Genomic DNA, 56,429 nt, shown 5'->3' with positions numbered 1-56,429 from the left:
CGGATTGCACTCGTCGCTGGTGGCTCGCGTGGCGCCGGACGTGGCATCGCCTATGCCTTAGGTGACGCCGGAATGATCGTTTACGTCACGGGACGAAGTACGAATGAACAGACGACGGATCATCGAAGCGAAACGATCGAAGAGACGGCTGCTGGTGTCACGGCACGCGGCGGACTCGGCATCCCGATCGTTTGTGACCATACGAGTCTTGACGATATCGATCGTCTGATTCAGCAGATCCAGCACCGCCATGGTCGAATTGACCTCCTCGTCAATTGTGTGTTCGGTGGTTCGGAAAGCCACTTACCGTCTGGAACCGGACGACGGTTTTGGGAGCGACCACCGGAACATTGGGACGCGATGATGTCTGCCGGTCCAAAAGCGTACTTGTGGACGATTCGAGCCGCGATGCCATTACTGCAACAGAGTCCAGCTGCGCTCGTCATCAATCTGACGTCATTCACTCCAGATCAGGTGTCAGGAAACCTCTATTATGATTTAGCGATGCAAACGATTAATCGAATGACACACGTCATGGCGCAGGAGTTAGCTCAGACGACCATCTCCGTTATCGCGCTCTGCCCCGGTTTCATGCGGACGGAACGAGTCGTCGATGCCGGTTTCGCGAGTGCCGCGACTGAATCGACGACCTATATCGGACGAGCCGTTACAGCGCTGATGGCGGATGACGATGTTAGCCCTTATTCTGGACAAGCCGTCTTCGTTGCCGATCTCGCGAAGACCTATCACTTTACGGATCAGGACGGGACGCAACCACTACCGTTTTGACCTATACCGTTAGAGGAGTGTAAACTATGTGTCCTGAAGATAATCAATTGATTTCGCTCGCTTTATCACGATTTGGGATTTCATATGATTCTGCTCTAGATCATTCAATCTCTTTATCGACTTTCGGAATTCATGGTGACAAACATTATCGAATAATCTGTAATAGTAACGCTTATTCTTTACGCCTTCTTGCGGATGATCGATATAGTTCTGAGACAGAACTTGCCTCTGCATCTGATTTGAATCAGCAATTATACGCAACTGATAGGATACGTGCACACGGACTCCCCTTCATGAAACGCGTTCAACCGACAACTGACTCAAATACATTTTCAATGATTCAGGATGATGCTGGTCAAGCATGGCGCTGTGTCCTCTTTGATTGGATAGACGGCACACATATTACTGCACAAACTAAATCATCAGCGTCAAAAATGGGTGCGTTGCTCAGGCAACTACATGATATACCGGTCGATTCGCAATTTTCTTTTCCGGTCGTTGACCATACCGTCGCCTACCAAAAATGGCATCATGATCTATCAAAGGTGGATACTGTCATCACCTCAATAGACCAACAAAGGTTAGGTAACTATCTCGATCTCGTCCAGTTCCATATCTATCAGGCACAACGCAGATTGAAGAACGATGTGCTACCTGTTTTATCAACAGACCTCAATGCACTAAATATATTATGGAAGAACAATCATATCGTCGGAATCGTTGATCATGAGCATATCGGTTACTCTGATCGTATACAAGACCTCGCATGGATCCTTAAATGGTACGCACGTAATGAAGGGATTCATTCTTTTAGCGTGTCCCCTGAACTAGCGCAAACGATTTTAGAAAACTATGACATGAATATTTTTGATCACGATGATTTTGTTCGACTTAAATCGTTACTCTGGCTTTCGGGTTGTTTCAATTTTCATTTCGTTCGACAAACATTTAATCTTTTATCTGATTCTATCGTTTCAAACGAGGAATTGAGCAATCACCTAGAACGTTACCGTCAAAGAGGAAAAGCTCTCCTCTCACTACTAGCTAGTTGATCAATCGAAGGACCATGTCACTTCCGTTCCGGTCGTGCTGGATCAAAGACCTCTTCCGCATCAAAGAATGGATCGAGGACGCTCGTCTTTCCAGCAACGGCTTGACGTAAACGAATCCCATCAACGTTGATTCGAGCTTGGCGGAAGTAGTCGGGTCCAACTTGTTTCCACGCATGTTGACTCGCATCAACATTGAAGAAATAACGAAAACCGCTATCGATGAGCAAACGATATTTCTCACCCGAATAATCGTGCCAATCCCCGACATCACTGCCGTATGGATAAATCAATTGCGTCGTTTTTCCGATCAGCGGGGCAACGTCCTGCTTGTAGCGTTTAAGATCCGCACGAATCGTCGTGACTGATTCTTTCCCGATCCAAATATGTCCGTACGTATGACTCGCGAACTGCCAGCCGTCCTTTTTTAATGCGACGGCGGTCTGTTTCGCTTGTTTTCGTGCCGTTTCGACCTGTTTATTGTGTCCGTACTGGTTGTAGGAGGAACGATACCCGAGCACCCCATTATAACCTGTAATACCGAGCAACCCTTTTGCTCCTTTATAGGAAAAGTCAGGATGAGACTGGACGAACGCATCGACGATTGTTACGAGATCATAAGCGCCATCCGGCTTTCCGACCATCGCGTTGACGATTTTGCCATCTTTCACTTTTAAATTCTTCGCAAATCCATCGCCTTTCATGTATTCGTAATAATTGACGTCGTCCTGCGAGAGCACGAGCGGGTGTTTTCCTTTTGGTAAACGGACGGGTGTCTCGACGATCTTCCCGTTCACCTCTTTTGCTAAATCTGTTGGTCGGACGAGTACGTAGTTGTTTTTGTACAACGCATCCAAGATCCGTCCGAACTCCTGTTGTGTCACCATGTAATCATCGTATCCCGCTTCCTTCCGGTCACCGTCAAATGCTTGGTTTGGATCAGCAATCAATGAATGGAAGAAGAGATGCGGCACAGGTTTCGTCACAGGCAGGAGCGCCTGCTTTTTCTGTTCGTATTCTTCTTCCCTCTGTTTCGTCTCTTTTGTGCGGACGGGTTTCAACACTTTGATCGCCCGGTCATAATCGTACTGGGAAGCGTAACGATCAGCACGCTGTATCGTCTTTTCTATGTATGCTTGTTGCGAGGCTTGTCTTTTTTGCTGTGTCTCACGTGGTTTTTCCGACTTTTTCTCGCTGACTCCGCTTTCCCCACATCCACTTAGTAGTAGAATCAGCGCCACACCGCCAATGATCCAGTTCCGTCTCATGTTTTTCGACTCCTTCATCAATTTTGACGTTTTCATTCCCCTCTATTCTAACTGTTCCCGATTGTTCAGTCGATTAACTACTTTTTTGAGTCATTCCGTTTCGTTATGACTGTCCATCCAAAGCGGAACTTCCGCTCACTCGTCTTGAGGTGTTTAATAAAGGACGTAATGAAATTCACGGAGGTGCAACAAGATGATTGAAAAGAACTTAATTAATGGTGAATGGTACGATACGACAGAAACGATTCCGGTCTACGACCCAGCAACGAAAGCATTGCTCGGACATGTTCCAGCAAGTTCAGCGGAAGACGCACAACGTTCCGTTGACGCAGCGAGCGAAGCATTCGTTAAGTGGTCAAATGAAACAGCAGACACACGCGCGAATTTAGTCGACGCCTGGTATCGCTTGATCAACGAAAACCGCGAGGAACTCGCCCGCATCATGACGACGGAACAAGGGAAACCGTACGTCGAAGCACTTGGCGAAGTCGATTACGGCAATCAATACGTCCGTTGGTACGCTGAAGAAGCACGTCGGATTTACGGTGAAACGATTCCGGCTTCTGTTCCAGGGAAACGACTCTTCGTCGAAAAAGAACCGGTCGGTGTCGTCGCAGCGATCACACCATGGAACTTCCCGGCAGCGATGATTACACGTAAACTTGCACCGGCTCTTGCAGCGGGTTGTACGATTGTCCTTAAACCATCGGAAGAAACACCGTTTACGGCACTTCGCCTCGTTGAATTAGCAGAAGAAGCAGGTATCCCTAAAGGTGTCATCAACGTCCTAACAGGTGACGCGGCAACAATCAGTGGCGTCTGGCAAGCCGATTCCCGCGTCCGGAAGATCACGTTCACAGGTTCAACAGCCGTCGGGAAATTGATCATGCGTCAAGCAGCCGATACGATGAAAAAACTATCACTTGAACTCGGTGGTCACGCACCCTTCATCGTCACGGAAAATGCGGATCTCGATAAAGCCGTCGAAGGGGCAATGCGCTCGAAATTCCGGAACGGTGGACAAGCGTGTGTCGCGACGAACCGCTTCTACGTGCAAGCATCTGTCCTTAATGAGTTTACGGAAAAATTCACAGCTGCCGTCAAACAACTGCAAGTCGGGAACGGGATGGACGCTGACTCGACAGTTGGTCCATTGATCAATGCGAAAGCCGTCGCAAAAGTCAAAGCACACATCGATGACGCTGTCGCAAAAGGAGCAACGATTCTGACTGGTGGTACGATTGACGAATCTGTCGGCTACTTCGTCACTCCAACCGTGCTTGCGAATGTTACTGAAGGTATGCTTTGCATGCAGGAAGAGACGTTTGGTCCGCTCGCACCGATCTCTGTCTTTGAGACGCTTGATGAAGTCATCGAACGGGCGAACAACACACCATACGGACTGGCGGCTTACGCGTTCTCTGAACGCATCGATGAAGCATTGCTGCTCGGAAAACGACTCGAATACGGGATCGTCGGTCTGAACGATGGTGCGCCATCAGCTGCACAAGCCCCATTTGGTGGCTACAAAGAGAGTGGTCTTGGCCGTGAAGGTGGCGTCTACGGCATCGAAGATTATCTCGAAGTCAAATACTTGTCACTCGGTTAATCAATTAAACATTTCGTTTGAAACAAACGATCTTTACCCATAGGTCACCCCTCATTTCTTGAGTGAAATGAGGGGTTTTTGTTTGGCATGCTTACATACTATTTTGTAAGGTATGATTGAATTCAAATGATTATACGAAAAGGAGTGATTTAAGAATGGATGTCATCACCTTCGGGCAACAAGAACAGAACCAACACTACATAACAAGACCTGCTGTTTATGCGGTCATGCGCGACTCTCAAACAGGTAAAATTGCCGTCATTCAAAAAAAGGACGGTAAGTTGTTTCTTCCAGGTGGCGGTATCGAGACCTATGAGACGTATGAAGACTGTCTTAAAAGAGAGGTACTAGAAGAAACGGGGATGGACATCGAAATCGGTGATTCCATCGGACGAGCCAATCAACATTTCTATTCACAAAACGAAACGGCATATTATTTGAACGAAGGGCAGTTCTATCGTTGTGATGCTGGGCAGAAAGTACAAGATCCGATTGAGGATGATCATGCCTTACGATGGATCGACCCGGTTGAAGCAATCGAACATCTATTTCACGACCATCAACGCTACGCAGTCCAAAAGACGCTATACATGATTTAAATCAAAACGCACAAAAGGAGCACGATTCTCTTTTTCAGAGAAAACGTGCTCCTTTTAAATATGTGACAAACGAACAGTCTCGTTGTTATTCGACGTATTCGTAGAGAACGACACTCTCGATGTAGTGAATGAAGCGACGTAATTCCTTCTCCTCTTCGTTCGAGAGATCCCCTTCTTTCGACATATTCGCGATTTCAAGACGCTGAACTTCGATAGCTTTCAAGCAAAGTTCTTCTTTTTGCTGATCGACGTCCTTGCCACCGATTGGTGACGACCAACGCGTATGTTTGAAGCGAAGTCGTTTATAGAATTCCAGCACACTTTGAACGACGTCTGGTGGGTACGATGAGCGGCAATTCTCGAGACGTTCGATTACTGTGCCCATTACCTTTTCATACAGTTCATGCTCGACTTGTGTCATTTGAATCAACGCGTCAGATGACATGTTCGATCGTTTCCGCTTCCACCACAATTTTCGAATCGGTTGGACGATTTGGAAACGCGAATCCTTGCCGATCGCCTTACGACGGTTTTCGATCGAGCGGAAGACATCCTTCTTCAACAGATCCGGCACCTTGTGCTCAGCGACGAAACGTTTTGATTCTTCCTTTTCCCACTGGACGGCTTCCAGTCGCAGTGCTTTCAATTGATCATTGAATTGATCGAGCTCTTCCTGACTTTTTTCCTGTGCCCGAAGCAACCGAAGCATGACATGATACTCATTAAGGAGATCAAACGCAACGACCGCATTGTCTTCGTCCGTCACTTGTTTGATTTCTGAGATTGCACGGCGAATCATCCGTTGTTTTTGGGCATTCAGGTCGAGTGCGATCGGTGTAGCCGCTTCTCCCCGGTTCAAGACCGGTAAGAGAATCGTTGCGAGAACGAGTGTATAGATGATGACTCCCGCTGCAAGGAAGATGATCAATGAGCGTTCCGGGAAGGCTTCGCCGGACTCCGTCAAGAACGGTAATGACAAGACCCCGACCATCGTGATCGTTCCGCGAACCCCGACCAGTGTCGTGATTAAATCTTGTTTGAAGGACGGTCGACGATGATCGCGGTCCTCTTTTTTAAAGAACCGATGATCGAACCAATTGAAGAACATCGTCCAGACGAGACGGATCGCGAGAATGAATGAACCGATCTCGATGACATATAGCATGAGACGCCAGTTGTTGATCGCATCATCTGCAAAAATCTCGCGTGTCGCTTCCGGCAACGTCAAACCGAGCAATAAGAAGATAATCCCGTTTAACGTATACGCAATCATCGTCCAGATGTTATCCGTCAACGTCTGCTCTTGTGCAAAGAACGTTTCCGTCCGTTCTTTGATCAAGGCATGCAAGATACCACCTGTCACGACAGCGATGACGCCTGACGCGTGAAACCCTTCTTCGGCGATGAAGAAGATGATGAATGGCGTTAAAATTTGCAATAAGGCATAAAAGACAACATCTTCAATGCCGGCGCGACGCAAGCGAACCTTGAGAAAGTTCATCGCGAGTGAAATCGTCAATCCGATCAATGCTCCGACGATGAACATGTAGAAGAACTCAGTCGTTGCGCTTTGAAGCGAGAAATACCCTGTGACGACAGCAGCGACCGCATAACTGAACGCAACTAATCCTGAAGCGTCATTGATCAGCGATTCTCCACGGACGAGCGTCAGAATCTGTTCTGGAATCTGGACACGTTTCGCAATCCCGTTGACGGCAATCGGATCGGTCGGCGATAAAATCGCAGCTAAAGCAAAGGCAGCAGCGACTGGAATAACTGGAATCAACCAGTTGATGAAGTACCCTCCGACGATCGTCGTCAACAAGACGAGAATGATCGCGTTCCCGAAGATCGCTGTCCGCATCCGCCATAAATCTTCTCGTGGGAAGTGAGAACTATCGTTGTAAAGTAACGGTGCGATGAATAAGAGGAGGAACCACTCGGATTCGACCTCGATCGTCAAACCACTCATCAGGAGAGCGGCGACGGTTCCGGCAATGATTTGAATCAAAGCCGTTGGGATGAAACGGATGTAATGTCCGATGACTTGCGTCAATAAAATAAGCGCAAGCATCAATAAAATCAATGATAGTGTTTCCATGGAAGACCCCTTCCTCTATTGTTTCTTTCTACCTATATCCTAACATAGTTTTTTAATCAATCCTGTCCGAGCGCCTTATCGGACCGTTGCACAGCAATCATTTCTTCTGCTTGACGAATCAACTGCTCCCGGAGTTCGAGTGGTTCAAGGACTCGAACTTCCGGACCGAGCCGCATCAATTGGCGTCCGAGATACGGCAGTTCGGTTTCCGGAACCAACCATGTTCGTTCCGAATGAATCGGTAAAATCCCCTCTAGCAACCGTTCGCCTAATGGTGATAATTCCAGTTTCACCGTCGTCATCGGTACACGTGTCATGTCTTGTTCCAAATCTGAAAAGGTTAACTCGGTTGCTGGCAACTCATGAAGCGTCACGTCTTTGATCCGATCAACACGGAACTGGCGATACCCTCGATTCGTCTGTCCATAGAAGTACCAGCGATTCTGTTCGAACGATAAACCAATCGGATCTACGACGATCATGCGTCGTCCTTTTGTCGTCTCATACAGAATATTCCCCATCCGTCCGCTCTCTAACAAGTCGAGTAACGCTGGATTTTGCGGCGACGGTGGTGTGTCGACCGTTTGAAAGCGAAAGCGGTCTTTCCATTTTACAATCTGTTGCTCCGTCATTTTCGGTAACTCGTTCGCATAGCGTTCAGCGACTTCCTGACGAATCGTTCCGAATGGAAAATCAGGAATCTGACTAATCCATTCCAGAAGGATGAAGAAGACAATCGTCTCTTCATCCGTCAAAACGAGTGGCGGCATGTTCCGATGTGGCAACATCCGGTACCCCCCTGCTACGCCAGGTTCGCTATAGATTGGATAACCATTTGCTTCAAGTACCGTCATGTCTCGTTGAATCGTCCGGATCGACACCTGACATTCTTCCGCGAGCATCCGTGCAGAGAAGTGTTCGCCCCGGTTTAACAAGCGTACTAAACGCCATTGTCTCGTATTCATACAGTTCCTCCTATAATGACGACATCTTTTGTCGTCATTATACGCTAAGATGAAGTCACACGATGCAAAAGGAGGAATTATGGATGTCACAACCTACGACCGTTCTTTATATCGCTTGTAGTCTTGACGGGAAAATTGCCAGACTCGATGGTTCACTTGATTGGTTATTTGCCGTTGCCGGAGACGGGGATAATGGTTATCAAGCGTTCTATGATCAAGTCGGTGCCGTCATCATGGGACGAAAAACATATGATGAAGTCCTACAACTCAGCGAGACATACCCTTACGCAGATATTCCGAGTTATATCTATAGCCGGACGCAACGAACGTCTGAGACGGTCACCTATACGGATGAACCGCTCGATCAACTGCTCGACCGGATTTCGCCAACGATCGAAGGTAACGTTTGGCTGATCGGTGGTGGCGAGTTGATTCAAGAAGCGTTGCGCTTAAAGCGCATCCGCTCGATTGAACTGGCGATCGCCCCTGTCATCCTTGGAACAGGTATCCCGCTGTTTCCGGAAGGAACGAGTGAAACCAATCTTCGTTTGACAGCGAGTCGCCATTCGGGACAATTCCTGATGGCGACGTATGAAGTCTTGACTTAAACAACAACAACCGGTTCGGGAAAGCGAACCGGTTGTTCGTTTATATCAGTCAGGCATTTTTCTTCGTCTTTTTCGCTTTTGGTTCCGTCCACTTGAAGATTTTATTCATGACGTTGTAAATCCGTTTTGATTCCTTCGTCATCAACGGTCCGAGAATGGCGAGAATCAAGACGTATAAAGCAGAGAATGGTGACAAGATGTCCATCAACCCACCAGCGATTCCGAGATTCGCGACGATGATCGAGAATTCCCCACGCGAGACAATCGTCAAGCCGATGTTCGAGGATGCTTTGTGTGACAAGCCTGCTTTACGCCCCGCAATCATACCGGCCACGTAGTTCCCGATGATCGTGATGACGACGGCACCGAGTGCGAGCCAGACGGCGTCAAGTAACATCGTCGGATCGATGCTCAATCCGAAACTGAAGAAGAAGATCGCACCGAAGAAATCACGGAATGGTACGACGAGATGTTCGATCCGCTCACCTTGGTCGGTTTCTGAGAAGACGAGGCCGAGTAACAACGCCCCGATTGCTTCTGCAACATGAATCGTTTCCGAGAATCCGGCGATGAAGAACAAGGCAGCAAAGACGACGATGATGAAGACTTCATCCGAGGCGATCTTCAGCATCTTATTCAAAAGCGGTGTTGCCTTCCGAGCGACGATGAAGAACAACAACATATAGCCGAGGGCGATCAAGATCGATGTGAGGGATGCGAGTAATGTCGTCCCACCACCGAGAAGCAGTCCCGATAAGACCGACAAGTAGACAGCGAGGAAAATGTCCTCGAACATGATGATTCCAAGAATCAATTCCGTCTCCGTGTTACCAGTCCGGCGGAGATCAACGAGGACTTTCGCCACGATCGCACTCGAGGAGATCGTAATGATTCCGGCGATGACGAGTACTTCATAGAGTGGGAATCCGGCGATGAATCCATAGAGTAAACCACCTGTAAAGTTAATCGATAAATAGATCGTTCCGCTCGTGACGATCGATTTTCCAGACCGGATCAACTTACCGATCGAGAACTCGAGTCCGAGATAGAACAAGAGGAATAGGACTCCAATTCGTCCGAGGAAACTGATGAACTCAGCACTTTCAATGAACTTGAAGTCTAGTATCCCGATTGTCGGAGCGTGCGGTCCAACAATCATCCCGAGAATAATCAGAAACGGGATGATTGAGAAATTGAGTCTGTTCGCGAGCACTGCCGCGATCGCCACTAAGATAAGCGCGGTACCGACTTCAAATATGAGATGATCCATATATTATCCGCCTCCTTCGATTGAGAATAATGCTTTCGTGATGTGACGGACGTTTTGACGTTCTCCTGACAGGACAATCGTATCTCCCGCTTCAAGGCGCGTTTCTGGTCCAGGATTTAACGATTTCGAACGGTCATGTTTAAGCACTGCAATGATCGAGATGTCATATTGGTTACGGACATCGAGTTCCCCAATCGTTCGATTGTTGACCTTTGAATCCTGACCGACTTTGAACCACTCGATGACGAGATCATCAAACGCGAGTTCAATTTTTTCAAGATCCTTTGGCTTATAAGATAATCCTCCGAGAATCCCTGCCATCTGACGAGCTTCTGCATCATTGAACGTCACGCTCGAGATGCTCTCATCAAAATCATCGTCATCATAATGATGCATTTCGCGTCGTCCGTCGTCATGGACGATGACGACCACCTTATCTCCTCGTGTCGTGATGCCTTCGAACTTCCGTCCGATTCCTGGTAAATCTACTTCGCGCATATCCATCTGTTATTTCCTCCTTTTTTTGTTTTTACAAATGATGATTTGCTTTGTGGATGAGTGTCTTGAACGTCTCATCGCTCAATATATCTTGAAGGTCATGCAGCTGTTTCAAATCCGCTTTCGCCATGATGACAAACCCGTCCTCCTCAATGAATGCCACGCGATCTCCTTCCTCCACTTGCAAGGCCTGCCGAATTTTTTTGGGGATGGTGATCTGTCCTTTTGACGTTAACTTTGATAGCTCCATCACGAACTTCCTTCTTTCTGTGTTTTTCTTGTATTCCTTACTTCCTTACTTTTCTTATTTCCAATATAACATAGTTCTAAACTTATTCCGAGTGTTTTGCTTTGAATTAAAATTTAAAAATCGATTTTCTTTTTGTTCAACCGTATGCATACGATTATTTTCAAGACATCTTACAATAAACATAGAAAAACGCATCCTAATCTAAATGGATGCGTTCTTCGTCTTATTGTTATTCGGAGGTGATTTTATGTCGCAATTATTTTTAATTGCGTTTGTAATCTATATTTTATCGTTGAACGTGGCAGCAATCTATCTTATCTATAAACGAATCGTACCAGCTGTAGTCGCCGGCTTAACAATTCTCTTCCTGATTCCAACCATCAGTTGGACCGTCATGGTACTTTTTGTATTCGCTTTATTCGTTACACCAGTCATGGATTGGTTTGAAGGTTTAGAAAGTCTGATTAACCTGATGTGGATTGGTCTGCTGAACGGATGCTGCTACATCTTATTCGGGATCGTCAAATGGGTCATTTCAATGATTCGGAGATGATTCTTTGGTCGGAACAATCTTTAGCCCTTTTTCACCTAAGTGATGGAAGGAACGTTCAATCGCTGTTTCGATATATCCATCCAATTGACACGGCAACAAGATATCATATTCTTGTGGCAGAACGGTTCGTCGATCCTCCTCTACCTCTCTAATGAAATGCGGAAGTGCTTTCCATCTCGACTGCACACTCACTTCATGAAGCGCTCCGTTGATCGCTTGTTCATTCCAGTTCACGAACGGAGCAATGCGTGTATTGTACCGCCTGAAGTCATCATGATACCTTGAACCAATCGAGGCGTCAGCTATGATCGCTTGCCGTAACCACCCCATATAAAAACCGCGTAACCAAATATCATCCGCTATCAGATGGACGTAATAGCCACTTCGAAAAGATGGATTCCAAGACGCCGAGTCTCTCCAAAACGCTTCGTAGTCAATCGCTCGTGTTCCGCTCGCTAATTCACCCGTATAATAGTGGGCTTGCTCCTTCTCGTCGTGGCGTGCATCAGGAGCGATCGTACCTATAAGGAATCGAGCAGGGTCTAGTTCCGGAAGTAACGTAATCAATCGTTGTCCGATGTAGGCATGCATTAGTCGTGAACCCATCGCTTACTTCCTTTCGTAATCGCTACGCGTGATCGCGTAAATTTTTAAGTCCCAGAAACGCTCTTTAACGAATAAAGCACTCCGCGAGATCCCTTCAAACGTCATACCGATCTTTTCCATGACACGAGCAGATCCATCATTCGCAACAAAACAACGGGCTTGCATGCGCTCGAGTCCGAGTGTCTCAAAGCCGTACTGCACGAGACGCGCTGCCGCTTCCGGCATCAAACCTTTCCCCCAGTACTCGCGCGACAGCGCATAACCGAGTTCTGCTTGCTGTTGCTCAAACGAGACTTTGATGAAATCAATCGTTCCGATGACTCGTCCGTTCGTTTTGTCTTCAATCGCCCAAGGTGCCGGATTCCCTTGTTCGTATTGACGAAGGATGTGATCGACGAATTGTTCAGAATCCGTGAGGCTTTTATGCGCATGCCAGCTGACATAACGCGCCGTCTCTTCATCTTTCGTGTAGGCATAGATATCTGCTGCATCTTCTGTGCGAACCGGTCGCAAACGAAGTCGTTCCGTTTCAAGTACAGGCAAAGCTTGATATAAATCGATGGTCGTTAACATGATTGAACCCTTCTTCCTTTGATTTTTTCCAAGTATACCCACTCTTCCATAAAAAGTATAGAGATATACGAAAACGTTATCTGAATTTTCTGGTATACTATTGGAAAATGATGTAAGAAAGGATGCTGTCATGTCTTCTCGGGAACGAATTCTCTTAAGTGCGCTCGGTATTTCACAGTTTGGTGACTTCATTTATCTCGTTGCGATCAACGTATACATCTATCGCTTGACCGGCTCTGCGTCAGCCGTTGCTGCGCTTTGGATCATCAGTCCGGTCGTCTCTCTCGTCATCAAGTCGTTCGCGGGAAGTTGGGTCGACCGATCCGACTTACGTCGACTATTGATTCAGACTGATTTGTTGCGTGCTTTCTTAATCGGTATCATGCCATTTCTACCACTATCGTTGCTTTACATCGACTTGATCGCCTTAGCCATCATCAAAGCGGTCGTTGAACCGGCAACGTTGACCTACATCACGACGCTTGTTCCTCAAAACGATCGGGCGTCGTTCAATGCCTATCGTAGTCTGATCACGTCTGGTGCCTTTTTGATCGGGCCTGCTCTCGCTGGAGGACTGCTCTATGTTGCTTCTGCTGACGTTGCCATTTGGCTCAACGCCGTCTCGTTTTTCGGATCAGCTGTCCTGCTGATGCGCTTGCCGCGTTTTACTGCTGCGGTCGAACGAGGGATGCGGCTGCAAGACATTATATCCGATTGGCGGCTTGTCTATCAGTTCAGCAAAAGTGCACGCTACGTGACCGGATTGTATATCCTCGCGATGCTGATGATGATCGCGACACTTGCGCTTGATACACAAGAAGTCATCTTTTTACAGCGAAGCATCGGGTTATCGGAAACCGACTATGGTTTACTGATGAGTCTGACTGGGATTGGTTCCGTCTCCGGCAGCTGGGTCGTCGCTCGCTACGCTAAAACCCTCTCCGTTCGGATGATGCTGACGATTGGCTATGTATTTGTCGCTGCCGGTTACATGCTGTATGCAAGTGCGAATTCGTTTTCAATCGTCTGTATCGGTTTCTTGTTGCTCGGTTGTTTCCACGCATTTGCGGGGACCGGTTTCCTAACGTTCCAACAAACGAATATTCCACTACACTTAATGGGACGCTTTACGAGTCTTTACGGAGTCGGGGTCAGTCTGCTACAGATTCTAGCGATCGTCGGCATCGGTCTGCTCGGTGATATCTGGTCGATTCGCTTCAGTACGATTCTATTTGCCTGCCTCCTCGTGATCGTGACAATCTGTTTTCTCGGATTGGTTCTCCTCCCGCGCAAGCAACGGTACTTTACGACGAACGAAGTTAAAGCAGAGCGACACGCCTAAAAAACAGGGAACCCCGTCAACGCGGTGTTCCCTGTTTAAGTTGCTGTTTCATCACTTCTGCGTGTGCGACGAGCGGAAAAGATCCATCTTGTAGTTGTTTTTGCAGTCGCTTCGCTTCTACCCAAGCGAGCGCATATTCCGCTTGTGAGACATCCCCTTGATCTCGTGCTGCTTCTAGTTCGTCCGTGTCGATTAACAAAACTTGTCCCGATGGCAAGGAGATCAGATCGAGAAACAAATCCTCCCAGTAGACTCGTCCGTCCTCCACTCCGGTACGAAGACAGATATCGATATAGGTTTGTACCAACTGACCTGCGGCGTCAAACATCGAGGTCACGGCATGATGGGCATCGCTTGGGAATTGTTGTACCCAGACGTAACCAGCGTCAGCGATTCGAATCGTTTCGTCACCATAACGGACGTCTAACGGTGAAGCGACTTCAATGAGTTGAAGGAGTGTCACATGTCCTACGAACACTTCGCTGTCTACCTGTTCATGAACATAGTGTCGTTGTGTGATGCGACGCCAGTCACGTCGATCGGCATAGCGTTTCTTGATCATTTACCGGTCCCCCGTTTTTTCCTTAGTGTGCCATACCCAACTTCTTTTTCATTCTAATTCTTTTAAAAAAGGGGCAACGGATTTTTTCCGTTACCCCTTACTTCATCATTTTGCCGTCTCTGAACCGTGTAACGCAGCACCATTTGTCTCGATGACGTGACGATACCAATCGAACGAATCCTTTTTCATCCGTTCCATCGATCCGTGACCTTCGTTATCCCGATCGACGTAGATCATGCCGTAGCGTTTTTTCATCTCCCCTGTCGTAAAGGAGACGATGTCGATGACGCCCCACGGCGTGTAACCAATCAACTCGACACCATCTTCGAGTACAGCTGCTTTGAATGCTTCGATATGCGCACGCAAGTAATCAATTCGCGCCGTGTCATGAATCTGACCATCCTCGATCGTATCGATTGCACCAAAGCCGTTTTCGACGATGAACAATGGAATCTGATAGCGGTCGTATAGACGATTCATCGCATATCGGAGACCAACCGGATCAATTGCCCAACCCCAATCACTCGACTGGATGTATGGGTTCTCAACGCCGTTTGCGAGACCACCGTTGACGATGTTGCCCGTGTTATTGACGACAGCATCATGTTTGACGGTCGTCGACATGTAGTAACTGAATCCAAGATAGTCGACCGTTCCGTTTCGCAAGATTTCTGCGTCACCGTCTAGAATCGGAATATCATACCCTTCCCGTTTGAACTCATTCAACGCATAAGACGGATAGTAGCCGCGGACTTGGACGTCTGGGAAGAAGTAGCGCTGACGCATCGATGTCTCAGCGAGCAGAATATCTTCCGGATGCGATGAGTACGGATAGATCGGTACGTGTGAGACCATTGCTCCGATTTCAAAGTCCGGGTTGATCGCTTTCCCTTTCGCGACGGCAAGTGCACTCGCGAGCAACTCATGGTGTCCCGTTTGATACATGACTTCCATCGCGTTCTCTTCCGGATCAAGGAGGACACCGGAATTCGTCCAGAGGAATAATGGATTGCTGACATCCATCTTGTTGTTGATTTCATTGAATGTCATCCAGTACTTGACCTTGTCTTTGTAACGCGTGAAACAGACTTCCGCGAATTTTTCGAAGAACAGCGCTACTTTCCGGTTGCGGAAACCGCCATATTCACGCGCAAGATGGAGTGGCATCTCAAAATGCGACAACGTGATGATCGGCTCGATGTCGTATTTCAGTAATTCGTCGAAGACGTCATCATAAAACTTCAGTCCTTCTTCGTTCGGTTCCGCTTCGTCTCCGTTTGGGAAAATCCGACTCCAACCGATTGACGTCCGGAGACACTTTAGTCCCATCTCAGCGAACAGGGCGATGTCCTCTTTATAACGGTGATAAAAATCAATCGCCTCGTGATTCGGATAAAATTCATTCTCCTCTACCTGATCCGTGATACGTCGTGCAACGCCGTGTGCTCCTGCCGTCAATACATCAACGACGCTCGGTCCTTTTCCACCAGCATTCCAGCCACCTTCGAATTGATGCGCTGCTAACGCACCGCCCCATAAGAAATCGTTTGGTAATGTCTTCATCTTCATGTCCTCCTTCTTTTTCTCTTACTTGATGATCGTCAAAATTTGTGTATTTGCCGTCGTGACCGTCTCGTCCGTCGGTAGGATTTGTGCATAACTCTGAGTGTTCGTGATAATGATTGGCGTGATCGTCTCGAGTCCATGCGCTTCAATCGCTGTCGCATCAAACGTTACGAGTAGATCGCCTATCGTCACGGATTCGCCTTCTTTGACGTGAAGCGTAAACGGTTTACCGTCGAGCGTCACGGTCTCAAGACCGACATGGATCAAAACTTCGACACCACTCGTCGAGCGTAATCCGATCGCGTGACCTGACGGAGCGACCATGACGACGGTACCGTCAAACGGAGCCGTGACCCGGTTGTTCGTCGGACGAATCGCTACCCCTTGTCCCATCGCACCGGAAGCAAAGACAGGATCCGGTACATCTGATAAAGCAGCAATCGTTCCTTCAAGTGGTGCGCGAAGCGTCTCTTCGTTTGTCAGAGTTGCGCTGACTTCCTGTTTTGCAACTGGTGTCGCTGTACTTTCAGGTGCTACGACCGGAGCAGCCTGCTCCCCAAAACCGAACACTTGAATCAAGACGATCGGTAGAATCAAGGCAATCGCCGTTCCGATCAATAAGCCGATGATCGACGATGGATAGTCGGAATCGATGCCGTTGACGAGCGTCAATGGTCCCGGTAATCCGGCGTAGGCAAAGTAATACGGTTTAAAGAAACTTGCCGTGACTGCGCCGATTGCTCCCGAGATACAGCCATAGATAAACGGTTTTTTAAAACGGAGCGTCACCCCATAGATGGCTGGTTCCGTGATACCGAAGATGCCCGTCAGTCCGGCTGAGACCCCGACTTTTTTCGTTTCTTTGTTGCGTGCTTTCAAGATGACTCCGATGACAGCACCGATTTGGGCGATGACGGCAATCGTTTGGTAGGCTTGGAACGAGTCGCGACCATATTGCTCAAAGTTTGCGAGCACCATCGGCGTGACACCCCAGTGGACACCGAAGATAACGATGACTTGCCAGAAGCCACCGATGATGAGACCAGCTACCGCAGGAGCATTCTCCGCTAAGTAGTTATACCCGTTTGCGATCCCTTCTGCACCAAGCGTCGTGATCGGCCCGATCAAGAGAATCGTAAGCGGCACCATCAACACCATACTGAAGAACGGGACGAACAACGGACGAATGACTTCATGGATCGTCTTGTTCAGGAATCGCTCGACATAGGACAAAATCCAGACGAGGAATAATGGCGGTAAGACCGATGACGTATACGTTGTACCGGATAAAGCGATTCCTAGGAACGTGATGGATTCACCGGCAGTGATGCGTGCTGCGATATCTGCCCATGTTGGACTGACCAGTGCCGCACTACAGGCGACCGCGATGAAGGCGTTGACCTTAAAATGATTCGCTGCCGTGATGGCAATGAAAATCGGCAAGAACGTAAATGGTGCCCATGAGATGAAGCTGAAGACTTCATAAGTACCTGTCTTCGCGAATGCCGGAAAAGCAAGCGTCGTCAAAATCAGAGTTCCCTGCAGAATCCCCGCTGCAGCTAAGATGTAGACGAACGGTGCAAAGACGGCTGACATCGTCGCAATGATTCGGTTGAGGACCGTCCCTTTCGGCGCCTCTTCCGTTTCTGGTTGCTCCAAATCGACGAGCTTCAAAAATTCTTGATGGACTTCTCCGACGTGTTGACCAATGACGACCTGAAACTGCCCGCCAGACTCAACGACCGTAATGACGCCAGGTAGTGCACTGACTGTTTCCTTAGCTGACGAATCCGATCGTTTCAAGACAAGACGAAGTCGAGTTGCACATCGGACGGCGCTGATGACGTTGTCTTCGCCACCGACAGCTTCTAATATCGAATGCGCCAATTGTTGATAATCGCGAACCTTGCCCATATCGTGTCCCTCCCCTGAATATGACGCTTGAATACCCTTTCATTTTAATTGTACATGCACAATTAATCAATACATAAATAATTAAATTTAACATGTTATTAATCAACAGAAGGCTTATGCTATACTAAAGAAAGAAAAAGTTCGCAAGAAAAGAAGGTGTCCTATGCTGAAATACCAACAGACGGCTGATGAAATCGAACGGTACATAGAACAACATGAGTTGAAACAAGGGGACAAACTACCGATTCTTGAAGAGTTGATCCGGCAGTTCGCCGTCAGTAAGACGACGATGACAAAATCACTTGAGTTACTCGAACGAAAAGGAATCATTTTTCAAGTCCGCGGAAGCGGGATTTTTGTCCGGAAGACGAATCGCACCGGCTACATTCGTCTGTTCTCGACCCAAGGATTCAAGCAGAATCTCGTCGGTCATACGATTGAGTCGACCGTTCTCGCACTCGAACCAATGTCTGCAACGAATAACATCGCGAAGAATCTCGGGATCGAGGCAGGTGAGACGGTTTATTACGTCAAGCGAATCCGCTACATCGATGGCAAGATCCTCTGTCTCGAAGAGTCTTATTATCGCCAATCGATCGTTCCGTATTTAAATCGTGAAATCGTCGAGCAGTCGATCTTCGAATACTTAGAGACGGCACTCCAATTGAATATTGGGTTCTCGGATATGTACATGCACGTCGGGAAGTTAAGCGCTGAGTCGGCTCATCATCTGGATCTCACCGAGGGCGATCCTGGATTAACGATCGAGACAGTATTTCATTTGACGAACGGTCGTCCGTTCGACTATTCCATCATCACATACCATTATGAACATTCGCATTTCGTCGTTCAGGCGAATGGACTATATTTATGAAGAACGGAGCTAAATCAAATGAATCGTGAACTCATTCTGTATTACGGAATGCTTATACTCGGAATCATTACACTTTTTGGTGGCATCTTCTTTACGATTGATACATGGAAAGACTCGACAGAAACATTTAAAGACAAACTTCAGTTCATCTTCATCACGTTACTTGGATTTGGACTACTTTACTGGACGGTCCCTAGCCTATCGCAAATCGTCTTCAAGGACTACGCTGTCATCAAAGGTGACTGTTATGTAGAGGAAAACTCAGGAAAGACACAATCCATGTCTATTATTTTCGACTCAACCGAAGATTATGAGGATTTTACCTTTCAAGATTATCCGGAATTAGGAGCGTACGGAGAAGACGTGCCCTATTTCTGTCGCGTCATTTCAACAAAGAACCATCGATTTCCGATTTCCTATAAAATTTACGATTCTAAGACACATAAACAACTCTCCTCTTCCGAAGATGATTAAAACAAAAAGGATTGCATGAGCTGATGCCCATGCAATCCTTTTGAAGTGCTTACAGTAATGAGACAAGCCAATCGTTGTCTCATTTCATTGTGTTATAACCGAATCTCTTCTTTACTCGAATTTTCGAGATACAGTTCCCCATCAAACGTCGTCAAGGCAATCACTTTCCCGTCTTTTTCATACCACGCTGTCGTTCCTTCAAGATCGAGTTCTTTCCAATCGGCTTGGCGAATCCGAGTCCCATAGAGTAAACCCGGTCCGTCAGTTTCCGAGACTAGACGGGTTTTGATTTTCCACTCGCCTTGTTTTTCAACTGCCGTAGCAAATCGCGGCATCGGAAAACCGGATACTTTTGATTCTTGAAATCCAGCATACCAACCACCGACGACTACAATGAGCCCAAGACATACAATGGCGATCCATTTCTTCTTCATAAGCATTCTCCTTTACTTTCCACCCTCATTTTAAAAATTACCAAAATATAGTTTTCTTTCCCTCATCCTAAAGACGGATTACTGATTTTTTCGTTGTGAAAACACATGAAAATTGTTTCGAATTTATGAAAACACCCAAAAAAATTTCAATTTTTTTCATAAAAAATGCACACCTTTGTTCGTCCTTAGAGTCGCAACGGTTTGACAACTCCAGGCACAGAGCCATTTTCAGTCATTTCCAAGTGGTTAAGCACATTAGCAACTTGACTTCATTTCCTGCTATGGTACGATACGAACTTATTAAAGGGAGTGAACAGAACTTATGAAATTCAGAAAAGAAAAAGTCAATGTCGTTGACATGCAGCAAACCAAAAAGAGTGTCTACGCGACCGGAATTGGGAATGCGATGGAATGGTTCGATTTTGGTCTTTATTCCTATCTCGCAATCATCATCAGTCAAAACTTCTTTAGCGCTGTTGAAAATGATGAACTGAAGCTCGTCTTTACGTTTGCGACGTTTGCGATCGCTTTTTTAATGCGACCAATCGGCGGAATCGTCTTTGGACGAATTGGAGATCGACTCGGGCGGAAGGTCGTCTTAACAACGACGATCGTCATGATGGCCGGTTCCACGCTCATCATTGGTCTATTACCAACTTACGATCAAATCGGAATTTGGGCACCGATCCTGTTATTGTTAGCCCGGATCTTACAAGGATTCTCGACTGGCGGTGAATATGCCGGCGCAATGGTCTACATCGCTGAGTCATCACCAGATAACAAACGGAGTGCCCTCGGAAGTGGACTTGAAATCGGTACACTCGGTGGATATATTCTCGCCTCATTACTGGCTACAACACTTTTCGTCACCTTATCGGATGATCAAATGGCATCTTGGGGATGGCGGATTCCCTTCATTCTTGGGGCACCACTCGGTTTATTTGGTCTCTATTTACGTCGCCACTTGGATGAATCACCGATCTTCGAAAATGAGATCAATGAAAATACAGAAGAACCCGCGACATTCCGCGAAATCCTGCGTGACCACAAACGTGATATCATCGTTTGTTTCATCGCTGTCGCCTTCTTCAACATTACGAACTACATGCTCTTGTCCTACATGCCATCGTACCTCGATGAAGTCATCGGCATGTCAAGTTCGACAAGTACGATTCTCATCACCGGTGTCATGGTGATCATGATTCCGCTCGCTTACTTCTTCGGGAAGCTTAGTGACAAAAAAGGCAATCGCAATATCGTTCTTTTCGCGTTAGCCGGACTATCGTTGCTTTCAATCTTGTCGTTCTTCTTGATTGGTCTGAAACCACTCTTGTTCGTCGGGATCGGAATCTTCATCCTTGGCTTCTTCTTGGCGATCTTTGAAGGAACGATGCCAAGTCTTCTACCGAGTATCTTCTATACGGATGTCCGATACCGGACGCTATCCGTGACGTTCAACGTCTCGGTCTCGATCTTCGGTGGAACGACGCCACTCGTTTCGACGTGGCTCGTCCATACGACACAAAACCCGCTCGCTCCTGCTTTCTATTTAACAGCAGTCAGCGTCATCGGCTTCGTTACGTTCTTCTTCTTCTTTAAGAATACAGCTGGTAAGGCACTGAAAGGGTCGCATCCGACTGTATCGAGTGAAAAAGAAGTCGCGTCGATTGCGAAGAAACCAGACGATGCTCTCTGGTGGGCAGAATAATTGCTATAAGTAAAAGGGAGGACAGATCATCAATCTGTCCTCCCTTATCTCGTAATAAAAAAAATGACGCGTCACACGCCACTCCTACAGGAAAAACGCATTTATGCGTTGTAAGAGACGAACAAGACCCGTTTTCCTGCTTCAACAAAGCAGGAAAACTGGCTTGTGTCTCGCCTGAGGAAAGGGCGTGAAAAGACGCGTCATTCTTTTTTTGGAGTCAGCCCCCTTTTTTAGTAGACAGCACTCAACTCTTTTACGACGCGGTCCGCGACTGCGAGTTCCTGCTCTTGCGCAAAATCGAACTGACAACCGATTGCAGCGAGTCCGTTCGCATGCGCCGCTTTGAAATCAGATAAGCGGTCACCGACAACGTAGCCCGACGAGATGTCGTGCGTCTTACAAATCTCCCGTACGAGTGCCGATTTATCACCGGAACGGATGTCTTCGATACTATAGACATGATCGATATAGGCTTCGAGTCCATACGTCGTCACGATCGCTGACAAGTAGGATGGCCACCCATTACTGGCGATATAGACAGAGTGATCCGCTTGTTTCAAACGACTTAGCAACTCGACCGTTCCTGGATATAAGCAACCGTGCCCCGCCTTGACTGCCTGCTCCAGGCTGTTTCGAAATTTTTGATCCGCAGCCTGTTGATCTGTGGCTGAAAAGTCCGGCAGCAACGTCTGCCAGACTTCCGGTAACGAGACGCCCATGATCTGCTGATAGAGGGCTACTGGTGTCTCTCCCTCCCAGCGCCCCGTCTGACGCAACTCATGAAAGACATCTTCTAGCGCATGCGCAAGCACGGCATTCGTTTGAAACAACGTTCCATCCATGTCAAAAATGTAGTGTGTCATTCGCTCTCCCCTTTTTGCTCTTGTTTTATTTTCTGAATCATGGCTTCTATCGATGTATCCTCAGCAATCAGACGATCCGTCGGGCGGTGATCCCGATCAATCCACCAGCGTTTCATATCCGTCTCAGAAAACTCCGTCGGCTGGCGCATCGCATGGCGACGAATGGTTTCTTCGAAGGAGACGTCAAAATAATACGCCGCGTACCGTGACGTAAAGCGACGTTCCAACCGGTCAATCATCTCACCGTACCAATCCTGTGCAAGAATGCCTTCCAGCAGAATCGTCGCGTGGCGTCCGTCAGCAAGTCCGACCAACTCCTCGATCCAGCGAATCGCCGGATTTCCTGGTCCATCTTTTACGTTCAACATCTCTCTGCGGATAACATCTTGTGAAAACAAGATGCTATCCGGTAAGACCGATCGTAACGCTTTGGCAAGCGTCGTTTTTCCACTACCAGAATTCCCGCGAATGACGATCAAGCGCGACTTCATGTCGTGAACCAATCCCCGTTCAAGGCAGCAATGTACCGCTCTGCAGAGCGCGCTACTGCTTCAGACGCACCGGTTTCGATTTTCCGATGAAAGGCGTCATATAATTTTTCAAATTGCAGCGGACGTAACGTTTCTGCCATTCGCGCGACCGTCTTTGCCGGAAGCGGAATCACATTCGGATAGCTGTACATGAAACTGACCCATGCCCGATCGGCAACGATCCGAATGATGTCCCCTGTCAACAATAGACCCGCTGATGCGTCTTTTCGTTCACAGATGACTGCTCCTTTGAAGTGACCACCGATGCGATGTAACATCACATCTTCCGCCAATTCCAATCGTTCGCCACTCCAGAAGACGATGCGTTCGCTTGGTCGCGTCACGAACGACGCATCATCTTCATGAATATAGATCGGCACATCAAAAGTCTCTGCCCATTCGACTTGTGTCGCGTAATAATGCGGATGTGATAAAGCAATCGCCTGAATCCCGCCTAATTCGTCAAGTTGCTCTTTCGTTGTTGAATCAAGATATGTAATGCAGTCCCATAACAGGTTGAACGATTTTCCTTTTACAAGATATGCCGTCTGACCGATCCCGAACGCCGGTGTCGTCTGAATCGCATAGACGCCTGCTCCGTCGTCACTAATGACGTTTTGATACGTTCCTGACGTTTGCATGGCAGCGAGCGTCGTCCACGTTTGACCAGTTGGATTGACATACTGTCGTTCCTCTAAGCAAATCGGACACGTTTCGCGCTCTGGATTGATTTGTTCGACGCCACACGTCGTACAAATGATGGTTTCCATATCATCATTCCTTTCCAATTCGTAAATGATTTTCCTGATACATCATAACATATTCCATTTATAGGGATTGAAGGAATTAAGAGGCGTTTACCGAAAGAAACATGTATGAAAAAAGGAGGAGATGCTCATGTCAATTTCGACCCACCTCATTGCACCTCGCATGAACGCTGTATTTTTGCATGTTCAGGATGTGAAACGTGCCGCCGTTTGGTATCACCAGTTACTACAGTTGCCGTTTGATGTGTCACGTGTCTCGTCACCTATTTACAATCTCCCACTCGAAGGTCCAACGAGGTTGACGCTCGATGATCATTCGAATGACGCAACGTACCAACATCGTCCCTCCCCTCATGCCTTATTTAATTTTTATACGACGGACATCGATGCCTCCTATCAGTTCGTCTTATCACTACAAGCACCCATCATTCGTGACATCGAACGTTTCGATGATTTTGCTTACTTTACGTTTGCAGATCCCGACGGCAACGTCTTGATGCTCTGTACAGGGTAAGACAAAAGCAGGCCGAACCACTGATGTGGCTCGCCCTGCTTCGTTTAGGATGACGCTTTGACAGCTTCAGGTCGTAATTTCAATCAACCCGTGTTGGCGCCATTAGATCAATCAACGTGTAAGCACTTAACGTTTCTTTGAAGGACGAAAACGCCCGATCGAATGCACGACGCGTATTTTGTAAACTGCTATCGTCATGTGTTACAGACACGGTTTCCAGATAAGATACTTCTTCAAAAAGGTGAACGGTTTCTCCCAGTGTGATCGTGTCCGGTGATTTTGCTAATCTAAAGCCACCATTACGACCTTGCACGGAAATGATGAGACCAAACTTACTCAATGCATGAACGATCTTCATTAGGTGGTTCTTAGAGATATCATAATATGTTGCCACTTCTTGAATTTGTACGAGCCGAGTCGGATGGGACGCCGCAAAAATCAGTACACGAATGGCATAGTCCGTAGAGCGAGTCATCTTCATGCATTTCACCTTCTTTTCTAATCCTTCATAATGAAAGAGCGAGAACTCATTCTTCTCAAGAGCCTTCAAATGAACCTTAATTTAAATCAAACGTGCATCTGCACATATATCGACTATCTTAAAGGATTGGAAGGACTGAAATCTACAATTTTTTTCAGAAGTAGGTAGAACGATTTTTTAATGATCCTAATCTGTATGCTTAACGAGAAAAAATCCATGTACTTAATAAAACCGCGACCGATTCGTCGCGGTTTTTCATCTTTAGTCGTGAAATCGAGCTCGCGTCTCCGGAGACGGTAACGCGCACTGCTGCTTTTGTCCAAACCAGCGATGACGATTGTTCGCAACGAAATCATAGACGCGATCTCGAAGTGAACGTGGAACAATCTGAAACACACTCAACAGACGCCATCCACCTTTTAAATGACGGGCAATCCGTAACGCTGCATCTGATTTGATATAGGGTACACCACGGTCAATCACAACGACACTGTCGATCGTTTCCGAAAGATGATGACGGCGGACGATTTCTTGTCCTGTTTCCCCTTGCAACGAAGCAAAATCATGATAACCTTGGTCTCGTTTCAAAATGAACTGGACACTCGCGTCACAGAGATTACATTCTCCGTCGAATAAGACGATTGCTTTCATGATCGATTCATCCTTCCCCACCTGTTTAACGATTAATTTCGTACACTTTTTCTTTACCACGTTTCAAGTCAAAACATGCATTTAATCAGTATGTTAAATCATGATAACGCTTCCGTTCATTGTCTTTCTTACGCTATACTGTTTTTGTAAACATTTGGAACCATTCATTTATTTGAATGTATCTATGTAAAGGAGCGTACATATGACGAAACGACCGATTGCCATCGTGACCGGTGCCAGTCAGACACGCGACATCGGAGCTGCGATTTGCCGCCAGCTTGCCTCGTCTGGACATGACCTGGTCTTTACTTATTTTAAAGCAACAGCGGATTGGGCGGCTAGTTTTACGACCGAACTTGAAAATCAAGGTGCCCGCGTCCTTGCGATCGAACTTGATTTAGGTCAAGCAGATGCCGCTGATGATTTATTCGATCAGGTAGAAGACTTTGGAACACCAAATATCCTGATCAATAACGCTGCCCATTCGACGATGACGGATTGGCGAACACTTGATGCAGCCAGTCTTGATCAACACTATGCCGTCAATCTCCGGGCACCGTTGTTGCTCGCGACACGTTTCACGAAACAATTCGTTGAAGCACATCTAACGTCCGGTCGTATCATTCAACTGACGTCCGGACAGGATCTCGGTCCGATGCCTGACGAGATTGCTTACGCTACGACAAAAGGTGCCTTGTCGACATTTACGAAGACTTACGCGGCAGCCGTGGCAGCGCTTGGCATCACCGTCAATGCGGTTAATCCGGGTCCGACAGACTCGACTTGGATGGATGAAGCAACCCGGACGGCGCTTAAACCTAGTTTTCCGTTCGGGCGAATCGGTGCGCCGGAAGACGTCGCACGATTGATCCAATTCCTCGTCAGTCCTGACGGTGGCTGGGTGACCGGGCAAGTCATCCATTCCGAAGGTGGCTTTGAACGCTGAATATGTCGCATGTAAAAACATCCCTCTGACGTTAAAATCAGAAGGATGTTTTGCATTATCGAAAGACCGGACCCGTTTCCGTCAAAAAATCGTTCCAGGCTGTTTGATGCAGTTCGCTATAGAGCTCTGGCATTTGGTCTCTTTCAAAAAAAGCAACGTCGAGTGATTCATCGGAATCAATCGTCAATCGTCCCCATTGATTCGGCAAACGAAAAAATGGACGATCGGCTGGACGACATCCCCGTTTGGATACATCTCTTCGTATTTCGAATAGACACCACTCAAACGTTCGATCGTGACATGAAAACCGGTCTCTTCAAAAATCTCACGCTGTGCGGCTTCAACGAGCGACTCTCCCAGTTCCAGTGCGCCGCCGGGAAAGCCCCATGCTTGTTGCTACCACCGTTTTTGAAGAAGAACGCGCCCCTCCTCGTCGATGACGATGCCATCCGCAAAGTTCAACATCACTTTTTCTTGACCAACCTTACTGCGAAGAAAGCGTATGTAGTCCATCTGTCGCCCCTTGAAGTTTGACGTGCTTCAGCCATGTGATCAGTTGCTTGATCATAGCATCAGTCACGGTATGATTGATATCTGGAAAAACATCTAAAATAGTCGTTTGTGCCCTACCTGCTTGAACAGCGGTTGCGTGATAGAACTGCTGGATTGATAGTGGAATGATGTCATCGGCATCCCCGTGCAGGAGCAACCGCGGACGCTCATCCATCACACTGATTGGATCGAGCTTCCATGGTACATCCACCTGTTTAATGGCAGGTCGCCCGTCGCGAACGCGGAATTGACGTTCCGCTTCAAGATAGGCACCGCCCCCATTAATCGCAACGAGTGCTTTAATCGGCTGACGCGACATGATCCCGTGGGCAATGAACCCACCCATCGAGACGCCGATCGCTATCACGTCTGAAACATGCCAGCCTGATTGTTCGATGATAGCTGTCGCTTCCGTAATCGATTGTTCGACGACGGACCAAAAATAGGTCGTCGTTATTTCTGGATCAAATGGATGATCAAGCGGTTCACGCTGGTCGTGTCGAAGAAGTTCCGGGATGAAGACATCGTATCCTTCGTCAGATAATTGTCGCGCAAACTCTAGATAAGAAACAGCCGTTCCGCCCCAACCATGGTAGAGCAGAATGGCTTCCGTTGGTTGAGAGGCACGGACACAATGAACATGAAAATCAAGCTTCATTATTTAGCTTCTCCTGATTCAAGCGGACGATCGTTCTCGCGAAGTCATCTTCCGGTAATCGTTGTCCGTTCTCAAGAAACGGTTTCCAATACGGCCGAATCTTAAATAGCGAGACCGTATCACGATAGACTGTTCGGCGGACAATTTGTTTTGTCGTCAACGGCAATCCGTTCTCGCTTTCAACCTGGATGCCGCAAATCCGACCACCAATCGTTTTTCCGTTCAACAGTTTTAATTGCGCGACTTCTCCTAGAAAACTGATTGTCGGTTGTGTCACGACAGCGTGAACGACTTCTGACTTCACACGTCGTAACACCGTTTTTTCGATGACGAAGGAAAGTCCGAAATAAACAGCTTGGTTGATGATATACGCACCGATTCGTCGTTTAGTCGTTGAATGCATGGGTGGTCCTCCTTATACGTTGAAATAGACGACAGCGCCAAGTCCACTGACGGCAATCAAATAAAAGACGATTGCGAGTCGTTTGTTTGCAGCAGAGATATCCTTTCGGACGAGGATCTTACTATACCGATACGTCAAGAATGCGAACACGAGCAATGCCAAAATCAATAATGGTTCCATTCGATTCCCTCCTTTTCTTTCTTATTCTACATCATTTCTGTTACGAATTGTTATATTTTACAAGTAAAGTGGTATATGCTTGATCCATATGTCATCAATCCAACAATGAAATGAGGTTTACATGTTGAACACTACAACGATTTGCTGTCTTGTTGAGTCGAAAACGCCTGGTTATCTTGTTCGGGAACTGCCGCCGCTTGGCATCCATGACGTCCACGTCCGCACTCTAGCCGGTGCCATCAGTATCGGTGCCGAACTTCCCCAATGGCTGGAACAAGATATGACCGAAACCGTTTATGATTATCCACTCGAGACCGGATATGAAAGTTACGGCGAAGTGCTTGCAGTTGGTGACGCCGTCCAAATCGTCAAGCCGGGTGATCGGATCGTCAGCTTCTATGGACATCAAGATCAAGCGATCGTTCCTGAATCGAAGGTCATCCCGGTTCCTGCTCACGTCTCACCACGTGAAGCCTTACTACTGATTCTGTCTTGTGACGCGGCAAAAGGCGTTCGAAAACTGACATTGACATCCGACACAAGCGTCTTAGTTTCTGGAATGGGTACGATCGGTTTGCTGACAGTGCATTACTTGCGACATTATGTCAATGTTCGTCAGATTGATATCCTCGAGCCGCTTACGTCTCGAGCGGAGTTAGCGCGTCAATTAGGTGCACGTGTTGTCACACCGGGTTCAAGTATGTATGACGTCGCCATCGAATGTTCCGGACGCCAAGCGACCTTTACCGAGCTTCAATCTGCTGTCCGTCCTCATGGTGCAATCTGCGTCTTATCGGACGGCAACCGGGAAGCCTTGACGTTGACGCCCGCGTTTCACGCGAAAGAACTTCAGATCGTTGCATCGAGTGACGGCTGGGACTACCGCAAGCACGCAGACTGGCTCTTTGCAGACGAGCGTCACGCGACATTGCCCGCTTTGTTCGAACACGAGACTTCGTTTTCGGAGCTCGCCAGTTGCTTCGCTAGCTTAATGGAAACACCAGATCTCCCGATCAAAGTATTCGTTGATTATGAGCAGACGAGCTGAACACCGTTCGGATCCGTACCTACGAGCGATACGTCGGAAAAGACTGCTTCTTGCAAGACGGTCTTCTCTCCGCGGACGGTTTGGATTTGTGAAATCGGTCGATCGAACAGTTTCGCTAAATCCGCCTCTAATCCTTCGCGCGGCGTCGCTAGGATCAGACGCTCAAGCGTCGCTCCATCAGTATCCGCAATCGCATCTTCATGGACTTGCAGTTCAATCCGTAATCCGTATGGTGTCTGCAAGAATGTCCGCCGTTCGTTCGCTTGGACGGTGAACGATAACGTTTCTGCGCGATCGAGAATCGTTTGCACGTCACCGGGCTGAATCAAAAATCCGATGTGATCGAAACGAACCGTTTTTCCGAATCCGATCGTCACATTGACCGCTCCCCTTTTCATTTCAATGATTCGGAATAAAATTTGATCGGCTCGAAAATCATCCCATGATAGAGGTGGATTGAACGACGAAAATTCTCCGTCTTTCTTCCCGATGCGCTGGGAAACGTGAAATCCGCGTGCCGTGTACCAAGCTTCTGTTTCTTCCAAATGTGGTGTCCAAATATGGTAGTGAAATAGCATTTACATACACTCCTTTTTGTTGTTCCAATCGTTCCACGTCATCACTTCGACTTGGTTCGATTCATTCAAATATTGTCGTAATAACGGGAGGTGCGCAGCACCGTACAAACAGACGATTCGTTCGTTCGCCTGAGCGAGGTGCAGTAAACGATTTGCGATCTTTTGATTGCGGACTCGCCAGTAGCGTTCAACCCAAATCCGACCACTCTCCAGTCGTTCGATTTGATCATAGATTCTAGCCGACGCTGCAATCGTTTCTTCAGCGTGCAATCGATCGAGCCATTCGGAGAATGATGACTGCTCCATCGCGTGCTCTAACTGTTCTGTCCGCTTCATCTCAGCCGCGACGATCGTCTCAAAGGCTTCCGGATGATGTGAACGGACGATTCCTAAATCCGGTACGCCGGGTACGATTTCGTTCCAATCGACCCCATGGAGATCTGCTACTCCCGCCATCCGGGCTAATCGAAAGCCAATTTGTTGCCGTTCATTTTCGGTTAAATCGCTCTCATGTTGATAGGTGTCATATGTATGTTGCAGGTCACTTATGCGTTCAGGTGACGTCTCAAGGGCAACGCCTGTCGGTCGAAATGCATTCAATCGATTAACAACTTCTTGGATTTCTCGTTGCCTTTTTTCTGACGCGACATCAAAAATTGCTGGACGAATCATGTCACCATTTGCCGGACGATCGAGATGGAACATGCCCAACAATAAAATCCGAGGTTTCATCTATCTCCCTCCTTTTCCTGATTTTACCTTATACTTGGTAAAGGAAGCGACTTTTACCTATCAGGAATTTACGTTATTATTCAACAATTACTCATATAAGGAGGTTCCGATGAAAAAGATAATCGTCATTGTGTTCATTGAATTTTTATTCGGATGCAGTTAAACCGGTACAGAGGACGAAGCTAGTCATGCCATGATCGTCATTGTGAATAACAAAGAGTATAGTGGAACAGAAGCTGAATTGGATGCATCTAAGCGACAAGGAGAAAAAATGAGTACGATATTAAAGAAAACAAAAGCATATGAAATGCCCCAAGCGAACAGTCAATCGAATCTTTTTTCAGTCGGGTCCACCATCTATTCTGTTAAAGGAACAGAAGATTTTATCATCGTAAAAGACAAAGAAATTGAACTTCCACTAGGTTAAAGCCGTAGTGGATTCCTGAGTTATCCGACCTAGCGGTCGAAAAATGATCAGGCTAACCCCGTCGTCCCGACGGTTGAAGAAGCTAAGATACGTTCTGCTTCTTGTTTGAGATTCAGTCCTGCGTTCATATCGCGATCATGATGGACTCCGCAACTCGGACATGTCCATTCCCGTAAAGCGAGATTCTTAACGTCTTTGTGTTGATGACCGCAACCGGAGCACAGTTGACTTGATGCGAAGGTCTTGCCGACCTTAACGACGGTCTTCCCGTACCATTCCGCCTTGTACTCCAGCATGCGGAAGAACGCCGACCAGCTGACCTCGGAGATGGACTTGCTTAACTTGCGGTTCTTCTGCATGCTCTTCACCTGTAAGGTCTCGATTCCGATGACGTCGTGGTTTTTGACGATCTCGGTCGATACCTTGTGCAGGAAGTCGGTGCGTTTGTTGGCAATCTTTTCGTGGATACGGGCGACCTTCCGCTTCTGCTTCTGGTAGTTATTGGCCTCGGACAGCTTCACCTTCCTGTTCAGGGCGATGTGCTGACGTCGTGACAGCTTTCTCTGCTCGCGCGCCAGTTTCTTCTCAAGCGAACGGAGGTAACGGTCGTTCTTGTATACTGTGCCGTCCGACAGGATGGCAAAGTTCTTGAGTCCGACGTCGACGCCAACAGATGAACCGGTCTTCGGCAATTCGTGGATCGCCTGCTCGACGAGTAGGGAGACGAAATATTTCCCTGAAGCGTTACGTCGGATCGTAGCGTTCAAAATACGTCCTGCAATCTGTTTCGAATAGGCGAAACGGACCCATTTCAGCTTCGGAAGTTTGAGCTTGTTCTCGATGATGGAGACTTCAGGAAGTTGAGACTTGCCTTGGATGTTCGTCTTGTACGATTGCACAGGGTTTCGCTTTGATTTAAAACGAGGACGTTCATTCTGTTTCTTGAAGAAACGGTCATAGGCATCGGCAAGATGTTTGACGCTAGTTTGCACGGAAGTACTATCGACTTCTTTCAGCCATTCAAACTCCTGCTTCAGGATAGGAATTTCTTTGGAACAAGAACCGTAGGAGAGTCCTTTTCCAGTCGCTTTGTAAGTCTCATCCCACTTCGCCAAGAAGTGGTTGAATACGAATCGTGAACAACCAATCGTCTTCGCGATCAGGATTTCCTGCTCTTTCGTGGGGTAGATTCTGAATTTGTAGGCCTTGTACTTTTTCATATTGATTTCCACCTCCTTTTGGCATGCGTTTAATATCTACAATATATATACATGTTAAATAAGGGGATGACGTCAAATGGAGCGCGTATCAAAATTAATTATATTTCCAAAAAATTTAGTAGAGTCAATAGAGAAATATCAAAAAGAGAATTATATTTCTTCTTTTGCCGAAGCGGTGTATGAACTGATTCGCAAAGGTTTAGAAAAGTAATGGAGTGATATCTCCTGTAGCATCGGAAATGTCAGCAAAGAAACCGATTCAAAAATACATCCAGACACAAGGAAGTTAAGCTTACATCCCCTAGCTTAAAGGCATAGGGGTTTTACGCCCGCTTATATAAAAAATGGCTTTTAAAAAAGATAAGGGATATCAAAAACGAATTGAATGATGTAATCTAGAACACCTTTATATTGGTACATCTTTTAGAAGTACTAACAGTGGAGGTGTTTTAACATGTACTTTTAACTGAGGTATGATGAGAAATCATTAAAAAAGCGGACAGGCATCACGATCTGTCCGCTACCTTCATCCTGTTAAGCTTGATTTAACGAGCAAAATTTTCCCGCTTTCCTCTGCATCGATATAAGAAACGGCTTGTACATCGAGATGGATATCACGACCGAATACACGGTACAGCCGTTCCATCAGAAGTCGTTCGTCTGATTCACTGAACCGCTCTGCGTCCGGAACGTAGTAGATTGATACACTATCTGTCGTCATTTGAACATATTGAATACGCTCGATACTGTTTGGCAAATGTTTGACGAGACTCGCCAGTTGCGCTTCAAAAATCTTTTGCCCATCCGGTTTTTGGATGAAGGCCCGCCCCCTGCCGTCAATCGATTCGATGATTGGTCCCGGGTGACCACAGGAACAGGTGCGCTGACTAAGCGTCATCCGATCTCCGACCCGGTAGCGAATGAGGGGGGTTCCGTGTGTATCAAAACTCGTCACAAGAATCTCCCCGTCTGTATCGAGTTCGATGATCCCCATCTCATGGTGCAGATGTTTTTGACCAAACCGGCATTCCGAAACGATAGGTGCCCCTTCAGACGATGCATATTGATCAAAGACTGGTCCGTGAAACACTTCTTCGATGACTTGGCGCTCTTCCGCGTCGATCCGTTCTGCCGTCGGGAAAATCGCAATCGGTTGACACGTCAAGCGAATCCCTTCTCGCTTCGCGAACCGGGCGAGCTCAATCATCGCTGACGGAAGACCATCAATCGTTTCTGGTTGAAAACGTTCGATGGCTTCAAGATACGCTGCCATCGTCCGTGGGGATAACCGTTTCACCGTGAACAAGAGTTGATTCGCCGCTCGATTCATTCGCCAATAGACGTCCACCTGTTGACGCTCGGGTACGAGATCCTGTGCCGTAAAGCTGATTCGTCGCATGCCACGGTATACACCGTGGGTCGCCTTGAAATAATCCAGATGGGCCATGCGAATTTGCATATCCGGTATCGTATATCGTACTTGTAGTGACGTGCCTGTCGTTCCGCCCGTTTTCCCTATGATTGGCGCAGCGATATCTGTTTGAATGTTCTCCATGTGCGTTCGTAATATTTCTTTTGATAGTACAGGAATATGTTTTAGTTCGGATAAGTCCGTTAAAGGTAGGCGAATGCCATGTGAAGCGAAGAGTTGACGGTAATAAGGACTGTGTTCCGTACAGAAGCGAAGGAAGTCATTTAAACGATCAAGTTGTTCCGCTTTGACGTCGATCGTCGTATGTTCTCGTTCGAGGAGCATCCGGAACCGTTCTTGATATACCGGTCCATAACGTTCGCGATGCAATTGATACCCATAGAGGGTTGTGAAGAGGTGCTGGAGAAATAGAGGAGAGCGATTGTAGATCTGCTCTTTGATACCCATATCATCACGTCCTTTCGCAAGGGAAATAACGATTACGATATCTCTACGATATCGTAAATAACTGACAGGAATATGACAAAAATAAGGGAACATGCATCCTGACAAATTGCTATCACCTTGGACAGGTCCGACGATCTTCGCTCTACTATACTGAAAACAAGGAGGTGACAAGATGTGGCTCGAATCGATTCAACGCGTTATTGACTATATCGAAGATCATTTAGAAGACTCGCTCAATCTCAACGTTTTGACAAAAGTCGCTCAGATGCAGGCTTATCCTTTACAACGGACGTTTTCGTTACTTGCGATGATGACGTTACCGGAATACATCCGAGGACGACGTCTGACGCTCGCAGCGCAACAATTGACACAGACGGACGAAAAAATCATCGATCTCGCCTTACGTTTTGGTTATGAGACGCCGGAAGCTTTTACGAAAGCTTTCAAACGTCAGCATGGTTGTTCGCCAACGTTGATGCGAAGCGAGCGACGTCCGATTCACGCCTATAACCGCCTGAGCATTCAGGTGACCTTGAAGGGACTGGAGCAAATGGATTACCAACTCATCGAACGACCGGCTTTACAAATTTCAGGATGGCGAAAACATTTCCCGACGCAAGATGGTGCCCAACAACAACTGATTCCGTTGTTTTGGAATGATGTGAATCATTCTGGTCAAGATGCTACCTTGTTTAAACAAAATGACGGTCAGATTGAAGGTGTGATTGGTGTCTGCTCCAATTTCACCGAAGCATCGATGGATTATTGGATCGCGACGACGACAACGGAAGTTCTGCCCGGTCAGGAAACGATGACGATTCCGGCGAGTCTTTGGGCGACGTTTCCGGTCGTTGGTCCGATGCCGCATGCTATTCAAGAGATGTGGCAGCGTATCTATCAAGAGTGGATCCCATCGCATGGATATGATCCTCTACCTCACGCTGAACTCGAAGTTTATTCGGCAGGCGACCCGTCTGCCGCCGATTATCAATCTGCCATCTGGATTCCGGTGCGACCACGCGACTGACAGTTTCAGGACATACGAAAAAGCGAGATCATCGGTGACCTCGCCTTTTCATGTGTCATGCATACTGTTGTTTAATCAGTAACGTTTTTCCACTGATTTCTTTCGGAATTTCGGGTACCGCGCGCATGACGACATTCAATTGTCCGTCAAACAGTCGGTCAAGAACGAAAAAGAGTTTCTTCTCATGTTCTTTCTCGAAGCATCGTTCATCCGGAACATATAATAAAACAATCTCATCCCGCGTCTCTTGAATGTATTGCACGCGTTCGATACAGTTCGGGAACGCTCGAACGATTCCCGCAAGTTCGCCTTCAAAGACACGGTGCCCGTTTCTGAGTTGAATGAAGCTTCTCCCCCGTCCGTCGATCGAAGCGATGATCGGACCTTGATGACCACAGGGACACGTTTCCTGACTAAGCGTCATCCGATCGCCAACGCGGTAACGGACAAGTGGTGTACCATGCGTATCGAAGCTCGTCACAAGGATTTCACCGTCCTCATCACGTTCAATGATTCCCATCTCATAATGTAAATGTTTTTTCCCATACGGACATTCGGCGACGATCGGCGCCCCTTCTGACGACGCATACTGATCATAGATTGGCGCATGGAAGACTTCTTCGACGAGCGTTCGTTCTTCTGCCGTCATCATCTCAGCCGTCGGGAAGATTGCTTTGGGACGAAACGTACAGGTCATCCCATATTTTTTAGCATATCGTGCGACTTCGATCATTCCTGAAGGCAAACCATCAATCGATTCCGGCTGAAACCGATTCAGTTGTTCGATGTATGAAGCGGCGGTTTTCGGATTGATGTTTTTGATCGAGAACAACATCTGATTGATGACTTTATTCGTCCGCCAATAAACCGGTGCCTTTTGTTGCGGGGAAGCAAGCGTTTGACCGGTAAAACTTGCACGGCGCATCCCTTTATCGACTCCATGGGTCCACTTGAAGAAGTCAAGATGTGCCATCCGGATTTGCATGTCTTCCTTTGTATAATGCACTTGAATCGATTTACCGGTCGTACCGCCCGTTTTTCCGAGAATCGGGGCATGGACGTGCGCATGGACGTCCTCATTTTGTTGGCGTAAGATTTCTTTCGTCAAAGGGGGAATCTGTTTTAGTTCGTCAATCGATTTTAGCGGGAGCTCTAGTGCAATGGTAGAAAACAATTCCTGATAGTATGGACTATGTGTTTGGCAAAAAGAAAGGAAGTCGTTTAATCGATGCAATTGTTCTGCTCGAACGTCATGCGGTCGTCCTAACTTCTGTTTCAGTTCTTGTAAACGTTGCTGATAGGCGGGACCGTATCGTTCATGGAACAGGCGACGTCCTTGTAAAGTCGTCAACAAGTTTTGGATGAAAATCGGTGAGTGAAAGTAGATCGATTCTTTGAGCTGCATGATGTCACTCCTTCCATAGTTAGACCACCTTTTACTGATACTTTCATCTTATTTCCAGTCGCCGCCCATCTCAATTAGTTCTTCGTGAATAAACTTAGCTTTTATTTTCATGGCGATTTATTTTAATGAACTCTGATTCACGAACATCTTCTTACCGATTCTTGAACTTACAACTTTTCTTCCCTTACAAAAAATCCGATTGATGAAGAGGAGTTTCTTCATCAATCGGATTCATACGAGTGGCATTACGATTTCGCACCTTTTTGTAGCATCTGACATCCGTATGCCCGCAATTTAATCGCTTCGAGTACGAGCGACATCTGTTGCTCATCCAATCGTTCAATCAGCTCGATGATCGTGATCGTCGTTCGTCCATTATACAATTGGACGATCAAGTGGATGATTGCTTCTAACGCTGGACTCGGATAGGGTTCAGCCAGAAATTCACGATCAAAAAACTCACCACTATCCGGAAAGAAGTAATCCGAGAACCGTTCGAGCACTTCTGGCTGTCCTGTCGCAAGGTACAGCATCGAGACCATCGCTGCATCTTCTCGTTGTTTCGGCTTTAATCGTCTCCACAACAGATCGAATCGTCGTTCATGTCCCTCTTGCATGAATTGTATCGTCTGCATGGTTGAAGCCCCCTTTGTTTTCATACTTCCTGTTGGTTCTTTTCCATATGTTACTATTCCCTATTCCATTCAACTGAATCGTCTCAGCATATCCTCTTGCGATTGAACCGACTCGATTGGGGGTACATTACAACAGATATAAGAGAGGAGTTTACATCCATGCCAACGCGCCTAGCTTTAGCCGGAGCCACCGGATACATTGGTCACAATTTACTGAACGAACTAAAGAAAAAATATGACGTCATCGCCCTTTCACGAAATGGTGACGACAAGGACAATGAGGAACGCGTCGAATGGCGATCGTGCGATCTCTTTTCTCTAGACGATACGATCGCTGGTATGAAAGGAGCGGACATCGCTGTCTACCTCGTCCATTCGATGATGCCATCTGCTAAATTGACACAAGGATCGTTTGAGAATATGGACTTATTGTTAGCCGATAACTTCGCCCGTGCCGCAAAAGAAAACGGCATCCGGCAAATCATCTACTTAAGTGGTATCATCCCCGAGGAAACAGAAAATCTATCGCGTCACTTAAAGAGTCGACTTGAAGTCGAACGCGTTCTCGGTGCGTACGGAACACCGGTGACGACGATCCGTGCTGCGTTAATCGTTGGTCCTAAAGGTTCATCGTTCCCAATATTATCGAAACTCGTCAAACGCTTACCCGTCATGGCACTCCCACGATGGACACGTAACAAGACACATCCTGTCGCCTTACCCGACGTCATTCATGCTCTTGGTGAAAGTGTCGATCGCGATGATGTCAAAGACCGGGCCATCGATATCGGTGGTCCGGAAGCGATGACCTACAAAGAGATGATCCTTCAAACAGCCGACATCATGGGTAAACGACAACCGACGATCGATATTCCTTTATTGACCGTTAAATTATCCCGCCTTTGGGTGACACTCGTGTCCGGAGAACCAAAAGAAACCGTCTATCCACTCGTTGAAAGCATGGTCCATGAGATGGTTGCGGATCCAGAAAAAATGGTTCCCGGCATCAGTGACGGCAAAATCACATTCGAACAATCAGTCCGAGATGCGTTAAAAGAGGAGGAGGAACAAAAAGGATCTTCTTCCTCGTCGTCTTCGACACCAGACGTCCTTGACGTCCGATCGGTACAACGTGTTCTTTTGCCAAAGGATCGCGATGCCGACTGGGCAGCTGAAGATTATATGAACTGGTTGTCATCATTTGCTCGCCCTTTCCTATCTTCAACCGTGCAAGATCAAGTCGTTCGGATCCACATTCCGTTTTACGAACAACCGCTGCTGGAATTGACGAAGGAACCGGTTCACGATCGACACATGGCGACGTACCGGATTACCGGCGGATTGTTCGCAAAAGTCGAGCAAGACAGCCGTGGTCGGATTGAATTCCGGCAAATTCCCGGTACGCAGGAATGTATCATCGCCATCCATGAATTCGTCCCTGCGCTACCGTGGATACTCTACAAGGCAACACAGGCGAACGTTCACCTGCTCGTGATGTATCTCTTCAAATTACACTTGTTGCGCCGGATTCATTCGACGGAACAAGAATCGACACGTGCGGACGAAATCGTTCCGTCCTCTTAACGCCAATCAAAACGATTCGCCTCTTCCTTGGCGAATCGTTTTTTGACGTTTACAGAAGGATGACGAAATGGAAAAAATCGTGATACACTGGACGATGACTGAAAGAAAGGGGTTTCATCGCATGCGCTCATTTGAGGAACGATTATCGAACCAACTCGAGGCGACGGCTTCACTCGCCACATTGATTCAACCTTCAACGGATCAACTCCGTTTAGATAAACTAGATAAATTCGCTAGCAAACTATTAAAACGAGAGTTCACGATTGCGTTTGCCGGTCACTTTTCAGCTGGAAAATCGAGCATGATCAACGCCTTGACGGGTGAATCGGTCTTACCGACGAGTCCGATTCCGACGAGTGCGAACATCGTGACACTTCAGCAAGGTGAGACGGATTCAGCAATCGTTCACTTTCATGAACAGCCCTCTGTTCGTCTGACAGCAACAGAGCAAGAGGAGCATCTTCAATCGCTTGGGAAAAGTGGTGATGTCCGACAAATCGATTTGACGCATGCCGCGTCCGCGCTGCCTCCTGGTCTCGTCTTGATGGATACGCCAGGCGTCGACTCGGTCGATGATGCCCACCGGGTCTCAACGGAGTCTGCCCTTCACTTGGCTGACATCTTGTTTTACGTCATGGACTACAATCATGTTCAATCCGAATTGAACTTCATGGTGACGGATGAATTACAAGCTGCCGTACCGGAATTGTATTTAATCGTCAATCAAATCGATAAACATCGTAACGATGAACTATCATTCGACGCCTTCCGCCGCTCGGTTCATGCGTCCTTCGCTGAACACGGTGTCGTGCCGAAAGGAATCTTCTTTACGAGCCTACGGGACCCAGCCCATCCGCATAACGATTTCACGGAAGTCGAACAGCTCGTCAAACAAAGCATTCGGGACGCTCAACCGAAGTTGTTGACTTCTGCCGCTTTGACACTCGAAAGTCTTCACCAGGAGCATACACGTTATCTCACACGTCTCGTCTCAGAAACACAAGAGACGATGGCTGAGCAATTGAATGACGCTGAACGACGGGATCCGGCGAAAATCGAAACCGAATTAACGCGTGTCTCGCAACAATTAGAAGCACGTCAACCGGACCGCTGGGTACAGACGTTTTCGCTTCATCGGGATCAACTCTTGAAAAATGCGACATTGATGCCATTTGAGTTACGCGAGAAGATGCGCCGTTTCCTCGAGTCACGTCAGCATGATTTCAAGGTTGGATTATTCCGTAGCGCGAAAAAAACGGAAGCGGCTCAAGCGGAGATCGCACAAGACGTGCTCCGTGCCTATCAGACAGTGACCGCTTCCGAAATTTCGCTTCATTTACGTAACTTGATGAAACAATCGTTACGTGACCTTGGTCTCCTGCAGGATACGCATATCGTCGCAATCGATCAGCTCTCACTCGACCCACCGCTTTCCGTACTCGAAAGTGCCTTGCCAACCGGTATTACGATCACAGGTGAATCAGTGCTCCAGTTCACGAATCGTGTCGCCGAACAGACACAAGCGTGGTTCGTCAAGGAAACGAACGCGTGGCGTGAGCTTGTTCGTCAAGAGTTGACGGCAACTTTCCCGAAAGAACAAGCTGAACTATTGCAACAACAGACGTCACTACAGCATAAATGGAATAGCGTTCAAGCATGGCAACAGGCTACCGTAGCACTCGAGCGATATGAGCATGGCGTTGCGAGTCCATCCGATCAACAACTCAAACAGGCTCGGACGCAAGTCTCAGTTTGGGAGGAGCAATTGATTCAGCAAGAAGCGGCGATCGTTTCCTTTACCGGATATGAATCGGTGACAGAAATTACTTCGTTTGAAGTTGCGACGACGATCAGTGAGCAACAAGCCGTCCGTTATGCACCGGAAGACGTCGCTCAAATCCGTCAGCATCTAAATGGTCTTCAAGGTTTTGAAGATGCCGTCGCTTATTTGAATGACAAATTGGACCGACTGACACATCAATCGTTCACGATTGCCTTATTCGGTGCCTTCAGTGCTGGGAAATCGTCGTTTTGCAATGCCTTACTCGGAGACAAGGTCCTCCCGGTCTCTCCGAATCCGACGACCGCATCGATCAACCGGATTCACCCTGTTGACGCTGCACACCCGCACGGCGTGGCAGAAGTCACGTTCAAGTCGGAAGCATCGATGCTGGAAGACTTAAATGAAGCGATGGTCGGAACGATGACATTCGAGTCAACGAAACAGGCATACGATACGCTCTTACCACGTACCGCGTCACTGACGGACCCGTTCTTGCGTGCTTTCTTGAAAGGATTCCCTGCCGTTCAATCCTTCATCGGTACCGCTCAGACGGTCGATCAAGACGCATTTAAACAGTATGTCGCGCAGGAAGAACGAAGCTGTTTCGTAGATGTCATCGATTTCTATTACGATAGTCCGTTAACACGTCTCGGCGTGACGCTCGTTGATACGCCAGGAGCAGATTCAATCAATGCCCGTCATACTGATGTCGCTTTTGATTACATCAAGAACGCGGATGCGATCTTGTTCGTCACGTACTTCAATCATGCCTTCGCCCGCGCTGACCGTGAATTCTTGATTCAACTCGGTCGTGTCAAAGACGCATTCGAACTCGACAAGATGTTCTTCCTCGTCAATGCGATTGATCTCGCTGCTTCAGATAGCGAACGTCAAGATGTCTTGAACTATGTCGCGACGGAATTGCAACGCTTCGGGATTCGGTCGCCCCGACTCTATGGAGTCTCGAGCTTACAAGGACTCACCGAAAAGCAACAAGAGCGATCGGATTCAACTTCCGGTCTACCCGAATTCGAGGAGGCATTCCATCACTTCCTTGCAGAGGACTTGACCGGTCTTGCCAAAGTCTCGTTGTCTGAGCAGACGGAAAAGACCGTCCAGCGACTCGAACGATTTATCGCTGCGACTGAAGCGAATCTGTTGCGAAAAGAAGAACGATTGGCTGAGCTGTCTACTCTAGAACAGCAGGTCACGGATCGTTTCGAAGACAATCGCGCCGCTGTGATCGAACCTGCACTCAAAGCAGAGATCCATGAGCTGTTGCACCATGTTGTACAACGCATTTACTACCGTTTCCCTGACTTTTTCAAGGAAGCCTATAACCCTGTTCGTTTTGCTCAAACTGGCAAAGGAGCAGCATTACAAGATGCGTTAACGGAACTGTTGACGTTCCTTCGGTTCGATTTCGAACAAGAGCTCCGTGTCACGCATTTCCGTGTCGATAAATGGCTCGAAGCGGCCTTGATCCGGCGTCAACAAGAGGAGCAACAGTTGCTAGAGCAATGGAACGAATCCTTCCAACTCGCACCTGTCACGGTCTCTCGATTAAATGACATGACATTTGACGGACCCTTCGAAGATGCAACGCCTTATGTCGGCGTCAAACGCCACTTCCGGAATGCGAAAGCCTTCTTTGAAAAAAATGAGAAGGAGCAGTTGAAGGAGGAACTTGCGACATTAACTAAACAAGAAGCACTCGCGTATACTGCTACTCAAGAAGAACGCTTGCTGGCAGTCGCTGCGGCACATCTGGACGTTTCTTTGACAGCCGTTTCAGAGCACCTGTTACGCCAAACACTCGAGCAACTTGAGAGTGAACGCGCGACGTTACAGGCACAAGAGACGCTGACCCCTTATAAACAAGCAGCGAAGCAGATTCGCAGTCTGACGCAACACGTCACTTCATAAAATGCAATCGTTCAACACAAAAGACCGGAGCGCGATGCGTTCCGGTCTTTTTTCTTCATCGCGCAGGTGTCGGCCAGTACGACTGAAAATAGTGGACGATGTATTGATGAACGTGCCGGACGACAGGACGTAATTCCGTCCCGACGAGTCGGTTCAACGAGACATCCCATAACATCGGTGGGTCGAACGGAATGATTTTAATGTCATCCGCATGATGAAACCGTAGTATCGGCTCCGGTAGGATTGAGATGACGTCAAGTTCTTGGACCATCCCGATCAACAAGTCCCATGCCCCTGACATGAAGAAGATATTCGGCTCTTGCTGCACTTTACGAAACTCCGATAGTATTTGATGATGTAACATGAATCGATCGTTCAAGATGACAAGTGGTTCATTTCCGATATCACGATACGACAACGCTTCTTTGGCTTGAAACGGGTGATTCGGACGCACGGCGACGACGACCTCATCTTCGATCAATCGAAAACGTTCGATACCATAGGATTCGCCCGGTTCAATCAAAATGGCCAAGTCGAGTTCTTCAAGTAACAGTCGACGCTTGAGTTCAAACGCCCCCTCTTCGATGATTTCGAGTTCGATACCAGGGTGTTCCGCCATGAACTTCGGAATCAACTGCGAAAATAAGACAGGGAGGATGACGGGGGGAATTCCGAGACGGACTTTCCCTCGGACGACATTCGAGCGTTCACGCAGATGTCCCATCAATGCTTGATGACGTGTCAGGACGATCTTCGCATCCTCATACAATTGACGTCCCGTTTCCGATAATCCTGTCAATCGTCCGTGCTTTCGAATGAACAGTTCTACTTGCTCCAGCTGTTCGAAATCGCGGATCATCTGACTAAGCGCCGGTTGTGAGATCGACAAGTGCTTCGAAGCACGCGTTAAATTATAGCCTTGCTCGACGATCGTCGTAAAAAAGAGCAATTGTCGAATATCCACTTACATCCCCCCTTATTCATCAAACCAGCGATTTTTTTTGAAGAACAGAATCATCCCTAAAGCGAGGAGTCCCATTGCCCCTAATGTCACGAAATAACCATACCGGGTCGTCAGTTCTGGCATATGTTCAAAGTTCATGCCGTATATTCCGGCGATGAACGTCAACGGCATGAAAATCGTCGTGAAGATCGTCAATGTCTTCATGATGCTATTCATCCGGTACGAGTTGAGGGAGATGAAGTTATCCCGAAACTCAGAGGTCATCAATCGGTTGTATTCGATCATTTCCGATAACTTCAGTAAGTGATCGTACAAATCGCGAAAGAATGCTTGTTTCTTTGGATGAATCGATAACCGCTTTGATTCGACGACACGATACAATAAGTCCCGCATCGGCATGACCGTCCGCGAGATTCGAAGTAACCGCGCGCGTAGTTCGAAAATCTCCTCCATCAACCGACGATCATTGCCACGCGTCCGGTAGCGTTCCTCAAGCGCAAACAATTCATCTTCCGTCGCATGAACGATCGGAAAATACCCGTCGACGATCTTGTCCATGATTTTATGTACGAGGTCGACCGTTTCTTGTTTGTCGAGGCGTTGGCTACACTGTTCAAACACGATATCAATTTCTGGTGAAGATTGCTCATGGTAGCTAACGAGATGCCGATCACTTGCGAACAAATTGATTTCACGACTCGTCAACGTTCCTTCATCGAGCGCATGAAGGACAAAAAAGCTATGTTCTGTATAATATTCAAGCTTTGGGCGTTGCAAGTAATGAAAACAATCTTCAATCGCCAGTGGATGAAAATCAAAAACCTCAATCAATTTTTGCTTCTCTGCGTCGTTCGGTTGATTGAAATCAACGAAATAACGTTTGATGCCCGACTCCTGTATCCGACTTACATCATCGGTCAAAATAATTGTGTCATTCGCATCGATCAGTATACAACGAATCAACTTTTTCTCCCCCTTTTCTATGTAAGCGTACTATATTTTTTCGTATGCAACAAAAAAAGGATTTCCTCGAAGAGAAATCCTTTCAGATTGTAGAAAAATGAACTGACTCAAAAAATGACACACCTTTTCACGCCCTTTCCTCAGGCGAGACACAAGCCAGAGCAACCCTGCAGCGAAGCGAAGCTTGTCCCAGGAAAACGATGCGAGTCGAACAAAAAAAGCGCAATCCTTCTCGTTAGAGAACAATTGCACTTGTCTTCAGTCTCAAAAGATTTCCCCAAAGAGAAATCCGTTTCAAATAGCAATCAACTATGTTCAATATAAAATCCGCTCCAATAAACCTGACGATACGTAAACTCTTTTCCACTCTTCGTCGTCACAAGCATTTCATCTTCTGCCATGACGGCAATTTTAATGGGTACTTCACCGTGATCCGTCAAATAATTGAGGATCTCAAGATGCCGATTCAACCAAAGACGACGGCGGAACCAACGAAAACGACTGAATGCCGCACTGAAGTGGAGTAAAGCGAGCGCAAGGATAATTAAAGCAAACGGAAGTGGAATGTCGAACAACGCAATCAAATATACATCTGCAATCAGCAAGGATAACGAAAGACCCATTTCCGTCATCTCCATGAAAGATGCTTTATAGGTCGCGAAGTAGGTCATCACACGAAATAGGAAGATGACCGTGAGGTACGGTACGAAGTACATTTGAAACACATGGTCCGTGCCGCTGTTGACGAACATGAGCAGTGGCAGGAAGAATAGCAATTTCCAGATTAGGATGGCGGAATAAAATAAAGTATGATCCGTGTAGCGTCTGCGTACGATGGCTTGACTCATATTCATTGCCTTCCCCTCCTTCATGATGGACCGTTTCAAAGTCGATGATGACAGGACATGATGCCTATAAGGGTATGTTTCCGAATTCAGCTGTTTCTAATCGTCTAATTCACAGTTTTTAGAAACTGTATATTTAGTATACGTCATGACGCGCCAAATGGTTCACTTTCCCCATCATTTCCCATCATTCGATGTGCTACAGATTGGAAACCCGCTCTTGCTAGTCGTCCGGATCTTCTACTGCTACAATATAAGATATTCCAATTGAACAGAATCGAGTTGAATCTTTCATGTACACCCATATCATCATTGGCGCCGGAATTCTCGGTGCCTCGACTGCCTATCATTTATCGAAGGCTGGTGAACGCGTCTTACTCGTCGATCGGAAGGAACCTGGTCGAGCCTCTCATGCGGCAGCCGGCATCATCTGTCCATGGATGACACAGCGGCGAAATAAGGCATGGTACAAATTAGCGAATAACGGGGCTCATTTTTATAAGACATTGATTCCTGAACTCGAAGCACTCGGTGAGACGAGTACGGGTTATCAGCAAGTTGGCACGATCGCCTTACACGAAACATCAAAAATCGAAAAGATGGAGACGATTGCGCAAAACCGTTTTCCGGAAGCACCTGCCATCGAACGTATCGAACGACTGGACCAAGATCGTGTCAAAACGCTCTTTCCACTCGTCGAACAGATCGAGGATGCCTTATACGTTTCCGGTGGTGCCCGCGTTGACGGACGTGCCTTGTGTGCTGCACTGATTCGTGGCGCTGTCGAACATGGAGCGACCGTCCTAGAAGGAGATGCTTCTCTTGTCGTAGACAAGGGAGTCGTCACTGGTATAACCATGGAAAATGAACAGTACTCGGCAGAACAGTTCATTTTAACGGCGGGTGTCTGGTTAAATGACTTACTCCGCCCACTTGAGCTTAAAATCGATTTGCATCCGGAGAAGGGACAGATTCTGCAACTCGATTTGACGGACTCTACATCAACGACATGGCCCGTCGTCATGGGACAACGCGGATTATATCTCGTCTCTATCCACGAAGGGAAACTGATCGTCGGTTCAACACACGAAAAACAGACCGATTATGATTTGAAACCGACCGTCAAAGGGATGCATGCCTTATTGAATCGCGCTTTACCTGTCTTACCGCGTCTCGAAGAAACGACGATTGATGAACTGCGTATCGGCTTACGCCCGTATACGAAAAACTCCCTGCCGGTGATCGGACCGCTTCAAAATCATCCGAACGTGTTCCTAGCGAACGGACTCGGTGCATCCGGTTTGACGATCGGACCGTATCTCGGTAGCCAATTAGCGAAGCTTGCACGTCATCAAACTCCTGATATCGAATGGACGACTTATGAGCCGACCTACGTCTCTCTCGACTCCTGACCCACTCTATGCTTCACTTTGAAAGGAAGTACACCATTGTCCATGAAACCAATCGTTCCTCTTGAATTATTCGATGCTTTAGATATACGTGTTGGTACAATCCAGTCGCTTTCGGATCTTACCGATGGCTCAATTCAGCTTGAACTACAATTCGACGGCTTTACGCGTTCTTTTTCACTCGCTTGGGAATCGCTTCGCCCGGATGTCCATGAGTTGCTTGGAAAACAAGCGATTGCCGTACTCAATATACCTGGTCGTACGCCTGAAGAGTCGGGGCGGTTGCTTGAGATCGGACGTTCGGAACAATGGATGCCAATCCTCGTCGTACCGGAACATCCGATTCCAGAAGGCGCACGCGTCGAATAAGGTAGATTATTTAGAAAAACACTCCCTGTGTCGCTTCGTAATGGAAGCTTTCAAGTGGGAGTGTTTTTTGATGTACCGTTACATTTTTTCTAAATAATGCACGCTGAATCGTTCATCGTCATCGATCCAGCAATTGACTGGATGAAAACCACTTTTAAGGGCAAGTGTCTCAAACTCTTCTTTACTATACTTATAGGAGTTTTCCGTATGAATCGTTTCCCCTTGTTTGAATGGAACCGTCACATCTCCAACTTGCACGAGTTGATCGAGTTGACTCCGAAGATGCATTTCGATTCGTCCTTTTTCTTCATTATAAAAAGCATGATGTTCGAATCGTGTCACATCAAACGTTCCCTCGAGCATCTGATTCAAATGCGTCAACATGTTCAAATTGAATGCTGCTGTGACACCGGCTACATCGTTATAAGCCCGTTCAAGCACATCAACAGACTTTTTCAGATCGACGCCGATCAAGAATCCATCGCCCGTTTCAAGAATTCGTGAGGAATGACGTAAGAAGCGCATCGCTTCCTCCGGTTCAAAGTTTCCGATCGTCGATCCCGGGAAAAAGATGACTCGTTTTTGAGCCTCCTCGACCGGTAAGGAAATCGATTGTGAGTAATCCCCACAGACCGCTTTAATATGCAGCGCAGGATACCGTTCCGACAATTGGCGTGCAGATTCCATTAGGAAATCTTTTGAGATATCAATGGGCATGTACGTGTCGAGATGTGTAAATGTCTCCAGTAACATCTGGATTTTACGACTGCTTCCACTTCCATATTCAATCAGTGTATGCACATCCCCGATACTTCGTGCGATCTCCGCTCGATGCTGCTCCAAGATGGCGAGCTCCGTCCGTGTCGGATAATATTCCGGTTGTTGCGTAATCTGTTCGAACAACTGGGATCCGATATGATCATAAAAATATTTTGCCGGTAAGACCTTTTGCTCTCGCATCAGACCTTCGATGACTTCTAAACGCATGTTTTGTTGCGGAGTATATAAATCGTAGCCAATGACCGTTTCCCGCATCACATGTCACCCGCCAATCGGAAGCCGCCAAATAACCAGCGTTTATCAGGCGGGAAGAAGTTGCGGTACGTCTCGCGAATATGATCGTCAGGCGTCACGCACGCTCCTCCACGCAGTACCATTTGATTACACATGAACTTCGCATTGTATTCCCCGAGCGCTCCTTCGAGCGGTTTACTGCCTGGATATGAACTATAAGCGCTCGACGTCCACTCCCAGACGTTTCCGAACATGCTCGCAAGCGTCGTCTCTGACTCTTCGACGGCTACCGGATGGAAGGTCCCGCTTCCCATCATATTACGCTTCGTGACAGAATCGACTTGGCGCGAAGCCCATTCCCATTCCGCTTCTGTCGGCAACCGTTTCCCTATATAGCGACTATAAGCGTCCGCCTCATAAAAACTGACATGACAGACCGGTTCATCGAGACGAAGTGGTTCGACACCGTTCATCGTAAAGATCGTCCACTCTCCCGCGTCATCCTTCATCCAATATAACGGGGCTTTCCAGTCTTCTTTTTGCACCGTCGCAAAGCCGTCAGATAGCCAATACTCTGATTTTTCATAGCCCCCTGCTTGAATGAACGCCAAATACTCACCGTTCGTGACAGGACGCGTCGCGAGTTCAAATGGATGCAGCCACGTTTTATGACGTGGACTTTCGTTGTCGAACGCAAATCCGTCTCCTGTATGACCAATCTCGACGAGTCCTTCCTCGAATTGGATAAACGATATTTCCTTGACTGCATTTTCAGGCACATCTGATGCCAACGACTTTGATTGATAAGCAGGTAACAGTGGATTCGTGAAAAAGTTATACTTCACGTCCATCAAGATCAATTCCTGGTGTTGTTGTTCGTGTTGTAATCCCATCTCGACTAACGCTTCGATTTTCCGTTGGTCTTCTGGAGTCCGTTCTTCCTTCAAGAACTCGACCATTTGTCCATCGACATATGCCCGGTAAGCAATGATGTCCTCGACGGTCGGACGTGACAACATCCCTCGTTGTTGACGAGGCTGGTAAGCACCAATCGAGTTGTAGTACGAATTGAACAGATAATTGTACTTCGGATGGAAGACGCGATAGCCTTCACTATATTCTTGTAGTATCATTCGTTCAAAAAACCAAGTCGTATGGGCGATATGCCATTTCGGCGGACTCACGTCCGAACTCGCTTGAATGATGAAGTCTTCTGCTTCGAGCGGTTCAATCAAGGCAATTGTTTGGTTACGAACAGTGGCAAATTTTTCGATTAAGTACGATGTCGTTTCAAATAGCATGTCAATCACTCCCTATCCAAAATATTCCGAATCTTTTGGTCCATTTGATGTATACCCCTCCTATGGAAGAGTTATGCTAAAGAAACAAAAAAAGTCCGCTCCGTTAAGAGCGAACTGATCACTTTAATATACTTTATCGCCGTTGAAGATCGAGTTCTTGACGACGACGTAGTCGACCGTCCGAATCGCTTGCAATTTGTTCCCGCCAGCGTACGAAATTGCCGATTGCAAATCTTGCTCCATCTCGATCAACGTATCCGCTAGACTTCCTTTATGCTCGACGAACATCTTCTTTCCTTCGACGTTCTTGCGTTCCCCTTTTTGGAACTCAGAAGCAGAACCGAAGTATTCCTTGACGAGCACCCCATCTACTTCATGCGTCTCACCAGGCGATTCCTCGTGCCCTGCGAAGAGTGAACCGATCATGACCATCGAAGCACCGAACCGAACCGACTTCGCGATATCGCCATGCGTCCGAATCCCGCCATCCGCGATGATCGGTTTACTTGCTGCTTTTGCACACCAACGAAGTGCCGCGAGTTGCCAACCACCTGTACCGAATCCTGTCTTAATCTTCGTAATACACACTTTACCTGGTCCGATCCCGACTTTTGTTGCGTCGGCTCCCGCATTCTCAAGTTCGCGCACCGCTTCTGGCGTACCAACGTTACCCGCGATGACGAAACTTGCTGGTAGAAGCGACTTGATGTGACGAATCATCTGAATGACGGCTTCCGAATGACCGTGTGCGATATCAATCGTGATGTATTCAGGAGTTAGGCCCTCTGCCGCAAGCTGTTCGATCAGCTGATATTCTTCTTCCTTGACACCGACGCTGATTGAAGCGAACAGTTGACGTTCTTGCATCATACGTACGAATGCCAAACGACGAGCCGGTTCGAATCGATGCATGATATAAAAATAATCGCCTTCCGCTAAGAACAAAGCAATCGATTCATCAATGATCGTTTGCATGTTTGCCGGTACGACCGGAAGCTTGAAACGTCTACCACCGAACTCGACTGACGTATCACATTCCGAACGACTACCAACGATTGATTTTGCTGGAATTAATTGAATATCTTCATAATCGAATACTACATCCATGAATAACACCTCTAATTACGAATATTTTTTAATATATTGGCGATAATCATTCGCCCCTTGACTACTATAACGAACTGTCATCATAGTGTCAAAGAAATTTTCGCATTTTTAAGGTTTTTCAAGAACTTTATTCCGTTATCAGCAATTTAATGTTCGGTTTTTACCGATTTTGTTGTTGTAAATCTGTCAACCAGTGCTCTTCCCAGTCAAAATAGCTCGTTGCTTCGGATGCTTCAAACACGTGATCAGGATAAGGCAGTGCTAAAGGAGGACGATCCTGTTTCGGAAAATACGCCAGTTGCTTTGATTCGCCATCGATGGCTTCGAGCGTTCCGCCGACTACCTTACACTCGAATACCGTCGCTACATATTCAACTTCGTTTCCATCTGGGTACGTCAAACGGAACGACTCTCCACCGAAGGTCGCAATCAGACGGACCGGTCGGACGAATAGACCCGTCTCTTCATAGACTTCGCGAATGACTGCCTGTGCCGGTGATTCCCCCAGTTCGATTGCTTCAGCAGGCAAACTCCAAAACGGACCTCCTGGATCCTGAAAGAGGATGTGACCTGCTTCGTTTCGAATGATCGCTGCGACGCATGGTGTAAAAAGACGCTGCGTTCCGACAAGTTGGCGCAGATTGGCATAATAATTAGAGATTGGCATGACGTGACTCCTTTCGGTCTTCTTTTAATAGGGCAAACAAAACAAAGTCTTCCCAGGCATCGTTGATGAAGAGATTTTGTTTCGCGATTCCTTCTTTACGAAATCCGACTTTTTCAAGGACACGGATCGAGCCGATATTCTCTGGCATGACTTCAGCTCGGATCCGGTGAAACTGGTGGATATCAAATAAATGATCGACGAACAATCCGACCGCTTGTGCCATATATCCTCGTCCTGAAAAGGCGGCATCCAACTGGTAGCCAATCATGCACGTCTCCGCTGGTCCACGTTGAACGAACATCGCCGAAACATCCCCAATCAACTGGTCCGTCTCGGATAAAAAAACACCATACGCATAATAAGCATCTTGACGCATCAACTCTAGATGACGATGAATCCGTTCTCGTTGCCCTTCTATCGTGTATTGTTCAGGTGACGGCTTGATAGGCATCCAGTATTCAAAGTGATCACGGTTTCGCAAATTCAACTCAAGGATCTCCGCTGCATCCTCCAAGATGTACGGGCGAATGTATATAGGAAGCATATAACGTTCCTCCATTTCCATTATTATCTTTAGTTCAAGAAGTTTTGGTGTTTCATAATTCATATAGCGGGAATCTACATAATAGTTTCATTACATTACAGTGACAGCATACTATAGAGAAAACTGTCGAAGAAGGAGTGACCTATGTATTCAGACATTGATTTGCTCAATCAAATCAAACAACGCGATTCCGTCGCGTTAGAACGATTATACGATCGTTACGAAAAAACACTCTTTCTTCTATTCCGTCGCACACAAGTCGAGGATGCACTCATTCATGCCGCGATGACGCAATTGTTTCGTACCGTTTGGGAACAACCGACACGTTATCCGAATTTCCAAGGATTCATTTTGCATACATTACGACAACTCAGTAGTAAAAGAGAACATATTCCGACTCGTTGAAAGAATCAGTTATACTCTTTCGACACAAGTAGAATGAACCCTTTAATTGCATGCTTTATTCAGAGAAGAACAGCTTCGTTTGTTCTTTTTTTGTTTTGTCCTTTCTTTTTCGATTCAGGCATGCTATATTATTAAGTAATTATTGTTGTTCGGTGGAGATACGAAGTGTTTCACTTTATATTCGATGAAATTGATCACGGTAGTAATAATCAGTGTGCCAGTCACACGCAGGAGGCAATACACATGGAACAAGGTAAAGTAAAATGGTTTAACGCAGAAAAAGGATTCGGCTTCATCGAGCGCGAAAGCGGAGACGACGTATTCGTACACTTCTCAGCAATCCAATCTGAAGGTTTCAAATCACTTGACGAAGGTCAAGAGGTTTCTTTCGAAGTTGAAGAAGGTCAACGTGGACCACAAGCAACTAACGTTGTAAAACTTTAATTTCTTTTAGACCCTGCTCACGCAGGGTCTTTTTTTGTTTATATATGCTACACTAGCGATTCAGGAAGAAAGGAGATGTAACATGACACTCGAACAAACGATGCAACACCTTCAAGACGCTATGCTAAAAGGAGATTTATCACAAGTCTCGCATCTATTATCTCCCGAATTCACGTTCATCGATGCATTAGGGCGGTCATTCGATGCCGAGACCTACCTCGATCATTACGTGGATCCTGCAAACATCCGCTGGCTATCCCGGACCGATGATTTTTCATACATTGATCATTTCGAAGATACGGCAATCCAGTATAGTTTGACAGAAGACCGATTTGAATACGGGACAACTCAATACGTTGGTCGTTTCCGGATCGTATCCATCTATCGTGCTACGTCAGATGGTTGGAAATGGCACTTTGGTCAATTGACATCTCTTGATCCGTCGTAACGGATTCAAGGGATGTTTTTGTTTTCATTTTCCATTCATCGTCAGTTGGAATTGCTTCTCATTTTTCATTCCGTTACACTTGAGTGGTACATATTTTCTGAAAATTCAAGAAGGAGTGTTCCTCATGACGGTTTATAACTTCTCTGCCGGTCCAGCAGTCCTTCCTGCCCCGGTCCTATTGAAGGCTCAATCCGAGCTACTCGATTATGAAAATTCAGGACAATCCGTTCTTGAAATGAGTCATCGTTCGTCAATCTTCGAATCGATTCGGGAGGCAGCTGAACAATCCTTACGGAGACTGATGTCGATTCCCGATTCGTACTCCGTATTGTTTCTTCAAGGAGGAGCTACACTTCAGTTCGCGATGTTACCGCAAAATCTGGCGACGAAGACCGGACGGATTGATTTCATCGATACCGGCGGCTGGTCGACGAAGGCGATTGCAGATGCCAAACTGTACGCCACGGTTAACGTGCTCGCCTCTTCCGCTGATCACGGGTATCGCTTCATTCCAGAAGGTCCGTTCACGTCAACAGCCGACTATTTGCACATCACTTGGAACAATACCCTCGAAGGGACGACTTATCAGACACCGCCTCATGTCGAAGTGCCACTCGTCGCTGATGTCTCGTCATCGATTTTGTCTGAACCATTGCCAATCGAGTCATTCGATGTGTTGTATGCTGGTGCTCAAAAAAACCTTGGTGTCGCTGGTTTAACGGTCGTCATCGTGAAGAACGAGTTGCTTGATCGTGTTCCTGACACGATTGGTGCCTACTTACGGTATGACATCCATGCAAAACAGCGGTCTCTTTATAACACGCCACCGACGTTTAGTCTTTATATGACGAAATTAGTGCTCGATTGGATTGAAGAGACGGGACTCGAGACGATCGCGGCACGAAACGTCTCACAAGCGCGCATGTTATATGAAGCAATTGATCAATCCGATCTATTTCATAACCATGTAGCCGTCAAGGATCGAAGCCGGATGAACATTCCATTCTCGACCGGAAGCGAATCGAAAGACGCTGCTTTCTTGAACTTTGCTGCGCGTCACGATTTAATCAACCTTGCCGGTCACCGCTCGATTGGTGGAATGCGCGCGAGTCTTTACAATGCGATGCCGACCGAAGGAGTTACGGCACTGATTCACATCATGCACCGTTTTGAACAGGGGGAACGTTAAATGTATCAAATTCAACTATGGAATGATCTATCAGACAAAGGATTAAAACGATTTACAGACGACTATCACGTCCAGCGGGAAACGGAGCAACCAGACGCCTTTCTCGTCCGCAGCAAGGATTTACATGACATGCGCTTTCCAGATAGTCTCAAAGCCGTCGCCCGAGCTGGCGTCGGTGTCAATACGATTCCACTCGATCAACTCGCGAACCGCGGGATTCCCGTCTTTTCGACACCAGGTGCCAATGCGAATGCCGTCAAGGAACTTGTCATCGGTAGTTTGTTCCTGACGGCGCGAAAACTCGTCCCGAGTCTGCTTTGGACGAACAACTTGCGCGGACCGGATATTCCGGAGCGGATCGAAGCGAACAAAAAACAATTCGTCGGAACGGAGTTACTCGGGAAACGAATCGGGATCGTTGGACTTGGGGCGATCGGGGCAAACTTAGCCAACACCCTTCACGAGCTCGGCATGACCGTCACAGGCTATGATCCACATATGTCCGTTGAGTCCGCTTGGCGCGTCTCGAATCAGATTCAGCGGGCAACACAGCTCGAGGATCTCCTCGCGACAAGCGACTACATCACGTTGCATCTCCCGCTCGTTGATGCAACGACGGGTTTACTCGATGCGTCACTCTTTTCAAAAATGAAACACGGCGCGACCCTACTCAACTTCTCGCGTGGTGAACTCGTCGATGAACAAGCGCTAGCCGAAGTGCTCAGGTCCGGTCGCCTGGCGAATTATGTGACGGATTTCCCGAACGCCTTCATCTTGTCCCTCCCCCGGGTCATTGCCTTACCACATATCGGGGCATCAACAAGTGAAGCGGAGGAAAACTGTGCCATTATGGCGGTCGATCAACTGCGTCTGTTCCTTGAGACAGGAAACATCCGCAATGCGGTCAATTTCCCAGCCGTCGAGTTACCGTTCACTGGAAAACGACGAATTACGATTGCTCACCACAACATTCCGAACATGGTCGGTCAAATCGCCTCCGTGTTAGCGCAAGAGTCGATCAATATCGCGAATATGATCAATGGTAGTAAAGATGCGATTGCCTATACGATCATCGATATCGATAACCATGCGGACGAGATGATTTCGCTCGACCGACTGAATCAGATTCCTGGCGTCTTGAAAACACGCCTACTCTAAAGGAGTGAACCCCATGCCAACTTTCGAACCTTTTGCGGCGTTACGACCGGACTCAAAATATGCGGCAGAATTTGCTGCCTTACCGTATGATGTTTATTCGCGCGAAGAAGCACGTTCTGAGATTCGACGTCATCCGCTGTCTTTTTTGCGGATCGATAAAGCAGAAGCCACCCTTCCGTCATTGATCGCTGAAGATGACCCACGCGTTTATCAGCAAGCAGCGCTTGCCTTCGAAGAGAGTCAAACAAACGGCATCTTACAGCTCGATGCAGACGAGACGTATTACATTTATCAATTGTCAGATGGAACACATACGCAATCCGGTTTCGTCGGATGTGTTGCCGTCAGTGATTATGAGACGAATCAAATTCGTAAACATGAGTTCACACGTCCTGATAAAGAGCGCGACCGTGTCCGACACGTCGAACAGTTACAAGCACATACGGGTCCGATTTTACTTGCGCATCAAACCGATGCACAACTCGAAGCAATCGTCACGACGATTACTGCTGGCGATCCCCTATATGATTTCACCGTCGATGGAGTGACGCATCGAATTTATAAAATCACCGATCGCAATCATCTATTGACGATCGGGAGCCAGTTCGCCCGTCACGATGCTCTCTATATCGCTGATGGTCACCACCGCGCTGCAGCAGCAGCCATCGCTGCCAGTCGGACGGACCAGGAGGAAGCACAACGTTTTCTTGGCGTCTCCTTCCCGCAGGATCAATTACGAATCCTTGGCTACCATCGTGTCGTTGAAGATTTGTACGGGCAATCCGTCGTTGATTTCCTCGAGCGATTAGCCCATCGCTTTACGATCACAAAAGGACGTGCCGAACAAACGAAGCCTCACCAAATCGAGATGTATCTCAACCGGCAATGGTATATCCTTTCGTACGATTCTGAACGAACAGGGACGAAAGCGAATCTCGACGTCTCGATTTTACAAGAAGAGTTGTTGACACCGTTACTCGGTATCGAAGATCCACGGACGGACGCACGGATCCAGTTCGTCGGTGGTCATAAGGGGTATGCCGGTCTTGAGCAGATCGTGGACTCTGGACATGCCGCTGTCGCCTTCCACTTGCATCCGACTTCGATCGAAGATTTAATGGCTGTGGCTGATGCGGGAGAAGTGATGCCGCCGAAGTCGACTTGGTTCGAACCGAAGCTTCGGAGCGGTTTACTGATCCAT

Annotated in this window: 60 protein-coding genes and 1 pseudogene (2 of these 61 only partly in view); 26 read left to right on the top strand and 35 right to left on the bottom strand. The window is 47.3% G+C overall.

Features of this window, described 5'->3' with window-relative positions; genetic code table 11:
- Both NOM72_RS05830 and NOM72_RS05825 read left to right on the top strand, forming a co-directional pair.
- On the top strand, positions 1-789 hold the 3' portion of the coding sequence (locus NOM72_RS05830; protein WP_174316373.1) for an SDR family NAD(P)-dependent oxidoreductase. It extends 9 nt beyond the left edge of the window; the window shows 789 of its 798 coding nt (coding positions 10-798); the start codon falls outside the window, past its left edge; it ends in the stop codon at positions 787-789.
- Positions 790-815: 26 nt separating this feature from the next.
- Positions 816-1,841 carry a phosphotransferase gene (locus NOM72_RS05825; protein ID WP_255998137.1) on the top strand — a complete coding sequence of 342 codons (1,026 nt, stop codon included), beginning with the start codon at positions 816-818 and terminating at the stop codon, positions 1,839-1,841.
- Positions 1,842-1,858: 17 nt separating this feature from the next.
- Here the strand turns inward: NOM72_RS05825 and NOM72_RS05820 are convergent, their stop codons facing one another.
- On the bottom strand, positions 1,859-3,106 hold the full coding sequence (locus NOM72_RS05820) for a polysaccharide deacetylase family protein (protein ID WP_255998136.1): 1,248 nt from the start codon (positions 3,104-3,106) through the stop codon (positions 1,859-1,861).
- A gap of 193 nt (positions 3,107-3,299) precedes the next feature.
- Between NOM72_RS05820 and NOM72_RS05815 the strand changes: the two genes are divergently transcribed.
- Positions 3,300-4,715 carry an NAD-dependent succinate-semialdehyde dehydrogenase gene (locus NOM72_RS05815; RefSeq protein WP_255998135.1) on the top strand — a complete coding sequence of 472 codons (1,416 nt, stop codon included), beginning with the start codon at positions 3,300-3,302 and terminating at the stop codon, positions 4,713-4,715.
- Positions 4,716-4,870: 155 nt separating this feature from the next.
- A complete protein-coding gene (locus tag NOM72_RS05810) occupies positions 4,871-5,314 on the top strand; it encodes an NUDIX hydrolase (protein ID WP_255998134.1) in 444 nt (147 codons plus the stop codon).
- An 85-nt stretch (positions 5,315-5,399) separates the two neighbouring features.
- Here NOM72_RS05810 and NOM72_RS05805 read toward each other — a convergent pair whose 3' ends face one another.
- Together NOM72_RS05805 and NOM72_RS05800 are read right to left on the bottom strand one after the other, a co-directional pair.
- Positions 5,400-7,415, bottom strand: coding sequence for a Na+/H+ antiporter (locus NOM72_RS05805; RefSeq protein ID WP_023468480.1), 2,016 nt, complete (start codon positions 7,413-7,415; stop codon positions 5,400-5,402).
- A 56-nt stretch (positions 7,416-7,471) separates the two neighbouring features.
- Positions 7,472-8,380 carry a helix-turn-helix transcriptional regulator gene (locus NOM72_RS05800; protein ID WP_255998133.1) on the bottom strand — a complete coding sequence of 303 codons (909 nt, stop codon included), beginning with the start codon at positions 8,378-8,380 and terminating at the stop codon, positions 7,472-7,474.
- 83 nt (positions 8,381-8,463) lie between these two features.
- On the opposite strand from NOM72_RS05800, the gene NOM72_RS05795 reads away from it, so the two are divergent.
- Positions 8,464-8,988 (top strand): dihydrofolate reductase family protein, encoded by a 525-nt coding sequence (locus NOM72_RS05795; protein ID WP_023468482.1) that lies wholly within the window; start codon positions 8,464-8,466, stop codon positions 8,986-8,988.
- Positions 8,989-9,037: 49 nt separating this feature from the next.
- Here NOM72_RS05795 and NOM72_RS05790 read toward each other — a convergent pair whose 3' ends face one another.
- The 3 genes from NOM72_RS05790 to NOM72_RS05780 are packed head-to-tail and all read right to left on the bottom strand — an operon-like array spanning position 9,038 to position 11,006.
- A complete protein-coding gene (locus NOM72_RS05790; protein ID WP_023468483.1) occupies positions 9,038-10,258 on the bottom strand; it encodes a cation:proton antiporter in 1,221 nt (406 codons plus the stop codon).
- A 3-nt stretch (positions 10,259-10,261) separates the two neighbouring features.
- Positions 10,262-10,762, bottom strand: coding sequence for a cation:proton antiporter regulatory subunit (locus tag NOM72_RS05785; protein ID WP_023468484.1), 501 nt, complete (start codon positions 10,760-10,762; stop codon positions 10,262-10,264).
- A 25-nt stretch (positions 10,763-10,787) separates the two neighbouring features.
- A complete protein-coding gene (locus tag NOM72_RS05780) occupies positions 10,788-11,006 on the bottom strand; it encodes an AbrB/MazE/SpoVT family DNA-binding domain-containing protein (RefSeq protein WP_023468485.1) in 219 nt (72 codons plus the stop codon).
- Between the two features lie 247 nt (positions 11,007-11,253).
- Here NOM72_RS05780 and NOM72_RS05775 point away from each other — a divergent pair, with 247 nt between their 5' ends.
- Entirely contained in the window at positions 11,254-11,559 is a 306-nt protein-coding gene (locus NOM72_RS05775) for a hypothetical protein (RefSeq protein WP_255998131.1), read from the top strand.
- Here NOM72_RS05775 and NOM72_RS05770 read toward each other — a convergent pair.
- Both NOM72_RS05770 and NOM72_RS05765 read right to left on the bottom strand, forming a co-directional pair.
- Positions 11,542-12,165, bottom strand: a complete 624-nt coding sequence (locus tag NOM72_RS05770) for a zinc dependent phospholipase C family protein (protein WP_052017114.1) — start codon at positions 12,163-12,165, stop codon at positions 11,542-11,544. The two genes, NOM72_RS05775 and NOM72_RS05770, sit on opposite strands and share 18 nt — an antisense overlap.
- A 3-nt stretch (positions 12,166-12,168) precedes the next feature.
- On the bottom strand, positions 12,169-12,738 hold the full coding sequence (locus tag NOM72_RS05765; protein WP_255998129.1) for a GNAT family N-acetyltransferase: 570 nt from the start codon (positions 12,736-12,738) through the stop codon (positions 12,169-12,171).
- A 130-nt stretch (positions 12,739-12,868) separates the two neighbouring features.
- On the opposite strand from NOM72_RS05765, the gene NOM72_RS05760 reads away from it, so the two are divergent.
- Complete coding sequence (locus tag NOM72_RS05760; protein WP_255998128.1) at positions 12,869-14,080, top strand: MFS transporter; 1,212 nt, start codon at positions 12,869-12,871, stop codon at positions 14,078-14,080.
- Positions 14,081-14,096: 16 nt separating this feature from the next.
- On the opposite strand, the gene NOM72_RS05755 is transcribed toward NOM72_RS05760, so the two are convergent.
- From NOM72_RS05755 to NOM72_RS05745, 3 genes are all read right to left on the bottom strand, one after another.
- Positions 14,097-14,642 carry a ribonuclease FAU-1 family protein gene (locus tag NOM72_RS05755; RefSeq protein ID WP_255998126.1) on the bottom strand — a complete coding sequence of 182 codons (546 nt, stop codon included), beginning with the start codon at positions 14,640-14,642 and terminating at the stop codon, positions 14,097-14,099.
- Positions 14,643-14,747: 105 nt separating this feature from the next.
- Positions 14,748-16,205: a 6-phospho-beta-glucosidase BglA gene (bglA, locus tag NOM72_RS05750; RefSeq protein ID WP_035397067.1), complete on the bottom strand. Its 1,458-nt coding sequence runs from the start codon at positions 16,203-16,205 to the stop codon at positions 14,748-14,750.
- A gap of 24 nt (positions 16,206-16,229) precedes the next feature.
- Positions 16,230-18,122 carry a beta-glucoside-specific PTS transporter subunit IIABC gene (locus NOM72_RS05745; protein ID WP_255998123.1) on the bottom strand — a complete coding sequence of 631 codons (1,893 nt, stop codon included), beginning with the start codon at positions 18,120-18,122 and terminating at the stop codon, positions 16,230-16,232.
- 163 nt (positions 18,123-18,285) lie between these two features.
- Here NOM72_RS05745 and NOM72_RS05740 point away from each other — a divergent pair, with 163 nt between their 5' ends.
- Positions 18,286-18,996 (top strand): GntR family transcriptional regulator, encoded by a 711-nt coding sequence (locus NOM72_RS05740; RefSeq protein WP_255998121.1) that lies wholly within the window; start codon positions 18,286-18,288, stop codon positions 18,994-18,996.
- Between the two features lie 18 nt (positions 18,997-19,014).
- The gene (locus tag NOM72_RS05735) at positions 19,015-19,470 is read left to right on the top strand and encodes a hypothetical protein (RefSeq protein WP_023468494.1); all 456 of its coding nucleotides are present in this window, start codon (positions 19,015-19,017) and stop codon (positions 19,468-19,470) included.
- Between the two features lie 92 nt (positions 19,471-19,562).
- Here the strand turns inward: NOM72_RS05735 and NOM72_RS05730 are convergent, their stop codons facing one another.
- Positions 19,563-19,904 (bottom strand): hypothetical protein, encoded by a 342-nt coding sequence (locus NOM72_RS05730; RefSeq protein ID WP_255998119.1) that lies wholly within the window; start codon positions 19,902-19,904, stop codon positions 19,563-19,565.
- A gap of 322 nt (positions 19,905-20,226) precedes the next feature.
- Between NOM72_RS05730 and NOM72_RS05725 the strand changes: the two genes are divergently transcribed.
- Positions 20,227-21,612: an MFS transporter gene (locus tag NOM72_RS05725; protein ID WP_023468496.1), complete on the top strand. Its 1,386-nt coding sequence runs from the start codon at positions 20,227-20,229 to the stop codon at positions 21,610-21,612.
- A gap of 230 nt (positions 21,613-21,842) precedes the next feature.
- On the opposite strand, the gene NOM72_RS05720 is transcribed toward NOM72_RS05725, so the two are convergent.
- From NOM72_RS05720 to NOM72_RS05710, 3 genes are read right to left on the bottom strand one after another with little or no spacing between them, the layout of a single operon-like run.
- Complete coding sequence (locus NOM72_RS05720) at positions 21,843-22,475, bottom strand: HAD hydrolase-like protein (protein ID WP_255998117.1); 633 nt, start codon at positions 22,473-22,475, stop codon at positions 21,843-21,845.
- Positions 22,472-22,966 carry an AAA family ATPase gene (locus NOM72_RS05715; protein WP_255998115.1) on the bottom strand — a complete coding sequence of 165 codons (495 nt, stop codon included), beginning with the start codon at positions 22,964-22,966 and terminating at the stop codon, positions 22,472-22,474. Before NOM72_RS05715 ends, NOM72_RS05720 begins: the two co-directional genes overlap by 4 nt.
- On the bottom strand, positions 22,963-23,775 hold the full coding sequence (locus NOM72_RS05710; RefSeq protein WP_255998113.1) for an MBL fold metallo-hydrolase: 813 nt from the start codon (positions 23,773-23,775) through the stop codon (positions 22,963-22,965). Before NOM72_RS05710 ends, NOM72_RS05715 begins: the two co-directional genes overlap by 4 nt.
- Before the next feature lie 127 nt (positions 23,776-23,902).
- Between NOM72_RS05710 and NOM72_RS05705 the strand changes: the two genes are divergently transcribed.
- On the top strand, positions 23,903-24,286 hold the full coding sequence (locus NOM72_RS05705) for a VOC family protein (RefSeq protein ID WP_255998111.1): 384 nt from the start codon (positions 23,903-23,905) through the stop codon (positions 24,284-24,286).
- A gap of 79 nt (positions 24,287-24,365) precedes the next feature.
- Here NOM72_RS05705 and NOM72_RS05700 read toward each other — a convergent pair whose 3' ends face one another.
- Both NOM72_RS05700 and NOM72_RS05695 read right to left on the bottom strand, forming a co-directional pair.
- On the bottom strand, positions 24,366-24,767 hold the full coding sequence (locus NOM72_RS05700) for an RrF2 family transcriptional regulator (protein WP_255998109.1): 402 nt from the start codon (positions 24,765-24,767) through the stop codon (positions 24,366-24,368).
- Positions 24,768-25,028: 261 nt separating this feature from the next.
- Positions 25,029-25,418, bottom strand: a complete 390-nt coding sequence (locus tag NOM72_RS05695; protein ID WP_023468502.1) for a thiol-disulfide oxidoreductase DCC family protein — start codon at positions 25,416-25,418, stop codon at positions 25,029-25,031.
- Between the two features lie 202 nt (positions 25,419-25,620).
- On the opposite strand from NOM72_RS05695, the gene NOM72_RS05690 reads away from it, so the two are divergent.
- Positions 25,621-26,364 (top strand): SDR family oxidoreductase, encoded by a 744-nt coding sequence (locus NOM72_RS05690; protein ID WP_255998107.1) that lies wholly within the window; start codon positions 25,621-25,623, stop codon positions 26,362-26,364.
- Between the two features lie 55 nt (positions 26,365-26,419).
- Here NOM72_RS05690 and NOM72_RS05685 read toward each other — a convergent pair.
- The 4 genes and pseudogenes from NOM72_RS05685 to NOM72_RS05670 all read right to left on the bottom strand — a co-directional run bounded on the left by NOM72_RS05685 (position 26,420) and on the right by NOM72_RS05670 (position 28,157).
- Positions 26,420-26,877 (bottom strand): annotated as a pseudogene (locus NOM72_RS05685) (NUDIX hydrolase).
- Positions 26,849-27,574 (bottom strand): alpha/beta fold hydrolase, encoded by a 726-nt coding sequence (locus NOM72_RS05680; RefSeq protein ID WP_255998105.1) that lies wholly within the window; start codon positions 27,572-27,574, stop codon positions 26,849-26,851. Before NOM72_RS05680 ends, NOM72_RS05685 begins: the two are co-directional and overlap by 29 nt.
- Positions 27,564-27,977, bottom strand: coding sequence for an RDD family protein (locus tag NOM72_RS05675; protein ID WP_255998103.1), 414 nt, complete (start codon positions 27,975-27,977; stop codon positions 27,564-27,566). The genes NOM72_RS05680 and NOM72_RS05675 overlap by 11 nt, the downstream gene beginning before the upstream one ends.
- 12 nt (positions 27,978-27,989) lie before the next feature.
- Positions 27,990-28,157, bottom strand: coding sequence for a hypothetical protein (locus tag NOM72_RS05670; protein ID WP_023468507.1), 168 nt, complete (start codon positions 28,155-28,157; stop codon positions 27,990-27,992).
- A gap of 121 nt (positions 28,158-28,278) precedes the next feature.
- Here NOM72_RS05670 and NOM72_RS05665 point away from each other — a divergent pair, with 121 nt between their 5' ends.
- The gene (locus tag NOM72_RS05665) at positions 28,279-29,205 is read left to right on the top strand and encodes a zinc-dependent alcohol dehydrogenase (RefSeq protein ID WP_255998101.1); all 927 of its coding nucleotides are present in this window, start codon (positions 28,279-28,281) and stop codon (positions 29,203-29,205) included.
- Here the strand turns inward: NOM72_RS05665 and NOM72_RS05660 are convergent.
- Both NOM72_RS05660 and NOM72_RS05655 read right to left on the bottom strand, forming a co-directional pair.
- A complete protein-coding gene (locus tag NOM72_RS05660) occupies positions 29,187-29,783 on the bottom strand; it encodes a hypothetical protein (RefSeq protein ID WP_255998099.1) in 597 nt (198 codons plus the stop codon). The genes NOM72_RS05665 and NOM72_RS05660 overlap by 19 nt on opposite strands.
- Entirely contained in the window at positions 29,784-30,515 is a 732-nt protein-coding gene (locus NOM72_RS05655) for a DUF5694 domain-containing protein (protein ID WP_255998097.1), read from the bottom strand.
- Between the two features lie 193 nt (positions 30,516-30,708).
- On the opposite strand from NOM72_RS05655, the gene NOM72_RS05650 reads away from it, so the two are divergent.
- Complete coding sequence (locus NOM72_RS05650; protein ID WP_255998096.1) at positions 30,709-30,942, top strand: hypothetical protein; 234 nt, start codon at positions 30,709-30,711, stop codon at positions 30,940-30,942.
- Positions 30,943-30,989: 47 nt separating this feature from the next.
- Here the strand turns inward: NOM72_RS05650 and tnpB are convergent, their stop codons facing one another.
- A complete protein-coding gene (gene tnpB, locus NOM72_RS05645) occupies positions 30,990-32,162 on the bottom strand; it encodes an IS200/IS605 family element RNA-guided endonuclease TnpB (protein ID WP_255998094.1) in 1,173 nt (390 codons plus the stop codon).
- Between the two features lie 76 nt (positions 32,163-32,238).
- Here tnpB and NOM72_RS05640 point away from each other — a divergent pair, with 76 nt between their 5' ends.
- Positions 32,239-32,373, top strand: coding sequence for a hypothetical protein (locus tag NOM72_RS05640; protein WP_255998092.1), 135 nt, complete (start codon positions 32,239-32,241; stop codon positions 32,371-32,373).
- A gap of 315 nt (positions 32,374-32,688) precedes the next feature.
- Here the strand turns inward: NOM72_RS05640 and NOM72_RS05635 are convergent, their stop codons facing one another.
- Positions 32,689-34,041, bottom strand: coding sequence for a phenylacetate--CoA ligase family protein (locus NOM72_RS05635; RefSeq protein WP_255998090.1), 1,353 nt, complete (start codon positions 34,039-34,041; stop codon positions 32,689-32,691).
- A gap of 172 nt (positions 34,042-34,213) precedes the next feature.
- Between NOM72_RS05635 and NOM72_RS05630 the strand changes: the two genes are divergently transcribed.
- The gene (locus NOM72_RS05630) at positions 34,214-35,068 is read left to right on the top strand and encodes an AraC family transcriptional regulator (protein ID WP_214746078.1); all 855 of its coding nucleotides are present in this window, start codon (positions 34,214-34,216) and stop codon (positions 35,066-35,068) included.
- 55 nt (positions 35,069-35,123) lie between these two features.
- Here NOM72_RS05630 and NOM72_RS05625 read toward each other — a convergent pair whose 3' ends face one another.
- Positions 35,124-36,473 (bottom strand): phenylacetate--CoA ligase family protein, encoded by a 1,350-nt coding sequence (locus NOM72_RS05625; protein WP_255998085.1) that lies wholly within the window; start codon positions 36,471-36,473, stop codon positions 35,124-35,126.
- A gap of 245 nt (positions 36,474-36,718) precedes the next feature.
- The gene (locus NOM72_RS05620; RefSeq protein WP_035397030.1) at positions 36,719-37,108 is read right to left on the bottom strand and encodes a hypothetical protein; all 390 of its coding nucleotides are present in this window, start codon (positions 37,106-37,108) and stop codon (positions 36,719-36,721) included.
- 159 nt (positions 37,109-37,267) lie between these two features.
- Here NOM72_RS05620 and NOM72_RS05615 point away from each other — a divergent pair, with 159 nt between their 5' ends.
- Together NOM72_RS05615 and NOM72_RS05610 are read left to right on the top strand one after the other, a co-directional pair.
- Complete coding sequence (locus NOM72_RS05615; RefSeq protein ID WP_058264874.1) at positions 37,268-38,692, top strand: NAD(P)H-binding protein; 1,425 nt, start codon at positions 37,268-37,270, stop codon at positions 38,690-38,692.
- Between the two features lie 121 nt (positions 38,693-38,813).
- Positions 38,814-42,401: a dynamin family protein gene (locus tag NOM72_RS05610; RefSeq protein WP_255998083.1), complete on the top strand. Its 3,588-nt coding sequence runs from the start codon at positions 38,814-38,816 to the stop codon at positions 42,399-42,401.
- A gap of 55 nt (positions 42,402-42,456) precedes the next feature.
- Here NOM72_RS05610 and NOM72_RS05605 read toward each other — a convergent pair whose 3' ends face one another.
- The 3 genes from NOM72_RS05605 to NOM72_RS05595 all read right to left on the bottom strand — a co-directional run bounded on the left by NOM72_RS05605 (position 42,457) and on the right by NOM72_RS05595 (position 45,182).
- The gene (locus NOM72_RS05605) at positions 42,457-43,365 is read right to left on the bottom strand and encodes a LysR family transcriptional regulator (RefSeq protein ID WP_023468518.1); all 909 of its coding nucleotides are present in this window, start codon (positions 43,363-43,365) and stop codon (positions 42,457-42,459) included.
- Positions 43,366-43,377: 12 nt separating this feature from the next.
- Positions 43,378-44,328, bottom strand: coding sequence for a magnesium/cobalt transporter CorA (gene corA / locus NOM72_RS05600; protein WP_255998081.1), 951 nt, complete (start codon positions 44,326-44,328; stop codon positions 43,378-43,380).
- Between the two features lie 305 nt (positions 44,329-44,633).
- Entirely contained in the window at positions 44,634-45,182 is a 549-nt protein-coding gene (locus NOM72_RS05595) for a hypothetical protein (protein WP_255998079.1), read from the bottom strand.
- Positions 45,183-45,466: 284 nt separating this feature from the next.
- Here NOM72_RS05595 and NOM72_RS05590 point away from each other — a divergent pair, with 284 nt between their 5' ends.
- Both NOM72_RS05590 and NOM72_RS05585 read left to right on the top strand, forming a co-directional pair.
- Positions 45,467-46,585 (top strand): NAD(P)/FAD-dependent oxidoreductase, encoded by a 1,119-nt coding sequence (locus NOM72_RS05590; RefSeq protein ID WP_255998077.1) that lies wholly within the window; start codon positions 45,467-45,469, stop codon positions 46,583-46,585.
- A 42-nt stretch (positions 46,586-46,627) separates the two neighbouring features.
- On the top strand, positions 46,628-46,951 hold the full coding sequence (locus NOM72_RS05585) for a hypothetical protein (protein ID WP_255998075.1): 324 nt from the start codon (positions 46,628-46,630) through the stop codon (positions 46,949-46,951).
- 78 nt (positions 46,952-47,029) lie between these two features.
- Here NOM72_RS05585 and egtD read toward each other — a convergent pair whose 3' ends face one another.
- From egtD to NOM72_RS05560, 5 genes are all read right to left on the bottom strand, one after another.
- Entirely contained in the window at positions 47,030-47,986 is a 957-nt protein-coding gene (egtD, locus tag NOM72_RS05580) for an L-histidine N(alpha)-methyltransferase (RefSeq protein ID WP_050679085.1), read from the bottom strand.
- Entirely contained in the window at positions 47,986-49,266 is a 1,281-nt protein-coding gene (gene egtB, locus NOM72_RS05575) for an ergothioneine biosynthesis protein EgtB (protein ID WP_255998072.1), read from the bottom strand. The genes egtD and egtB overlap by 1 nt, the downstream gene beginning before the upstream one ends.
- A 123-nt stretch (positions 49,267-49,389) precedes the next feature.
- Positions 49,390-50,373 carry a GMP reductase gene (gene guaC, locus NOM72_RS05570; RefSeq protein ID WP_023468525.1) on the bottom strand — a complete coding sequence of 328 codons (984 nt, stop codon included), beginning with the start codon at positions 50,371-50,373 and terminating at the stop codon, positions 49,390-49,392.
- A 160-nt stretch (positions 50,374-50,533) separates the two neighbouring features.
- Entirely contained in the window at positions 50,534-51,040 is a 507-nt protein-coding gene (locus NOM72_RS05565) for an NUDIX domain-containing protein (protein ID WP_255998069.1), read from the bottom strand.
- On the bottom strand, positions 51,027-51,584 hold the full coding sequence (locus tag NOM72_RS05560; RefSeq protein WP_255998067.1) for a GNAT family N-acetyltransferase: 558 nt from the start codon (positions 51,582-51,584) through the stop codon (positions 51,027-51,029). Before NOM72_RS05560 ends, NOM72_RS05565 begins: the two co-directional genes overlap by 14 nt.
- Before the next feature lie 144 nt (positions 51,585-51,728).
- On the opposite strand from NOM72_RS05560, the gene NOM72_RS05555 reads away from it, so the two are divergent.
- From NOM72_RS05555 to NOM72_RS05530, 6 genes are all read left to right on the top strand, one after another.
- The gene (locus NOM72_RS05555; RefSeq protein WP_035397016.1) at positions 51,729-51,989 is read left to right on the top strand and encodes an RNA polymerase sigma factor; all 261 of its coding nucleotides are present in this window, start codon (positions 51,729-51,731) and stop codon (positions 51,987-51,989) included.
- A gap of 243 nt (positions 51,990-52,232) precedes the next feature.
- Positions 52,233-52,433 (top strand): cold-shock protein, encoded by a 201-nt coding sequence (locus NOM72_RS05550; protein WP_023468529.1) that lies wholly within the window; start codon positions 52,233-52,235, stop codon positions 52,431-52,433.
- 82 nt (positions 52,434-52,515) lie between these two features.
- The gene (locus NOM72_RS05545; RefSeq protein ID WP_023468530.1) at positions 52,516-52,881 is read left to right on the top strand and encodes a nuclear transport factor 2 family protein; all 366 of its coding nucleotides are present in this window, start codon (positions 52,516-52,518) and stop codon (positions 52,879-52,881) included.
- Positions 52,882-53,005: 124 nt separating this feature from the next.
- Complete coding sequence (gene serC / locus NOM72_RS05540; protein WP_255998065.1) at positions 53,006-54,070, top strand: 3-phosphoserine/phosphohydroxythreonine transaminase; 1,065 nt, start codon at positions 53,006-53,008, stop codon at positions 54,068-54,070.
- Positions 54,071-55,228, top strand: coding sequence for a phosphoglycerate dehydrogenase (locus tag NOM72_RS05535; RefSeq protein WP_058264867.1), 1,158 nt, complete (start codon positions 54,071-54,073; stop codon positions 55,226-55,228).
- 13 nt (positions 55,229-55,241) lie between these two features.
- Positions 55,242-56,429, top strand: the 5' portion of a protein-coding gene (locus tag NOM72_RS05530; RefSeq protein ID WP_255998062.1) for a DUF1015 domain-containing protein. 15 nt of this gene lie beyond the right edge of the window; only the first 1,188 of its 1,203 coding nucleotides appear in the window; it begins with the start codon at positions 55,242-55,244; its stop codon lies off the right edge, out of view.

It is taken from the genome of Exiguobacterium sp. LL15 (assembly GCF_024436095.1).
GTDB lineage: Bacteria > Bacillota > Bacilli > Exiguobacteriales > Exiguobacteriaceae > Exiguobacterium_A > Exiguobacterium_A indicum.
This window is presented reverse-complemented; position numbering and strand designations above follow the sequence as displayed.

Bases quoted from the DNA above. Each gene is read 5' to 3' on its own strand.
- NOM72_RS05825 (WP_255998137.1), top strand. From the start codon at position 816: ATGTGTCCTGAAGATAATCAATTGATTTCGCTCGCTTTATCACGATTT.
- NOM72_RS05820 (WP_255998136.1), bottom strand. From the start codon at position 3,106: ATGAGACGGAACTGGATCATTGGCGGTGTGGCGCTGATTCTACTACTA.
- NOM72_RS05815 (WP_255998135.1), top strand. From the start codon at position 3,300: ATGATTGAAAAGAACTTAATTAATGGTGAATGGTACGATACGACAGAA.
- NOM72_RS05810 (WP_255998134.1), top strand. From the start codon at position 4,871: ATGGATGTCATCACCTTCGGGCAACAAGAACAGAACCAACACTACATA.
- NOM72_RS05805 (WP_023468480.1), bottom strand. From the start codon at position 7,415: ATGGAAACACTATCATTGATTTTATTGATGCTTGCGCTTATTTTATTG.
- NOM72_RS05800 (WP_255998133.1), bottom strand. From the start codon at position 8,380: ATGAATACGAGACAATGGCGTTTAGTACGCTTGTTAAACCGGGGCGAA.
- NOM72_RS05795 (WP_023468482.1), top strand. From the start codon at position 8,464: ATGTCACAACCTACGACCGTTCTTTATATCGCTTGTAGTCTTGACGGG.
- NOM72_RS05790 (WP_023468483.1), bottom strand. From the start codon at position 10,258: ATGGATCATCTCATATTTGAAGTCGGTACCGCGCTTATCTTAGTGGCG.
- NOM72_RS05785 (WP_023468484.1), bottom strand. From the start codon at position 10,762: ATGGATATGCGCGAAGTAGATTTACCAGGAATCGGACGGAAGTTCGAA.
- NOM72_RS05780 (WP_023468485.1), bottom strand. From the start codon at position 11,006: ATGGAGCTATCAAAGTTAACGTCAAAAGGACAGATCACCATCCCCAAA.
- NOM72_RS05775 (WP_255998131.1), top strand. From the start codon at position 11,254: ATGTCGCAATTATTTTTAATTGCGTTTGTAATCTATATTTTATCGTTG.
- NOM72_RS05770 (WP_052017114.1), bottom strand. From the start codon at position 12,165: ATGGGTTCACGACTAATGCATGCCTACATCGGACAACGATTGATTACG.
- NOM72_RS05765 (WP_255998129.1), bottom strand. From the start codon at position 12,738: ATGTTAACGACCATCGATTTATATCAAGCTTTGCCTGTACTTGAAACG.
- NOM72_RS05760 (WP_255998128.1), top strand. From the start codon at position 12,869: ATGTCTTCTCGGGAACGAATTCTCTTAAGTGCGCTCGGTATTTCACAG.
- NOM72_RS05755 (WP_255998126.1), bottom strand. From the start codon at position 14,642: ATGATCAAGAAACGCTATGCCGATCGACGTGACTGGCGTCGCATCACA.
- bglA (WP_035397067.1), bottom strand. From the start codon at position 16,205: ATGAAGACATTACCAAACGATTTCTTATGGGGCGGTGCGTTAGCAGCG.
- NOM72_RS05745 (WP_255998123.1), bottom strand. From the start codon at position 18,122: ATGGGCAAGGTTCGCGATTATCAACAATTGGCGCATTCGATATTAGAA.
- NOM72_RS05740 (WP_255998121.1), top strand. From the start codon at position 18,286: ATGCTGAAATACCAACAGACGGCTGATGAAATCGAACGGTACATAGAA.
- NOM72_RS05735 (WP_023468494.1), top strand. From the start codon at position 19,015: ATGAATCGTGAACTCATTCTGTATTACGGAATGCTTATACTCGGAATC.
- NOM72_RS05730 (WP_255998119.1), bottom strand. From the start codon at position 19,904: ATGAAGAAGAAATGGATCGCCATTGTATGTCTTGGGCTCATTGTAGTC.
- NOM72_RS05725 (WP_023468496.1), top strand. From the start codon at position 20,227: ATGAAATTCAGAAAAGAAAAAGTCAATGTCGTTGACATGCAGCAAACC.
- NOM72_RS05720 (WP_255998117.1), bottom strand. From the start codon at position 22,475: ATGACACACTACATTTTTGACATGGATGGAACGTTGTTTCAAACGAAT.
- NOM72_RS05715 (WP_255998115.1), bottom strand. From the start codon at position 22,966: ATGAAGTCGCGCTTGATCGTCATTCGCGGGAATTCTGGTAGTGGAAAA.
- NOM72_RS05710 (WP_255998113.1), bottom strand. From the start codon at position 23,775: ATGGAAACCATCATTTGTACGACGTGTGGCGTCGAACAAATCAATCCA.
- NOM72_RS05705 (WP_255998111.1), top strand. From the start codon at position 23,903: ATGTCAATTTCGACCCACCTCATTGCACCTCGCATGAACGCTGTATTT.
- NOM72_RS05700 (WP_255998109.1), bottom strand. From the start codon at position 24,767: ATGAAGATGACTCGCTCTACGGACTATGCCATTCGTGTACTGATTTTT.
- NOM72_RS05695 (WP_023468502.1), bottom strand. From the start codon at position 25,418: ATGAAAGCAATCGTCTTATTCGACGGAGAATGTAATCTCTGTGACGCG.
- NOM72_RS05690 (WP_255998107.1), top strand. From the start codon at position 25,621: ATGACGAAACGACCGATTGCCATCGTGACCGGTGCCAGTCAGACACGC.
- NOM72_RS05680 (WP_255998105.1), bottom strand. From the start codon at position 27,574: ATGAAGCTTGATTTTCATGTTCATTGTGTCCGTGCCTCTCAACCAACG.
- NOM72_RS05675 (WP_255998103.1), bottom strand. From the start codon at position 27,977: ATGCATTCAACGACTAAACGACGAATCGGTGCGTATATCATCAACCAA.
- NOM72_RS05670 (WP_023468507.1), bottom strand. From the start codon at position 28,157: ATGGAACCATTATTGATTTTGGCATTGCTCGTGTTCGCATTCTTGACG.
- NOM72_RS05665 (WP_255998101.1), top strand. From the start codon at position 28,279: ATGTTGAACACTACAACGATTTGCTGTCTTGTTGAGTCGAAAACGCCT.
- NOM72_RS05660 (WP_255998099.1), bottom strand. From the start codon at position 29,783: ATGCTATTTCACTACCATATTTGGACACCACATTTGGAAGAAACAGAA.
- NOM72_RS05655 (WP_255998097.1), bottom strand. From the start codon at position 30,515: ATGAAACCTCGGATTTTATTGTTGGGCATGTTCCATCTCGATCGTCCG.
- NOM72_RS05650 (WP_255998096.1), top strand. From the start codon at position 30,709: ATGATCGTCATTGTGAATAACAAAGAGTATAGTGGAACAGAAGCTGAA.
- tnpB (WP_255998094.1), bottom strand. From the start codon at position 32,162: ATGAAAAAGTACAAGGCCTACAAATTCAGAATCTACCCCACGAAAGAG.
- NOM72_RS05640 (WP_255998092.1), top strand. From the start codon at position 32,239: ATGGAGCGCGTATCAAAATTAATTATATTTCCAAAAAATTTAGTAGAG.
- NOM72_RS05635 (WP_255998090.1), bottom strand. From the start codon at position 34,041: ATGGGTATCAAAGAGCAGATCTACAATCGCTCTCCTCTATTTCTCCAG.
- NOM72_RS05630 (WP_214746078.1), top strand. From the start codon at position 34,214: ATGTGGCTCGAATCGATTCAACGCGTTATTGACTATATCGAAGATCAT.
- NOM72_RS05625 (WP_255998085.1), bottom strand. From the start codon at position 36,473: ATGCAGCTCAAAGAATCGATCTACTTTCACTCACCGATTTTCATCCAA.
- NOM72_RS05620 (WP_035397030.1), bottom strand. From the start codon at position 37,108: ATGCAGACGATACAATTCATGCAAGAGGGACATGAACGACGATTCGAT.
- NOM72_RS05615 (WP_058264874.1), top strand. From the start codon at position 37,268: ATGCCAACGCGCCTAGCTTTAGCCGGAGCCACCGGATACATTGGTCAC.
- NOM72_RS05610 (WP_255998083.1), top strand. From the start codon at position 38,814: ATGCGCTCATTTGAGGAACGATTATCGAACCAACTCGAGGCGACGGCT.
- NOM72_RS05595 (WP_255998079.1), bottom strand. From the start codon at position 45,182: ATGAATATGAGTCAAGCCATCGTACGCAGACGCTACACGGATCATACT.
- NOM72_RS05590 (WP_255998077.1), top strand. From the start codon at position 45,467: ATGTACACCCATATCATCATTGGCGCCGGAATTCTCGGTGCCTCGACT.
- NOM72_RS05585 (WP_255998075.1), top strand. From the start codon at position 46,628: ATGAAACCAATCGTTCCTCTTGAATTATTCGATGCTTTAGATATACGT.
- egtD (WP_050679085.1), bottom strand. From the start codon at position 47,986: ATGCGGGAAACGGTCATTGGCTACGATTTATATACTCCGCAACAAAAC.
- egtB (WP_255998072.1), bottom strand. From the start codon at position 49,266: ATGCTATTTGAAACGACATCGTACTTAATCGAAAAATTTGCCACTGTT.
- guaC (WP_023468525.1), bottom strand. From the start codon at position 50,373: ATGGATGTAGTATTCGATTATGAAGATATTCAATTAATTCCAGCAAAA.
- NOM72_RS05565 (WP_255998069.1), bottom strand. From the start codon at position 51,040: ATGCCAATCTCTAATTATTATGCCAATCTGCGCCAACTTGTCGGAACG.
- NOM72_RS05560 (WP_255998067.1), bottom strand. From the start codon at position 51,584: ATGCTTCCTATATACATTCGCCCGTACATCTTGGAGGATGCAGCGGAG.
- NOM72_RS05555 (WP_035397016.1), top strand. From the start codon at position 51,729: ATGTATTCAGACATTGATTTGCTCAATCAAATCAAACAACGCGATTCC.
- NOM72_RS05550 (WP_023468529.1), top strand. From the start codon at position 52,233: ATGGAACAAGGTAAAGTAAAATGGTTTAACGCAGAAAAAGGATTCGGC.
- NOM72_RS05545 (WP_023468530.1), top strand. From the start codon at position 52,516: ATGACACTCGAACAAACGATGCAACACCTTCAAGACGCTATGCTAAAA.
- serC (WP_255998065.1), top strand. From the start codon at position 53,006: ATGACGGTTTATAACTTCTCTGCCGGTCCAGCAGTCCTTCCTGCCCCG.
- NOM72_RS05535 (WP_058264867.1), top strand. From the start codon at position 54,071: ATGTATCAAATTCAACTATGGAATGATCTATCAGACAAAGGATTAAAA.